The 57,671-nt window shown below is 48.7% G+C and carries 55 protein-coding genes and 1 other annotated feature (2 of these 56 cut by a window edge); of the genes, 34 read left to right on the top strand and 21 right to left on the bottom strand.

Translation table 11 applies throughout. From position 1 onward, the window contains the following. From artJ to KGP16_RS09570, 4 genes are all read left to right on the top strand, one after another. Positions 1-367, top strand: partial view of an arginine ABC transporter substrate-binding protein gene (gene artJ / locus KGP16_RS09585; RefSeq protein ID WP_021804969.1) — the 3' portion only. It extends 365 nt beyond the left edge of the window; only the last 367 of its 732 coding nucleotides appear in the window; the start codon falls outside the window, past its left edge; it ends in the stop codon at positions 365-367. A gap of 9 nt (positions 368-376) precedes the next feature. Continuing rightward, entirely contained in the window at positions 377-1,093 is a 717-nt protein-coding gene (artQ, locus tag KGP16_RS09580; RefSeq protein WP_021804970.1) for an arginine ABC transporter permease ArtQ, read from the top strand. Next, a complete protein-coding gene (gene artM / locus KGP16_RS09575; RefSeq protein ID WP_021804971.1) occupies positions 1,093-1,761 on the top strand; it encodes an arginine ABC transporter permease ArtM in 669 nt (222 codons plus the stop codon). The genes artQ and artM overlap by 1 nt, the downstream gene beginning before the upstream one ends. A gap of 194 nt (positions 1,762-1,955) precedes the next feature. After that, positions 1,956-2,690, top strand: coding sequence for an arginine ABC transporter substrate-binding protein (locus KGP16_RS09570; RefSeq protein WP_021804972.1), 735 nt, complete (start codon positions 1,956-1,958; stop codon positions 2,688-2,690). Positions 2,691-2,728: 38 nt separating this feature from the next. On the opposite strand, the gene rlmC is transcribed toward KGP16_RS09570, so the two are convergent. The 8 genes from rlmC to KGP16_RS09530 all read right to left on the bottom strand — a co-directional run bounded on the left by rlmC (position 2,729) and on the right by KGP16_RS09530 (position 10,489). Next, positions 2,729-3,856: a 23S rRNA (uracil(747)-C(5))-methyltransferase RlmC gene (rlmC, locus tag KGP16_RS09565; RefSeq protein ID WP_209555166.1), complete on the bottom strand. Its 1,128-nt coding sequence runs from the start codon at positions 3,854-3,856 to the stop codon at positions 2,729-2,731. A 143-nt stretch (positions 3,857-3,999) separates the two neighbouring features. Continuing rightward, positions 4,000-4,845, bottom strand: coding sequence for a putrescine ABC transporter permease PotI (potI, locus tag KGP16_RS09560; RefSeq protein WP_223501243.1), 846 nt, complete (start codon positions 4,843-4,845; stop codon positions 4,000-4,002). Beyond that, positions 4,842-5,804: a putrescine ABC transporter permease PotH gene (gene potH, locus KGP16_RS09555; protein WP_021804975.1), complete on the bottom strand. Its 963-nt coding sequence runs from the start codon at positions 5,802-5,804 to the stop codon at positions 4,842-4,844. Before potH ends, potI begins: the two co-directional genes overlap by 4 nt. 24 nt (positions 5,805-5,828) lie before the next feature. Next, positions 5,829-6,962 carry a putrescine ABC transporter ATP-binding subunit PotG gene (gene potG / locus KGP16_RS09550; protein ID WP_021804976.1) on the bottom strand — a complete coding sequence of 378 codons (1,134 nt, stop codon included), beginning with the start codon at positions 6,960-6,962 and terminating at the stop codon, positions 5,829-5,831. Between the two features lie 109 nt (positions 6,963-7,071). Then, positions 7,072-8,181 (bottom strand): spermidine/putrescine ABC transporter substrate-binding protein PotF, encoded by a 1,110-nt coding sequence (gene potF / locus KGP16_RS09545; RefSeq protein WP_021804977.1) that lies wholly within the window; start codon positions 8,179-8,181, stop codon positions 7,072-7,074. 395 nt (positions 8,182-8,576) lie between these two features. After that, on the bottom strand, positions 8,577-9,056 hold the full coding sequence (locus tag KGP16_RS09540) for a YbjN domain-containing protein (protein WP_021804978.1): 480 nt from the start codon (positions 9,054-9,056) through the stop codon (positions 8,577-8,579). Positions 9,057-9,230: 174 nt separating this feature from the next. Beyond that, positions 9,231-10,133 (bottom strand): 30S ribosomal protein S6--L-glutamate ligase, encoded by a 903-nt coding sequence (gene rimK / locus KGP16_RS09535; RefSeq protein WP_021804979.1) that lies wholly within the window; start codon positions 10,131-10,133, stop codon positions 9,231-9,233. 56 nt (positions 10,134-10,189) lie between these two features. Next, a complete protein-coding gene (locus tag KGP16_RS09530) occupies positions 10,190-10,489 on the bottom strand; it encodes a YbjC family protein (RefSeq protein ID WP_021804980.1) in 300 nt (99 codons plus the stop codon). Between the two features lie 238 nt (positions 10,490-10,727). Between KGP16_RS09530 and KGP16_RS09525 the strand changes: the two genes are divergently transcribed. Next, the gene (locus KGP16_RS09525; protein WP_021804981.1) at positions 10,728-10,991 is read left to right on the top strand and encodes a GrxA family glutaredoxin; all 264 of its coding nucleotides are present in this window, start codon (positions 10,728-10,730) and stop codon (positions 10,989-10,991) included. A gap of 52 nt (positions 10,992-11,043) precedes the next feature. Here the strand turns inward: KGP16_RS09525 and KGP16_RS09520 are convergent, their stop codons facing one another. Beyond that, positions 11,044-11,433, bottom strand: coding sequence for an inner membrane protein YbjM (locus tag KGP16_RS09520; protein WP_021804982.1), 390 nt, complete (start codon positions 11,431-11,433; stop codon positions 11,044-11,046). 343 nt (positions 11,434-11,776) lie between these two features. Here KGP16_RS09520 and KGP16_RS09515 point away from each other — a divergent pair, with 343 nt between their 5' ends. Then, a complete protein-coding gene (locus KGP16_RS09515) occupies positions 11,777-13,468 on the top strand; it encodes an aspartate:alanine antiporter (protein ID WP_037375189.1) in 1,692 nt (563 codons plus the stop codon). A 488-nt stretch (positions 13,469-13,956) separates the two neighbouring features. Here the strand turns inward: KGP16_RS09515 and KGP16_RS09510 are convergent, their stop codons facing one another. Then, the gene (locus tag KGP16_RS09510; protein WP_094982924.1) at positions 13,957-14,313 is read right to left on the bottom strand and encodes an SH3 domain-containing protein; all 357 of its coding nucleotides are present in this window, start codon (positions 14,311-14,313) and stop codon (positions 13,957-13,959) included. A gap of 814 nt (positions 14,314-15,127) precedes the next feature. Between KGP16_RS09510 and KGP16_RS09505 the strand changes: the two genes are divergently transcribed. Further along, the gene (locus KGP16_RS09505) at positions 15,128-15,712 is read left to right on the top strand and encodes a hypothetical protein (protein WP_223501242.1); all 585 of its coding nucleotides are present in this window, start codon (positions 15,128-15,130) and stop codon (positions 15,710-15,712) included. Positions 15,713-15,958: 246 nt separating this feature from the next. On the opposite strand, the gene KGP16_RS09500 is transcribed toward KGP16_RS09505, so the two are convergent. Then, positions 15,959-16,384, bottom strand: a complete 426-nt coding sequence (locus tag KGP16_RS09500) for a universal stress protein (RefSeq protein ID WP_021804986.1) — start codon at positions 16,382-16,384, stop codon at positions 15,959-15,961. Between the two features lie 448 nt (positions 16,385-16,832). On the opposite strand from KGP16_RS09500, the gene lpxA reads away from it, so the two are divergent. Beyond that, on the top strand, positions 16,833-17,624 hold the full coding sequence (gene lpxA / locus KGP16_RS09495; RefSeq protein WP_223501241.1) for an acyl-ACP--UDP-N-acetylglucosamine O-acyltransferase: 792 nt from the start codon (positions 16,833-16,835) through the stop codon (positions 17,622-17,624). Positions 17,625-17,691: 67 nt separating this feature from the next. On the opposite strand, the gene eco is transcribed toward lpxA, so the two are convergent. Then, positions 17,692-18,204: a serine protease inhibitor ecotin gene (gene eco / locus KGP16_RS09490; protein ID WP_209555163.1), complete on the bottom strand. Its 513-nt coding sequence runs from the start codon at positions 18,202-18,204 to the stop codon at positions 17,692-17,694. 160 nt (positions 18,205-18,364) lie between these two features. On the opposite strand from eco, the gene KGP16_RS09485 reads away from it, so the two are divergent. Both KGP16_RS09485 and ybjG read left to right on the top strand, forming a co-directional pair. After that, a complete protein-coding gene (locus tag KGP16_RS09485) occupies positions 18,365-19,123 on the top strand; it encodes a phosphatase PAP2 family protein (protein ID WP_223501240.1) in 759 nt (252 codons plus the stop codon). Positions 19,124-19,129: 6 nt separating this feature from the next. After that, positions 19,130-19,735 (top strand): undecaprenyl-diphosphate phosphatase, encoded by a 606-nt coding sequence (gene ybjG / locus KGP16_RS09480; RefSeq protein WP_021804990.1) that lies wholly within the window; start codon positions 19,130-19,132, stop codon positions 19,733-19,735. A 32-nt stretch (positions 19,736-19,767) separates the two neighbouring features. Here ybjG and KGP16_RS09475 read toward each other — a convergent pair whose 3' ends face one another. Beyond that, positions 19,768-20,586: a hypothetical protein gene (locus tag KGP16_RS09475; RefSeq protein ID WP_223501239.1), complete on the bottom strand. Its 819-nt coding sequence runs from the start codon at positions 20,584-20,586 to the stop codon at positions 19,768-19,770. Between the two features lie 227 nt (positions 20,587-20,813). Here KGP16_RS09475 and deoC point away from each other — a divergent pair, with 227 nt between their 5' ends. The 4 genes from deoC (at position 20,814) to KGP16_RS09455 (ending at position 26,192) form a co-directional block, all read left to right on the top strand. Then, the gene (gene deoC, locus KGP16_RS09470) at positions 20,814-21,494 is read left to right on the top strand and encodes a deoxyribose-phosphate aldolase (RefSeq protein WP_021804992.1); all 681 of its coding nucleotides are present in this window, start codon (positions 20,814-20,816) and stop codon (positions 21,492-21,494) included. A 177-nt stretch (positions 21,495-21,671) separates the two neighbouring features. After that, the gene (gene deoR, locus KGP16_RS09465) at positions 21,672-22,436 is read left to right on the top strand and encodes a DNA-binding transcriptional repressor DeoR (RefSeq protein WP_179248908.1); all 765 of its coding nucleotides are present in this window, start codon (positions 21,672-21,674) and stop codon (positions 22,434-22,436) included. A 956-nt stretch (positions 22,437-23,392) separates the two neighbouring features. Then, positions 23,393-24,691, top strand: a complete 1,299-nt coding sequence (locus KGP16_RS09460) for an HAAAP family serine/threonine permease (RefSeq protein ID WP_021179954.1) — start codon at positions 23,393-23,395, stop codon at positions 24,689-24,691. 133 nt (positions 24,692-24,824) lie between these two features. Beyond that, the gene (locus tag KGP16_RS09455; RefSeq protein WP_094982883.1) at positions 24,825-26,192 is read left to right on the top strand and encodes an L-serine ammonia-lyase; all 1,368 of its coding nucleotides are present in this window, start codon (positions 24,825-24,827) and stop codon (positions 26,190-26,192) included. 42 nt (positions 26,193-26,234) lie between these two features. Here KGP16_RS09455 and KGP16_RS09450 read toward each other — a convergent pair whose 3' ends face one another. Next, entirely contained in the window at positions 26,235-27,440 is a 1,206-nt protein-coding gene (locus KGP16_RS09450) for a serine hydrolase (protein ID WP_037375034.1), read from the bottom strand. Between the two features lie 415 nt (positions 27,441-27,855). On the opposite strand from KGP16_RS09450, the gene KGP16_RS09445 reads away from it, so the two are divergent. The 7 genes from KGP16_RS09445 to KGP16_RS09415 all read left to right on the top strand — a co-directional run bounded on the left by KGP16_RS09445 (position 27,856) and on the right by KGP16_RS09415 (position 35,374). Beyond that, positions 27,856-28,512, top strand: coding sequence for an HAD family phosphatase (locus KGP16_RS09445; RefSeq protein WP_223501238.1), 657 nt, complete (start codon positions 27,856-27,858; stop codon positions 28,510-28,512). A gap of 73 nt (positions 28,513-28,585) precedes the next feature. Continuing rightward, positions 28,586-29,206 (top strand): glutathione S-transferase family protein, encoded by a 621-nt coding sequence (locus tag KGP16_RS09440; RefSeq protein ID WP_223499202.1) that lies wholly within the window; start codon positions 28,586-28,588, stop codon positions 29,204-29,206. A gap of 52 nt (positions 29,207-29,258) precedes the next feature. After that, positions 29,259-29,675, top strand: a complete 417-nt coding sequence (locus KGP16_RS09435; RefSeq protein WP_094982887.1) for a YjaA family stress response protein — start codon at positions 29,259-29,261, stop codon at positions 29,673-29,675. Between the two features lie 63 nt (positions 29,676-29,738). Further along, the gene (locus KGP16_RS09430; RefSeq protein ID WP_121606432.1) at positions 29,739-30,158 is read left to right on the top strand and encodes a GNAT family N-acetyltransferase; all 420 of its coding nucleotides are present in this window, start codon (positions 29,739-29,741) and stop codon (positions 30,156-30,158) included. A gap of 11 nt (positions 30,159-30,169) precedes the next feature. Further along, positions 30,170-31,150, top strand: a complete 981-nt coding sequence (locus KGP16_RS09425) for a magnesium and cobalt transport protein CorA (RefSeq protein ID WP_021179961.1) — start codon at positions 30,170-30,172, stop codon at positions 31,148-31,150. Positions 31,151-31,895: 745 nt separating this feature from the next. Beyond that, the gene (locus KGP16_RS09420) at positions 31,896-32,795 is read left to right on the top strand and encodes a DUF1837 domain-containing protein (RefSeq protein WP_223501237.1); all 900 of its coding nucleotides are present in this window, start codon (positions 31,896-31,898) and stop codon (positions 32,793-32,795) included. A 5-nt stretch (positions 32,796-32,800) separates the two neighbouring features. After that, positions 32,801-35,374: a DEAD/DEAH box helicase gene (locus KGP16_RS09415; RefSeq protein ID WP_223501236.1), complete on the top strand. Its 2,574-nt coding sequence runs from the start codon at positions 32,801-32,803 to the stop codon at positions 35,372-35,374. 267 nt (positions 35,375-35,641) lie between these two features. On the opposite strand, the gene KGP16_RS09410 is transcribed toward KGP16_RS09415, so the two are convergent. Further along, positions 35,642-36,271 carry a S24 family peptidase gene (locus tag KGP16_RS09410; RefSeq protein ID WP_223501234.1) on the bottom strand — a complete coding sequence of 210 codons (630 nt, stop codon included), beginning with the start codon at positions 36,269-36,271 and terminating at the stop codon, positions 35,642-35,644. Between the two features lie 127 nt (positions 36,272-36,398). Here KGP16_RS09410 and KGP16_RS09405 point away from each other — a divergent pair, with 127 nt between their 5' ends. The 4 genes from KGP16_RS09405 to KGP16_RS09390 are packed head-to-tail and all read left to right on the top strand — an operon-like array spanning position 36,399 to position 37,936. Further along, entirely contained in the window at positions 36,399-36,674 is a 276-nt protein-coding gene (locus KGP16_RS09405) for a helix-turn-helix transcriptional regulator (RefSeq protein ID WP_223501233.1), read from the top strand. 3 nt (positions 36,675-36,677) lie between these two features. Further along, positions 36,678-37,322 carry a hypothetical protein gene (locus tag KGP16_RS09400; RefSeq protein ID WP_223501232.1) on the top strand — a complete coding sequence of 215 codons (645 nt, stop codon included), beginning with the start codon at positions 36,678-36,680 and terminating at the stop codon, positions 37,320-37,322. 2 nt (positions 37,323-37,324) lie between these two features. Continuing rightward, entirely contained in the window at positions 37,325-37,561 is a 237-nt protein-coding gene (locus KGP16_RS09395) for a hypothetical protein (RefSeq protein ID WP_223501231.1), read from the top strand. Between the two features lie 18 nt (positions 37,562-37,579). Continuing rightward, positions 37,580-37,936: a hypothetical protein gene (locus KGP16_RS09390; RefSeq protein WP_223501230.1), complete on the top strand. Its 357-nt coding sequence runs from the start codon at positions 37,580-37,582 to the stop codon at positions 37,934-37,936. Between the two features lie 162 nt (positions 37,937-38,098). Here KGP16_RS09390 and KGP16_RS09385 read toward each other — a convergent pair whose 3' ends face one another. Then, positions 38,099-39,487 (bottom strand): HEPN domain-containing protein, encoded by a 1,389-nt coding sequence (locus KGP16_RS09385; protein ID WP_223501228.1) that lies wholly within the window; start codon positions 39,485-39,487, stop codon positions 38,099-38,101. Between the two features lie 243 nt (positions 39,488-39,730). Then, the gene (locus tag KGP16_RS09380; protein ID WP_223501227.1) at positions 39,731-40,297 is read right to left on the bottom strand and encodes a recombinase family protein; all 567 of its coding nucleotides are present in this window, start codon (positions 40,295-40,297) and stop codon (positions 39,731-39,733) included. A gap of 252 nt (positions 40,298-40,549) precedes the next feature. Between KGP16_RS09380 and KGP16_RS09375 the strand changes: the two genes are divergently transcribed. The 3 genes from KGP16_RS09375 to KGP16_RS09365 are packed head-to-tail and all read left to right on the top strand — an operon-like array spanning position 40,550 to position 42,265. Beyond that, on the top strand, positions 40,550-41,227 hold the full coding sequence (locus KGP16_RS09375) for a hypothetical protein (protein ID WP_223501226.1): 678 nt from the start codon (positions 40,550-40,552) through the stop codon (positions 41,225-41,227). Between the two features lie 7 nt (positions 41,228-41,234). Then, on the top strand, positions 41,235-41,675 hold the full coding sequence (locus tag KGP16_RS09370) for a DUF488 family protein (protein ID WP_223501225.1): 441 nt from the start codon (positions 41,235-41,237) through the stop codon (positions 41,673-41,675). After that, positions 41,672-42,265, top strand: a complete 594-nt coding sequence (locus KGP16_RS09365; protein ID WP_223501223.1) for a DUF4326 domain-containing protein — start codon at positions 41,672-41,674, stop codon at positions 42,263-42,265. The genes KGP16_RS09370 and KGP16_RS09365 overlap by 4 nt, the downstream gene beginning before the upstream one ends. A 1,607-nt stretch (positions 42,266-43,872) precedes the next feature. Here the strand turns inward: KGP16_RS09365 and KGP16_RS09360 are convergent. Beyond that, entirely contained in the window at positions 43,873-45,630 is a 1,758-nt protein-coding gene (locus tag KGP16_RS09360) for a recombinase family protein (RefSeq protein WP_223501221.1), read from the bottom strand. 42 nt (positions 45,631-45,672) lie between these two features. Between KGP16_RS09360 and rimO the strand changes: the two genes are divergently transcribed. Continuing rightward, positions 45,673-46,980 (top strand): 30S ribosomal protein S12 methylthiotransferase RimO, encoded by a 1,308-nt coding sequence (rimO, locus tag KGP16_RS09355; protein WP_223501220.1) that lies wholly within the window; start codon positions 45,673-45,675, stop codon positions 46,978-46,980. 77 nt (positions 46,981-47,057) lie between these two features. Here the strand turns inward: rimO and KGP16_RS09350 are convergent, their stop codons facing one another. From KGP16_RS09350 to KGP16_RS09340, 3 genes are all read right to left on the bottom strand, one after another. Beyond that, on the bottom strand, positions 47,058-49,451 hold the full coding sequence (locus KGP16_RS09350; protein ID WP_223501219.1) for a glucose/quinate/shikimate family membrane-bound PQQ-dependent dehydrogenase: 2,394 nt from the start codon (positions 49,449-49,451) through the stop codon (positions 47,058-47,060). A 118-nt stretch (positions 49,452-49,569) separates the two neighbouring features. After that, positions 49,570-51,663: a TonB-dependent receptor PqqU gene (gene pqqU, locus KGP16_RS09345; protein WP_223501513.1), complete on the bottom strand. Its 2,094-nt coding sequence runs from the start codon at positions 51,661-51,663 to the stop codon at positions 49,570-49,572. 398 nt (positions 51,664-52,061) lie between these two features. Then, on the bottom strand, positions 52,062-52,886 hold the full coding sequence (locus KGP16_RS09340) for an SDR family oxidoreductase (RefSeq protein ID WP_024528609.1): 825 nt from the start codon (positions 52,884-52,886) through the stop codon (positions 52,062-52,064). Between the two features lie 283 nt (positions 52,887-53,169). Here KGP16_RS09340 and hisL point away from each other — a divergent pair, with 283 nt between their 5' ends. From hisL to hisB, 5 genes are all read left to right on the top strand, one after another. Beyond that, positions 53,170-53,217, top strand: a complete 48-nt coding sequence (gene hisL, locus KGP16_RS09335; protein ID WP_100396937.1) for a his operon leader peptide — start codon at positions 53,170-53,172, stop codon at positions 53,215-53,217. Beyond that, positions 53,193-53,328 (top strand) — a sequence feature (His leader region). It overlaps the preceding gene by 25 nt. 70 nt (positions 53,329-53,398) lie before the next feature. Further along, positions 53,399-54,298 carry an ATP phosphoribosyltransferase gene (gene hisG / locus KGP16_RS09330; RefSeq protein WP_021179966.1) on the top strand — a complete coding sequence of 300 codons (900 nt, stop codon included), beginning with the start codon at positions 53,399-53,401 and terminating at the stop codon, positions 54,296-54,298. Positions 54,299-54,302: 4 nt separating this feature from the next. After that, positions 54,303-55,610 (top strand): histidinol dehydrogenase, encoded by a 1,308-nt coding sequence (gene hisD, locus KGP16_RS09325; protein ID WP_021805006.1) that lies wholly within the window; start codon positions 54,303-54,305, stop codon positions 55,608-55,610. Continuing rightward, on the top strand, positions 55,607-56,671 hold the full coding sequence (hisC, locus tag KGP16_RS09320; RefSeq protein ID WP_223501218.1) for a histidinol-phosphate transaminase: 1,065 nt from the start codon (positions 55,607-55,609) through the stop codon (positions 56,669-56,671). The genes hisD and hisC overlap by 4 nt, the downstream gene beginning before the upstream one ends. 8 nt (positions 56,672-56,679) lie before the next feature. Then, positions 56,680-57,671: the 5' portion of a bifunctional histidinol-phosphatase/imidazoleglycerol-phosphate dehydratase HisB gene (hisB, locus tag KGP16_RS09315; RefSeq protein WP_179248903.1), read on the top strand. It continues 76 nt past the right edge of the window; only the first 992 of its 1,068 coding nucleotides appear in the window; its start codon is at positions 56,680-56,682; the stop codon falls past the right edge of the window.

Raw genomic sequence — 57,671 nt, 5'->3', positions numbered from 1 at the left:
CGCGCTGAAAGGCAAACGCGTTGGCGTGCAAAACGGCACCACGCACCAGAAATTCCTGACCGATAAACACCCGGAAATCACCACCGTGGGCTACGACAGCTACCAGAATGCCATTCTGGATCTGAAAAATGGCCGTGTTGATGCGGTGTTCGGCGATACCGCCGTGGTTAACGAGTGGCTGAAAGAAAACGCTGCGCTGACCGCCGTGGGCGATAAAGTGACCGATAAAGACTACTTCGGTAGCGGTCTGGGCATTGCCATGCGCCTGCAAAATACCGAACTGCAGGGCAAATTCAACGCCGCCCTGGATAAAATCAAGCAGGATGGGACTTACGAAACCATCTACAAAAAATGGTTCCAGCAGTAATCATCATCCATGAATGAAATCCAACCTTTAGCTAGCGCCGCCGGGATGACCGTCGGCCTTGCCGTTTGTGCCCTGGTCCTCGGCCTGATCCTGGCGATGCTGTTTGCCGTCTGGGAGTCATCCCGCTGGAAAGCGGTCAGTTGGCTCGGCACCGCCTGGGTGACCCTGCTGCGCGGCTTGCCAGAAATTCTGGTAGTGCTGTTTATCTACTTTGGCTCCTCACAGCTGCTGATGATGCTGTCCGACGGCTTCGTCCTGAACTTCGGCCTGTTCCAGTTACCGGTGCAACTGTCCATCGACAATTTCGAAGTCAGCCCGTTCCTGTGCGGCGTTATCGCCCTGGCCTTGCTCTATTCTGCCTACGCATCGCAAACACTGCGTGGGGCGCTTAAAGCGGTGCCACTGGGTCAGTGGGAATCCGGCCAGGCTCTCGGGCTAAGCAAGACGGCTATCTTCTTCCGCTTGATCATGCCGCAAATGTGGCGTCACGCGTTGCCGGGGCTGGGCAACCAGTGGCTGGTGTTGCTGAAAGATACCGCGCTGGTGTCGTTGATTAGCGTTAACGATTTGATGTTGCAGACCAAAAGTATTGCCACCCGCACCCAGGAGCCGTTTACCTGGTATGTGATTGCGGCAGCAATCTATTTGGTTATCACCCTGCTGAGCCAGTACATCCTTAAGCGGATCGAGCTGCGCACCACGCGTTTTGAGCGGGGGCCTGCCTGATGCTTGAATTCATCCCCGAAATCCTCAAAGGCTTGCATACCAGCCTGTCGCTGACGATCGTCGCACTGATTGTTGCCTTGCTGATGTCGCTGGTGCTGACGGTGATCCTGACGTTAAAAACCCCGGTGCTGACGCAGTTGGTGAAGGTCTACATTACGTTGTTCACCGGTACGCCGTTGCTGGTGCAGATCTTCCTGATTTACTACGGCCCTGGCCAGTTCCCGTCAATCCGTGAATATCCCTGGTTGTGGAACCTGCTGTCGCAACCTTGGCTCTGCGCGATGATTGCCTTGGCGCTGAACAGTGCGGCCTACACCACCCTGCTGTTCCATGGGGCGGTACGCGCTATCCCGGCGGGCCAATGGCAATCCTGTGAAGCGCTGGGCATGTCACGTAAGCAAACGCTGCGTATTCTGCTGCCGTATGCCTTCAAACGTGCCTTGTCATCCTACTCTAACGAAGTGGTTCTGGTGTTCAAGAGCACCTCGCTTGCCTATACCATTACGCTGATGGAAGTGATGGGCTATAGCCAACTGATGTACGGCCGGACTTATGACGTGATGGTGTTCGGTGCCGCTGGCATTGTGTATCTGTGCGTGAATGGCCTGCTGACGTTATTGATGCGTTTGGTTGAACGCCGCGCTTTGGCTTTTGAACGTCGTAATTGAATCAAGCCTCGCTGAACTAGCCCTGCCATGCGCAGGGCTTTTTTATGACCGAAAATAATTTTCTAGTCATTTATATTGCATAGTCATTCACTAAATGGCATTGTTATCGGCATAGCCACTCACAATGCCCTTGGGGCGTTGTCAGAAAAAAAGGTGGCGAGACAACAATCAAATTTACGACAGGAGCCGTACCGATGAAAAAGCTGTTACTTGCCGCCACCCTTCTCGCCGGGATCACCTTTAACGCTGCCGCCGCAGACACCATCCGTTTCGCCTCTTCAGCGACCTACCCGCCGTTTGAATCTCTGGATGCCAATAACCAGATCGTCGGTTTTGATATCGATTTGGCCAAGGCCTTGTGCAAGCAAATGCAGGCCGACTGCACCTTTACCAACCAGGCCTTTGACAGCCTGATCGCCGCGCTGAAATTTAAAAAATATGACGCGGTGATTTCCGGTATGGACATCACACCAGAGCGTAGCAAGCAGGTAACCTTTACCCAGCCCTATTATGCCAACTCGGCTATCGTCATTGCTCAGAAAGGCAAGTTCACTACGCTGGCGGATTTGAAAGGCAAAAAGCTGGGGATGGAAAACGGCACCACGCATCAAAAATACATGCAGGACAAGCACCCGGAAATCAATACCGTGTCTTATGACAGCTACCAAAACGCCGTGCTGGAGTTGAAGAATGGCCGTATCGATGGCGTGTTCGGTGACACTGCGGTGGTTAATGAGTGGCTGAAGAATAACCCCGAACTGGCTGCCGTAGGCGAGCACGTAACCGATGCGCAGTACTTTGGCACCGGCTTGGGCATTGCCGTACGCCCGGACAATCAGGCACTACTGGCCAAGCTGAATGCTGCGCTGGATGCGATCAAGGCGGATGGGACCTACAAGGCAATCAACGATAAGTGGTTCCCACAGTAATACCCTCCGCTCGACTACTGGCCCTCACTGGAGGGCCATTATTTCCGCACCAGTAGCGTCAACACTTCGTAATGGGCAGTATGCGGGAACATATCAAATAGCTGCACGCGCTCAACTCGGTAATCCGGCAGCATCGCCAAATCCTTCGCCATACTTAACGCATTACAGCTGGAATAAAGAATATAACCCGGCGCCATGCGGTTGAGATAATCACACAGCTCGTTGCCAATCCCCCGGCGCGGCGGGTTCACCAAGACCAACTCCGGAACTTCCCCCTCAGCGGTAGCAAATCGGGTCGAATCCAGCGCCTGGAAATCCACCTGCTGCAAGCCGAGGGTTTGCGCGGACTGTTTGGCACAGGCTATCGCCTCGGCGCTGATTTCAATGCCGGTCAGCCTGGTTTGCGGCTGTGCGCAATGCAACCCGAAGCCGCCAACGCCACAGAACAGATCCCACATGCTGGCGATACCTAGCGCCCGTACCCAATCCCGTGCGGTGGCATACAGCTGGTTGGCCACCTGCGGATTGGTTTGAAAAAAGCTCTGCGGGCGAATGTATAACGGCACCTGGTTGAATCGCTCTTCCAGCGCCTGCTGTTCGGTCAGCGGGATTTCATGCTCACCTTCCATGATCGCCATGTGTACTGGCTGAATATTGGCGGCGATCACCTTCAACTGCGGCAACTGTTCTTGTAACCAAGGCAAGGCCGCACGCAGTTGCGCCAGCTTGCTTTCGGAACGCAGCACAAAGCGCAACATCAGGCCGCCGCTGAAGGTGCTTTCCGTCAGTAGTAAATATTTCAGCTCGCCACGTTTGCGCGCCACGTTATAAGGCGTTAACCCGGCACGAGGGATAAACTCTTTTAATACCGCGAAAATCGGAGCAAAGCTGGCCGGGTACAACGGGCAATCACACAGGTCTACCGGCGTGCCATCACGGTGCAACATGCCAAGCAACGGCCGCTCAACGCTACCGCTGACCACCATTTTCGCCTTGTTGCGAAATGCACTTTCTTCACCCGTCACCGGTTCTAACCACTGCGCGACATCGCGATCCGCCAGCAAGGATTGCAGATGATGTTGTTTTTCTTCCAGTTGCTGGGGATAAGGTTTTTCCAGCCACTGACAGGAACGGCAGGTGCCCGCCGAGTACAAAGCGCAATGCATGAATAGTAACCGTTAACTCAGGATGACCAATGAGGGCGCAGATTGTACCACCCAACGCGGATAAAAACTTACTTACCAGGCAGTAGAAGATAAAACGCCGCCCGGTCAGGCGGCGCTTAAAGCTCAATTAATCGTTAACAGCATCAGCCACGAGCGGCCCTTTGCAGTTCACGCGCGCGCTGTTTTTCCGCCCGCGCCATAAACCACCAAGCAATAAACCCGATGATCCCCACCACCAGCAGGATCAGCGTTGCCAAGGCGTTGATCTCCGGGTTAACCCCCATACGCACGCTGGAGAATACCAGCATTGGCAAGGTGGTAGCCCCAGGCCCGGCCACGAAGCTGGCAATCACCAGATCGTCCAACGAGAGAGTAAACGCCAGCATCCAGCCCGAGATCAGCGCCGGGGCAATCATCGGTAAGGTGATCACGGAAAACACTTTCAGCGGTGTAGCACCCAGATCCATCGCTGCCTCTTCTATTGAACGATCCAGCTCACGCAAGCGCGAACTGATAACGACCGACACATAGGCAGTACAGAAGGTGACGTGCGCCAACCAGATGGTGAACATCCCGCGCTCAGAAGGCCAACCAAAGGTATGCCCCATCGCCACAAACAGCAGCAGCAGCGACAAACCGGTGATCACGTCTGGCATAACCAGCGGTGCGGTGAGCATAAAGGCAAACCCGGTCGCCCCCCGGAAACGCCCAAAGCGCACCATCACCATCGCGGCAATGGTGCCGAGGATCACCGCCGCCGTGGCGGAAGCCGCCGCAATGGTCAAGCTCAGACCAACCGCGCTGATCATCGCCGAATCATGGAACAGTTCGATATACCAACGGAACGACCAACCCGCCCATACGGTAACCAGCTTGGAGCTGTTGAACGAGTAGATCACCAGCATCAGCATCGGTGCATACAGGAAGGTGAAACCAACCACCAGAATCGCTATGCGCCACGGTGAGCGCACTACCGGCAAGTTATTCATCCCTGCCCTCCCATTTCCTTGTTCTGGTGCTTGTGGAACCAGAGAATAGGTACAATCAGCAACAGCAGCATCACGGTAGCAACCGCCGAGGCGACCGGCCAGTCACGGTTATTGAAGAACTCCTGCCAGAGCACGCGGCCAATCATGATGCTGTCTGGCCCGCCGAGCAGTTCCGGGATCACAAACTCCCCCACCGCCGGGATAAACACCAGCATCGAGCCGGCAATAATACCGCCACGGGTTAACGGCATGATCACGCTGAAGAAGGTTTTCAACGGCTTGGCCCCCAGATCCAGCGAGGCTTCAACCAGCGAGTAATCAAGGCGCGTCAGCGCGGTATAAATTGGCAACACCATAAACGGCAGATAGGAATAAACGATGCCGATATACACCGCCAGATTGGTATGCAGGATCACCAATGGCTGATCGATTACCCCCAGCCACATCAGGAAGTTGTTCAACACCCCGTTGTTCTTCAGTATCCCCATCCAGGCATACACGCGGATCAGGAATGACGTCCAGGAAGGCAGGATCACCAACAGCAGCAGGATGTTGCGGGTCGACGGTTTACTGTGCGCCACCGCCCACGCCAGCGGATAGCCGATCACCAGGCAGCACAGCGTTGAAACCGCCGCGATCTGCAAGGATTGCAGATAGGCATCGATGTATAACGGGTCATCGGTCAGTTGCAGGTAGTTGGCAAAGTTCAGCGCAATATCGAGTTTGCCGTCTGCCCAACTCATCAGATCGGTATAAGGCGGTACCGCCAAAGCCAGCTCAGACAGACTGATCTTGAACACGATCAGGAACGGCAGCATAAACAACAGCAGCAGCCACAGCAGCGGTAGCGCGATCACCAGTTTGCGGCCATGGGCCATCTGCAAACGTTGGATAAACGCCTTAATCGGGCCGGGTACTCTTGCCGGAGGCTCCGGCGAACGTTCAGAAAGCAATGTCATGATAGTTACTCCTCACTTTCTCAACTACACCGTCAGAACCACACAGCTGTCGGTGTCCCAACATAGGCGCACTTCATCACCCCAGGTCGGCATGCCTTTGCGGAAGCGATGGCCGTTCTGCAACTGCGCACTGATCATCTGCCCGCTAAGCAACTTCACGTGGTAGATCGACAGATCGCCTAGATAGGCGATGTTCACCACCTCACCCACCGCAAAGTTGCAGCCGTCTTCCGGCACTTCCTCACACAGCATGATCTTTTCCGGGCGCAGAGCGACCTGAATAGGTACACCGTCTACCACCGATGAATCAGGATCGACCTTAAGCGCATGCCGTAAACCCGGACTTTGCAGGATCAATGCATCGTCTCGCCGCTCCTGCAACACGCAATCGAACACGTTGACCGAACCGATAAACTCGGCGCTGAAACGGCTGTTCGGGTGCTCGTAGATCTCTTCCGGCTCACCGATTTGCACAAACTTGCCGCGGTTCATGATGGCGATACGGCCAGCCATGGTCATCGCTTCTTCCTGATCGTGGGTGACCATGACGCAGGTCGCGCCCACGCGCTCCAGGATATCGACCACCTCCAGCTGCATGCGATCGCGCAGTTTTTTATCCAGCGCGCCCATCGGTTCGTCCAGCAGCAACAGCTTTGGCCGTTTGGCCAGGCTACGTGCCAGTGCCACACGCTGGCGTTGCCCGCCGGAGAGCTGGTGCGGCTTACGCTTGGCGTATTCCTGCATATGCACTAGCGTAAGCATTTCGGTGACGCGCTCGTTGATTTCCGCGCGCGGCATTTTATCCTGCTTGAGGCCAAACGCGATGTTCTGCTCCACCGTCATATGGGGGAACAGCGCATAGGACTGGAACATCATATTGACCGGGCGTTGGTATGGCGGCACGTGGGACATGTCCTGACCGTCGAGGACAATTTGCCCTTCCGTCGGCTGTTCAAAACCGGCCAACATGCGCAGCAACGTCGATTTTCCACAGCCAGAAGGCCCCAACAGCGCAAAGATTTCGCCCTTGTAGATCGTCAGGCTGACGTCTTCTACCGCATTCTGGCCGTCAAAGGTTTTGGTGAGGTTACGGATTTCCAGCAGAGGGGTGAACACCTTCTGCGATTTGGCTAGCGGACGAGGGATAACGTCGTTCAATCGGGGTGCTCTCCGGCTAAAGCAGTACGAACAACCACAGCAATTGCCATGGCCCAAAATGGCAATGCAGGCGGGTTAACCCCGCCTGCCGATCATCAGAATCGGGTATTTACTTCCCGCTTTTAACTTTAGTCCATGCCCGCGTAACTACACGGTCAAGTTTTGGCGACTGTACGTTCAGCGTGTACAGTTTGGCGCGAATATCTGCCGGCGGGTAAACGTTCGGGTTATCACGCACCTCGGCATTCACCAGCGGCGTGGCGTCTTTCACCGCGTTGGCATAAAACACGTGATTGCTGATATCCGCGATCACCTCTGGCTTGAGCAGGAAGTTCAGGAACTGGTAGGCCGCATCTTTGTTTTTGGCATCTGCTGGCATCGCAAACATGTCAAAGTAGGTCAGCGCCCCTTCTTTTGGGATGGAGTAGGCCACATTGACGCCGTTTTTGGCTTCCTTGGCACGGTTGGCTGCCTGCATGATGTCGCCAGACCAGCCAATGGCCACGCAAATATCCCCGTTAGCCAGATCGTTAATGTACTGGGACGAGTGGAAATAGCGGATATTCGGCCGCAGCTTCATCAATAAATCGTTGGCCGCACCGGTGTAATCTTCCGCACTGGTGCTGTTAGGATCTTTGCCCAGATAGTGCAAAACGGTGGCATAGACTTCGCTTGGCGCATCCAGGAAGGAGACACCACAGCTTTTGAGCTTCTCCAGGTTTTCTGGCTTGAGGATCAGATCCCAGCTATCGACCGGGGCATCTTTACCCAGCACCGCTTTGACCTTATCGACGTTATAGCCAATGCCGGTGGTCACCATCATGTAAGGGATACCGTACTTATTCTCCTTGTCGTTATGCGCAACCAGTTGCAGCATCTCGGGATCAAGGTTTTTGTAATTAGGTATCTTGCTCTTGTCCAGCGCTTCAAAAATACCGGCTTTGGACTGGCGCTCAAGGAAGTTGGAGGAAGGAACCACCAAGTCATAACCGGTGCTGCCCGCCATCAGTTTGCCTTCCAGAACCTCGTTGGAATCAAAGACGTCATACACCACTTTGATGCCGGTTTCTTTCTGGAATTTGGCCAGGGTATCCGGCGCAATGTAGTCGGACCAATTGTAGATGTGCAGCGTATTGTCTGCGGCCGACGCGGTGAGGCAAGCCGTCATCAGCAAGCCGCCAACCACACCCGATAACCACTTTTTACGTTGGGTGACCATCCGTAACTTCCTCCAAAACAAGGGGTAAATTGGTATCCTGAGAGGATACAACGCCTTTGATTAGCCGAGCGCAATCGTTGCGATCGCGAGTGAATAGCTATGCAGTTGATTGCATGCGATTTTCTCACCTGCCAGCCCACGAGGTCACAAACAGGAGCGTGAGCCTTTAGCAAGATCAGCAGCATAACCGGAGTTGCCAGACGGTGCCAGCCTCCAGGGTAAAAAACGCCGTTTATCGATTAATTATGCACGGGGTCTGTATGTGATGCGGCAATAACGGCCTAAAAGACGAGAAATATCTGGCAATAAGGGGAGAAACGCAGAATATCTGGTTGTGGAGGAAAGTCCGGGCTGCGTGCCGCCAGATCTGCGGCACACATAATGTACAGCGAAGATTAATGCAGCATCGGTTGGCTGGCTACGGTAGCCGGGTTCTCTTCTTCCTCACCCATAAACAGCAGATCGTTCGCCCTGGCTTCCAGGATCACCATCGAGATCTGTTCTTCGCCCTGTTGCATAAAGTGGGCAAACTGCTCATGAGCCACGCCCACGGCAATGCTCAAAGACTGGCAAACGATCAGCTTTGGCAAGTTATCGTCTTGTATATCAACAAAGGCCTTGATGGTCAGCGAACTGGCATTGATTTGACTGAGATCGGCCACCAGCGGGATCAGTGCAGTTGGCTTCACTTCGGCCAACGCGGAAAACAGGATCACATTATCCACCAGATCGAGCTTGGCATCGAATACGCCGTCAAAGTTTTGCATGTGCGGCAGGTGTAACGCCTGGCAAGAGTCACATTCAAAAAACGAGATCCCCAACTGATCCAACCAACGTCGTAATAACGCTAAATCGGGGACGATGAGTGAATCCATAAATTACCAGCCTCACAGGGTTCAAAGACATGAAAAGGCGCATAGCTTACGGAATATTCAATCGAGATGCCACGATCAAAGCCGCTTAATTCACTAATGCGGCAACATTGCACGGCATATCCGCACCCGCGATCCCCCGTATACGCTTGGCGCAACAGAGGAAAGCGCCATTTCTCATCCGCCAGATTTCAGACGAAAGCCAGGTCGGGCTCGTTGTTCAATGTACTCAATCATCATGCCGGCAATATCCAACCCGGTGGTGGTTTCAACGCCTTCCAACCCCGGCGACGCATTCACTTCCATCACCAGCGGGCCACGATCGGCACGGAGGATATCAACCCCGGCAACATCCAGCCCCAGCGTCTCTACGGCCTTGATCGCCGTAGCGCGTTCCTTGCCGGTAATATGCACTTTACGAGCCGTGCCACCACGGTGCAGGTTCGAGCGAAACTCCCCAGGCTTTGCCTGACGTTCAATCGCGGCAACGACCCTGCCGCCGACGACCAGGCAGCGAATATCACAGCCATTGGCTTCACGGATATACTCCTGCACCAGGATATGGGCGTTCAGGCCACGAAAGGCGTCGATCACGCTCTCCGCCGCCTGGCGAGTTTCGGCCAATACCACGCCGATCCCCTGCGTCCCTTCAACCAGCTTCACCACCAGCGGTGCGCCGCCCACCAGTTCGATCAAATCACCGGTGTCATCCGGTGAATGCGCAAAGCCGGTAATGGGCAGATCAATCCCCTGGCGCGCCAGCAGTTGCAGCGAACGCAGTTTGTCACGCGCGCGGGTAATGGCCACTGACTCATTGAGTGGATAGCTGCCGAGCAGTTCAAACTGGCGCAGCACGGCAGTGCCATAAAAGGTAATAGCGGAACCAATACGCGGGATCACCGCATCGTAATGTTCCAACCGGCGGCCACGATAATGAATGCTCGGTGCCGCCGGGTTGATATTCATATAACAAGACTGCGGATCGATAACATCGATACGGTGCCCACGCTGCTCTGCAGCCTCACGCAGTCTTTTACATGAGTACAGCGAACCATCGCGCGAAAGAATGGCAATTTTCACTCGTCACCCCTAAAGGCGTTATCACCTGCATTGGCAGGCATTCCCCATAGCCGCGTTTAGTCTTGCGGTCCCTGGTCTTGTTTATCTTTCGGCGGAGTTCGCCGATCGTTCTGCGGCGGCTGGCCACCGCGCAGTAACGGGCCGAACCCTTGAACCACGCGCCAGACCAAAAACGCGGCTGCAGGAACCATCATGAAGACGCCTAGAAAGATCATGCCAACCGCCGCCTGCTGCGAAGCCAGCATACCCGGTAAGCGGACGTAGTCATGAATACTCAGATAAGAGAGTATCAACAGCACCATGCCCAATCCTTCAAGCACCAGCACAGAACGCGGTAAGTCACCGAATGAACGCATATTTTTTTCTCCAGACTCACTGTGTCCAGTGTAGTAAATTCGCCATCGCTGCAACAGCTCTAGTTGATTAATCGGTTCTATAAATCAGACCAAGAGGCAGATCCTGCTTTTTTTTAGCTCAGCCAACGGGCATAGTAAGCGCCATGACGTGAGTGATTGCGCAACTGAAGTCTTTTTATGACGGAAGGAATGTCGTTACAATAACGGTTAATGATTAATAACAGACTAGGAGTGTTACATGTTTGCTGTAATCTTCGGGCGTCCGGGCTGTCCTTACTGTGTCCGTGCTAAAGAGCTGGCAGAGAAATTGACTGAAGAGCGTGACGATTTCAACTTCCGTTATGTTGATATCCACGCCGAAGGCATCACCAAGGCCGATTTGGAAAAAACCGTGGGCAAACCGGTAGAAACCGTGCCGCAAATCTTTATCGATCAGACCCACATTGGCGGCTGCACCGATTTTGAAGCCTACGCCAAAGAAAACCTGAACCTGTTCCAGTAAGCTTCAAGCTCGAACAAAAAAGGCCACCGAACTCAGGTGGCCTTTTTTACGATTAGGGTTTTTGCTGCCGATAGAACTGTTGCCACGCATGGAACACCATGCGCATTAATAAATACAACATCCCACCCAACACACACCAGAATACAGCGCTGACCGCATAAGCTAACTCCTGCCAAAACGAATGGCCGGGGGTCAACCAAAAGTGGCGAATGAGTAAACACAGCGGTACCGCACACAGTGCGCCAAGCAAGGGACACAGAATACGCTGCTTGCTCGACAAATAGCTGGCGATAAAACCGGGAATAATAAACAACAGCAGGCCGGTTTCACCATGATGCTCGGATTCTGTTACGCCGACGGCACCGCTCTTCAGGCCCAGAAAAACCAGGCTAAACAGCAGAAAACAGCTAAAAATGCCCACCCAGTATCGATAACTTACCATCCACCTCTCCCCTCCATACCCGAAAATGACGGATATCGCGATGTGACCGCTGACTACATCGTAAAACACAGCCTATCGCACAGACCCTGCGACACACAGCCGAAATCGACAGCGCTGGCTGAACTTTTTCCTTGGTCAAAAAGGGTTAAATACGTATGCCGACACAGCTTTATGCTGGCTGTCATACGTGATAGCGACTAGAATAAGCGCCGCCATTCGATGGTTCGGATCGCCTTCCGATGGTTGGTTGTTATCTAAGCTTTATCCATATACTCTATGGCTGAATCTAACTCTTATAGTGTTCTTTATCAAGAACTTACTGGTAAACAATAAGTTATCCCCCGTGAACATAAACGTCGCAAGTTTGTTAAACGGTAACTACATCCTGTTACTGTTTGTGGTACTCGCCCTGGGGCTCTGCCTCGGAAAGGTTCGTCTTGGCTCCGTTCAACTCGGTAATTCCATTGGCGTTTTAGTGGTCTCGCTGTTGCTTGGCCAGCAGCACTTTGCCATTAACACCGAAGCGTTAAGCCTCGGTTTCATGCTGTTTATTTTTTGCGTCGGCGTTGAAGCTGGCCCCAATTTCTTCTCGATTTTTTTCCGCGACGGCAAAAACTACTTCATGCTGGCGCTGGTGATGGTCGGTTCAGCGATGGTGATCGCCATCGGACTCGGTAAGCTGTTCCACTGGGATATCGGCCTTACCGCCGGTATGCTCGCCGGTTCGATGACCTCCACACCGGTATTGGTGGGTGCAGGCGATACGCTACGTAATACCATCACCAGCGGCCCGGCACTGCTTGCAGCCCAAGACCATCTGAGCCTGGGCTACGCCCTGACCTACCTGATTGGCCTGGTCAGCCTGATTTTCGGCGCTCGTTATCTGCCAAAACTGCAGCATCAGGATCTCTCTACCTCTGCCCAACAAATCGCCCGTGAGCGCGGCCTGGATACCGATAGCCAGCGCAAGGTTTATTTACCGGTGATCCGCGCCTATCGCGTTGGCCAGGAACTGGTTGCCTGGGCAGACGGCAAGAACCTGCGCGAGCTCGGTATTTACCGCCAAACCGGTTGCTACATCGAACGAATTCGCCGCAACGGCATTCTGGCCAACCCGGACGGAGATGCGGTGTTACAGGTCGGGGATGAAATCTCACTGGTCGGCTACCCTGATGCTCACGCACGCCTGGACCCAAGCTTCCGTAACGGTAAGGAAGTGTTCGACCGGGATCTGCTGGATATGCGCATCGTAACCGAAGAGATCGTGGTCAAAAACAGCAATGCGGTAGGCAAGCGCCTGAGCCAGTTGAAGCTGACCGATCATGGCTGCTTCCTCAACCGCGTGATCCGCAGCCAGATTGAAATGCCGATCGATGACAGCATCGTGTTGAACAAAGGCGATGTGCTGCAGGTTAGCGGCGATGCCCGCCGGGTAAAAAGCGTGGCAGAGAAGATCGGCTTTATCTCCATTCATAGCCAGGTTACCGATCTGCTGGCGTTCTGTGCCTTCTTTATCATCGGCCTGCTGATCGGCCAGATCACCATTCAGTTCACCAGCAGCTTCTCCTTTGGTATCGGCAACGCCGCAGGGCTATTGATGTCCGGCATCATGCTGGGCTTCCTGCGTGCCAACCACCCGACCTTTGGTTATATCCCTCAGGGCGCGTTGAATATGGTGAAAGAGTTCGGCCTGATGGTGTTTATGGCTGGTGTGGGCCTGAGCGCAGGGGCAGGTATCGGCAATACCCTTGGCGCAGTAGGTGGCCAGATGCTGATCGCAGGCTTGATCGTCAGCCTGGTACCGGTAGTGATCTGCTTCCTGTTCGGTGCCTACATTCTGCGCATGAACCGTGCCCTGCTATTTGGTGCCATTATGGGGGCACGTACCTGCGCCCCGGCGATGGAAATCATTAGTGACACTGCACGTAGTAATATTCCTGCGTTGGGATATGCAGGCACCTACGCCATCGCTAACGTGTTGTTAACCTTGGCAGGCTCGCTCATCGTGGTGATCTGGCCAGGACTAATGGGGTAGCAAGGCGATCTGAGAAGTGCCGCTACGGCGAAATATTTTTTTATTTTTCTAGCAACGGGTAGAACTTTTCGATCGGGACATAGTCTGAATTAGTGCCACTGCTTTTCTTTGATGTCCCCATTTTGTGGAGCCCGTTAGTCCCGCCTTTTTAGGTTCAAGATTAGCGGGTTTTTTGTTGCCTGAAATTTACGCCTGACCTTCCCCCATTGATTTACACATCGGGATGTTAGTAATGAGACGCTGAAGGCCATTTGGACGCTAGCTAGCACGATCCATGAGATTTGGTGACCCAAATAAGCGGGGAGAAAGTTCAAATGGCTCCAGCCCGAAGAGAGCATGCGCCCAAGCCGGTGCTACGCGTTATCGGGCTTGAACGTAGAGCTATCCGCCTTGATCACGGGCTTTCGGGACTGCGACGGTGCCACAATCAACTGAGGGGCACAGCCTAAAATCCGTCGCCACTCAGACTCTGATGTAAAATAACGGCCTTATTTGATGTTCTGAAGAATGCTTTTCGGTACCCAGCCAATATCTTGATCCGAGAGTCGCTGGCACCATACCCAGCCATTTAAGAATTTTATCGCCAGCAACTCATCTCCTTCATTAACATCAAGTTCTTTGGCCGTATAGTCATCTTTCGCTATACCATGGCCAGGTTTGTCGCTTCGTTCTATCAGCTGTTCTGGCACCCATCCACCGGAATGATTAGCTATGGTACAGAAATACCAATCATCCCAACCTTCATCGCCCTCATATATGTCCCCTATCGTAAGCGGAGTTCCAGTTGTGAACGTTATAGGATCTGGATACTCACTTCGATGTCGCCCAGTTGCGATAAATTTCATGTTGTTCCTCATAAAACATCACCTACCTTCTTCCGATGCTTTCAATTATCTGTATGCATATACAGTTTGCAACTATTAATTTCATTGCAAGCTGATCACGCGAAGCTTGCTTAAACCTTAAATAAATCAACTGATTGATATATATCAATTTAATTCATTCGACGCACTGACACTTCCAACACCGAACGTTAGGGTAAGGCAATCGCGGACTATTAGGTTATATTCTTTCCCAGGCCGACAACCTCCACTACACCGGCCTGTAAATCTTTCCATTCATGCATCAGCAAGCATCAACATTTAACCCAGCTTATATTGATGCTGGTTGGGCAGATGACATAGATGATGTGATACGCTCAGGTACGCCTTATACTCAACCCTGTCGGTACGACACATAAATGCCGATCAGCACGTTTACACCAGCAGCATATTACTCATTGAGCAAAGTATTCAAAAAGAAATTAACGCATTTCTATATTAATGCAATATAAAATACCGAATGCAGGAGTGCGTGAAAGCTGGAGGAGACTTCTGTTACAAATAACGTTATCCGTAACATCATATTTTACACTAACAAAATTTAACCTATCGAGGTTATTGACAACACTATTCTTTTAATGACAACGTAGTGAAACACCGAGGTATTGTCGCTCCATAAAGGGCGTCTGACATCGGTTATAAATATCATTTACACCATGGAGGTGAGCATGTAAAACCAACACAATAACAGCACCAGGAATAAAACACCGAATTTTGGCAGTTTAATGATTATTTATGTGTCATTTCACAATCCCAAAAGGATTTATAGGATTGCATCATGAAAATGAGTTTCTTAGCTTACCTTTTTCTAGTTTTAACCAGCTTCTTTTTTTGTGAGCACTTAAGTGCAGCCAGCACAGGCACGCTTACGGTGAAGTTTGGTCAGACAACGGAGGATACGTTCAAGATAACTCACCCTGAAGCGGTAAATGTGGGGTTTAACAGCGAACTGAAAGGGAATATCTATAAAGAAACACCCGATAACAATAAGGACAAACGAAGTGATATCGTTTTTGAAAGTACTAAAGATGTTTTTGTCTTGTTTGATGAGAATAACAATTTAGCGGCATTACACTTACAGCTGAAAACCGATCAGTTTAGCGTTATCAGTGCAATTCTAGCTAAAAAATACACCACCGCCGTAAAGAAAACCTCGTTTATCGGCAGTGACTATATGGAACTCTACAACGCCGGTGTTTTGATTTATTTGATGGATCCTTTCTTCTTTTCCAATACCTCACTCTTCTTTATAAGAACCGATGTGAGAAATAAAATCCTAAAAAACATCCCCACTAACCTGCTTGATGATGAGCTCAAGGTACTGAACTACCTTGTGGAGAAAAGCTTTCAATCAACAAAGTAATCAGATAAGTGCCCCTGCTATAATGCTGAACAATACCATAACAGAATAGCGGGCGGAGTTAAAATCAGCATCCAATCACCAGAAAAGCTAAAAAACACAATAAGATATGCTTGAACTTGGGTGTGGCAATAGCGTGCTGGCGAGAAGCAATGATTCGGCCTCTATATCCATGGGCGAATCACTGCTCTGACCTAATTATTGTGATGCCTTTCACTCTCAACGCCATTCAGATCCAACGTTTCCCCATCAATGTTTTTCGAGCGGTACTACGAGCATATCAACCGCAATATGGTTGATCGTGCGGCGCGTACTGGATACCAAACGGCTCCACATATCGTGGTGGTGACCAAAAATCACCAAATCAATCCCCTTCTCACGGATGGCACTATTCAGCGCTTCACTGAGTTCACCACGGCCAATGATCACTTCACTGATGGGATACTCCGCCTGCTGCTGGATAGCGTTAAGCATATTCTTAACTCGTTCGGAGAAGGTCTTATCGGCATAGTTGAATTCGCCACTACCAAACTCGCTGTAGTGGTTAGCTTGCTCATCGATATAAATCAACGACAGCTTGGCCTGCAGTGTGTCAGCCAATTCAGACCCCTTTCGCACTAACAGCTCGGCATCGTCACTCAGATCGGTTGCAATAACGATATGTTGATAAGTCATTTGTCGGCTCTCCTAATTACCTAATACCCAGCCTGATAACCTACCTATTAATTCTAGTCTAGCCTGAGAGTGGTTGCTTATCCTCTTGTCATTTTACTGCTGGAACAATCCATCTCGGCACCAGGCACTACTGCAAAATCTGTAGGCAGCGCCCCAACGTTGTGAGCCCACTGCAGTCTCGGTTAACCGATTCACCTCTATCTCCTCTGCCCCATCTTCCATTACAAAAAAGTTCAGAAAATAAAGAAAACATAAGATGGTGTGATATACCCGGGAACTCCTTATACTCGGCCCTGTCGATAAGAAAAATCACCTGACCTCCAACGACCACCCCTTTCCCCTCCCATTCGACGCTTACTCTCAGATTAATCCAAATTTAGGCTTAATCATTTACCCATGATTGGCCCTGAGTGCCGGAAACGCCACGCACCATCATCAGGATAACGCAATGTCAATTTCTCCCTCTGCCCGGGTCGCAAGCAATAGCTTGATTGAACCGGGGGCGATTATCGGTGCGCGCGTCAGCATTGGCCCTTTCTGCATCATTGCAGCCGGCGTCGAGATTGGTGATGACACGGTAATAGCCTCTCATGTAAGCATTAACGGCCTCACCCGGATTGGCTGCAATAACGTTATCGGGCAGTTTTCCATCATCGGCGAAGTGAATCAGGATTTGAAATATGCTGGTGAAGCTACGGACGTGGTGATCGGCGACAGAAACAGGATCGGCAAGAATGCGACCATTCATCGCGGCACCACTCAAGGCTATCGGCGGACAACCATCGGTAATGACAACCTGTTCTTAAACAACGTCCATATTGGCCATGATTGTATTGTCGGCAATACTACGGTTATCGGTGATAACTCGGGGCTGGCCGGGCATGTTGAGCTGGATGATTTTGTGCAGATCGGCAATATGTGCGCGATACATCAGTTTTGTCTGCTGGGTGCCCATGCGCATATCGCCCATCAGTCCGGCGTGGTGCAGGATGTTCCACCTTTTGTCAGTGCCAGTGGCAACCACGCGGCCCCCGTCGGTGTAAACGATTCAGCGGCAGCTTTCCAATCACTTAGCGAGCAGCAACAGCAGGTGATCCAAACCCTGTATAACATGCTTTATCACAATGCGTTGGCGATCAATGAGGTGAAACAGGAAGTGCAGCGCTTGAGCGAAACCTATCCGCTACTGCAATGGTTTACTTCTTTCTTCTCACGCTCGGCGCGCGGTATTATCCGCTAGGCGCTGCCATTGAATATTCAGATGGGCGCCGCATGCGGCGCCCCTACGTAGCGGAGTCTACAGTCGTTTATTTCGTTACCGCACGGCCAGTATTTTCGCTGGCAGACCAGATGCGATAGCGCACCTCGACGTCCTTCGGCACGTAAACCACGATCGGCAAGCGGCTGTTATAGCGCTGCATCGCGGCATCCCCCAGATGAGCGGCAACGAACTCCTGACGCTTGCTATTATCCGGGCAAGCCATCATGGTAGAGGCCGGAGCCGAGAGCTTCGGCAGTACAAAATAGTCGTAACCCCAGCCGGCCAGCGTTTTACTCTCCAGATTGCCGCCCATCATGTGGCGGTTGCAATCCACTTCCAGCGTTTGGCCAATCAGCAGCTCAACCTTAAAGTTTTCTTCATTCTCCTGCTTGGGTAAATAAATGACCTGCCGGCTCATGCCCGGCTCCGCTTTCGGGAACGGTGCTACTTTTTCCAACGGCTGCATATTGAGATCGTCAGTACTTGCGGTGGTTGCAGCAACGGCGCTGACAGACGCGGCCATCAGCAGGCTGGTCACTACCATAGAAAGCTTGTTCATTTTTTATCCTTACAATTCATAACCTAAATACCTAATTACGCTAGCATACTTTACGCCGTTAAATTATAGGTCAATTCTGGATATCGTCCCCAAGCCGCTCGCCATCCATTAAGGTTTTCTTAAGACGGGATGATTACAGTAGCCTGATCCATTACCGCCTATGAGCCTTCGTGTGAACCCATCAAACGCCAAACAATCGTCATTAAATCAATCCTCAACGGCTAGCAAAATTCAGACTGACGCCCTTTACTCCTTGCCCGCATCCTTTTACCGTTGGCAAGCCTTTGGGCTGGTGGTGGCTGCGCTGTTGTTTATCTGGTTGTCACGCAATGAAAAGCTGGATTGGGTAGTCAGTAATTATTGGTATGACGCCGCCAGCCAGCGTTTTCCGTGGCAGAACAACTACTGGCTGGATCTGATCAACCATCGGTTGTTAAAGATTTCGGTGATCGCCGGAGCGGTACTGGCGCTGCTTTGGGGAATTTATCGCCGTAACGCGCGGCTGATCGTCGCCATGCTGTTGATCGGGATTGGGCCGTTAGTGGTGGGGATCCTGAAGGCCACCAGCGCACACTCATGCCCTTGGGATCTGCTGGAGTACGGTGGCAAAGCAATGTCATTTCCACTGTTTGGCACCACGCCAGCGTTTCCGGGGCCTGGCCGTTGCTTCCCCGGTGGCCACGCTTCCAGCGGCTTCGCCGTGATGGCGCTTTTCTTTCTGTTTTATCCGCAACGCCCGCGCCTGGCTTACTGGTGCTGGCTGGGCGGCATCACGCTTGGCATGCTGATGGGCTTTGGCCAGATCATGCGGGGCGCACATTTTCTTTCCCATAACCTGTGGGCCGGGTGGTGGGTTTGGTTCAGCCAGTTGGCTGTTTATTGGTGTATCAGCGGCTATTTTCGCCGTAAGACGAGGTAATACTTAATGGAGCAGTTGAACTATCTTCTTTTCGCCTGGATCGATGCCACCCCGGCCAGCCCGGAATGGTTAATCGATCTTGCCACCTTCATCGCACGGGATCTGATCGCCATTATCCCCCTGCTGATTGTCGGCCTGTGGTTCTGGGGGGCACATAGCCAACTGGCAGCACAGCGAGAAGTGGTAGCCAAAACGACCATTGCGCTATTATTTGCCATGAGCGCTTCGGCAGCTATCGGCGCGCTGTTACCCCATGAGCGCCCGTTTGTCACCGGTATCGGCTATACCTTCCTGGCGCATGCACCAGACAGTTCTTTCCCTAGCAATCATGGCACTGCCATCTTCACCTTCGCCCTGGCCTTCCTGTGCTGGCATCGTGTCTGGTCAGGTATTTTGCTGATGGTCGCGGCCGTCGCCATTGCCTGGTCCCGCGTATTCCTTGGTGTGCACTGGCCACTGGATATGGTGGGCGGTTTCCTGCTGGGCTGTGTGGGTTGTCTGTTTGCCCAATTGGTGTGGAATCTGTTTGGAGATGCCATCGCCCAACGTCTAACGCGCCTATACCATTTCCTGTTTGCCTTCCCAATCCGTAAAGGATGGGTGAAGGAGTAATATCTGCCCGCAGGGGGCAAGCCCCCTGCCAGCTAGAGTATGCCTGTCGTCACGCGGAACTCCCGCATCTCCCCTGCTTTTAACATCACCGCCATCGGTGTTGCTGTACTCTCTGGGCTGCAACTGGCTGGCTGAACAAATGCTGTCACTCGCGAGTTGGCTCGTGGCCGCCGTAAGACGGCATAGCTGAATTGGCCGGTGGCAAAACGGGTTACATACCTTCTGCCGCACGGCGCCAGCATAAAGAACTCGGCCTGATCAACATATAGCGAGAGATCGTCAGAACAAATGACCTGCTGCGGATTATTACGGATATTGAGCGCACAGCCCGGCAGATTTTGGCGGAAAACGGCACCTTCCTCACAGGCATAGTTCATATGGCACATATAACTTAATGGCTGAGCCTGCTCGGCCAGGTTGTCGATCACCATTTCAATACTGAACTGTGTGCTGTTGGCGGCTAGCTGAACGGCCGGTTGGATGCGGCAAGGGCCATCGGCAGTGCGGGCTCGTACAGCGATCGCTTCCTCTTCGACTTCCAGCCAGACATCAATCACCGGACCATGATTAGCAGGCAATCCTTGGTGAGAGGCAAAACAGCCACGGGCATCATTACGTCGAGGCTGCAGCTGGCTGGCTTTTGCTTTGAGAGACTGGCCATCAAACACCGCATCCCAAATCATCAAATCCTGGTAGGGCAACAACGTTAAGGTACCCCGCTGATTTTGCAGCACCAACGCGGCGATATCACCAGGAAACATAAACGCGGTCACCGTAAAACCAGCGCCGCGATACACTTCATTCGGCTCTATGCCGAACAATCCAGGGCTCAGATTAATGATCGTCTTCATCTTCTTTCCTCAGGGGCAGCCGTTGCACAGTGAACGGATTTGTCAATATACAGTCTATGTTATTTAAATAACATTTTCCAGCAAACACTGTGTTAGACGTTGCTGTAAAACTCCAGCTCTCCCTAAAAATTACTGTTAATACAGCTTGAAACATCAATGTTAGAAATGTTAGGATTATAACATCACTAACACCACAGAACGTTTTTACCCCCATAGAGGAAATGACCATGACTACTGAACAGATTGATTACGCTCGCTATATCGACCATACCCTGCTGGCTATGGACACCACGGACAGCCAGATCAACCAACTGTGCGAAGAAGCGCGTCAGCATAATTTCTATGCCGTTTGCGTTAACTCGGGTTATGTCCCGTTGGCCGCTCACCTGTTGCAGGATAGCAACGTTAAAGTATGCTCGGTTATCGGCTTCCCTCTGGGGGCTGGTTTGACCGTCTCCAAGGCTTTCGAAGCCAAAGCTGCCATTGCCGCTGGCGCCCAGGAAATCGACATGGTGATCAACGTCGGTTGGCTGAAAAGCGGCCTGAATGACGAAGTGAAGGCCGATATCGCCGCGGTGCGTGAAGTTTGCGCGGCTATCCCGTTGAAGGTAATATTGGAAACCTGTCTGCTCAGCGATGAACAAATCGTTGTAGTTTGTGAAATGTGTCGTGAACTGGATGTCGCTTTCGTTAAAACCTCTACCGGTTTCAGCACAGGCGGCGCTCGTGAAGACCACGTCAAACTGATGCGTGCTACCGTAGGCAGCGAGATGGGTGTCAAAGCCTCTGGCGCAGTGCGCGATCGCGCTACCGCAGGGAAAATGATTGCCGCCGGTGCAACACGTATCGGCACCAGCTCGGGCGTTGCGATCGTTTCTGGCGATGCGGCTGACACCGGTAGCTACTGATTTTCGCTAGCTCTATCTAGGTATAGCGACATCTAATGCGGGGTTGTGCCCTCAGTGCGAACTGGGTCTGCACGACTCCGCATTATTGTGTTGGAGCGAACGAAAGAAACTTTTGGCTCCTTTATCCCTTTCGGCCACACTTGAGAAACTTGGGGTATAAACCTGTAGGAAAAACTGATGGAAACCCGGCGCGACGAACGTATCAACCGGCTAGTTCAGGCTCTAAAGCGTTCTGACAAGATCCACTTAAAAGAAGCAGCCGCACTGCTCGGCGTCTCGGAAATGACCATCCGGCGCGATCTCAGTGCCGAACCTGCTGCAGTGGTCTTGCTTGGGGGTTATGTCGTAGCCGATCCGCGTATCAACGGGGTCACCCATTATTTTGTCTCCGACCAGAAAGCCAAACAGGTGGCGGAAAAGCGCCGTATTGGCATGCTGGCGGCACCGCTGGTCAACGAAAACGACACGGTTTTCTTTGACTGTGGCACCACCACCCCGGCCATTATCGACGCCATTGCCGATGAACTCCCCTTTACCGCCATTTGCCACTCACTCAACACCTTTCTGGCGCTGCAGGACAAGCCCAACTGCAAGGTGATCCTGTGCGGCGGTGAATTCAAACCGAGCAACTACATTTTCACCGCTGTTGGCCAACATAATGAGTTGGACCACATCTGCCCTAACGTGGCCTTTATTTCAGCGGCAGGCATCACTTTGCAGCACGGCGCAACCTGCTTCAACCTTGATGAACTGGCGATGAAACACAAAGCGTTGGACAAGGCGCAGCAAAAGATCCTGGTCGCCGACCACAGCAAATTTGCCCAAACCAAGCCTGCCTGCATCGGGCCGCTGGCATTGTTCGATAAGGTGATCACCGATCGCCAGCCTGACCCCGAGTTCATCGAGTTTTTCGACCAACACGCGGTCACTTTGCGTTTCTGATCTTGGCCTCACTGCCGATTTTATGCCGTGTCCCTGGTGCTACTTGAGGGACGCGGTTGCAAATTCTTCGTTAAACTCAGGCTTTTTTTTAAGCAATTAAACTTAAAATATTCCTATTGGCCGATAATTACAGGTTAATGGATTGCAACAACTTGCTCGCGTTATTATTCTGCGCAGAACATTATTGCAGTAATTTGCATCAAATCTCCCCCGGATAAAATGGCTCCTTACCTCCACTAGCCTCATTATGCTGACTTTTGTTTAAAAATTATCAGCTATTTTTAATCAAATTATCAGGATTTATCCTTATTCATATGATGATTAAGATCGTCTTATTACGGTCATCCGTTTCTAGCCACAGAAACAATCAAAATCATTAAATAAGTTTAAAAACAATAAGATAAGTTTTCCCCTCACAATAACCAAACGTGATCTAAATCACTAAAATAGCTTAATCCGGCATTTTCGCTAGATCCAAACCAGCACATAAAATATATTGCTCGCCCTGCCACACAAGACAGGTTTTTATCCGGTTAAACATCATACAAACCGGATAAAGGTTGTGGGATTAGTGAGAGCGGTTGCAGCATGATGTTTTGCACAAACGCGTAACATTTGCATGAAAATTTACAATAACAGCCTTTAACCGCACACATCACGCATTTGGGAGCAAGATCACGGTTGTTTCTGCTGTAAATCGTTATCTTGCCGCCAACAAAATCGGTGGGCAGTTGCTCCTCCGACAGAAACATCGGCGTTGACCCCGTTAACAGCAGAAACCATTTGGACAGGTTAGCAACATCATTAGCCTGGTAAACAATTCAGAGGCGTAATTCAACCTCTAGTTGTAACAACTGATTTTACCACTGGCGGGATAGCAACTTATTTCACCAGCGGATTTTAAACTTAAGTTTTTCTTTTTATTTTAAATTATCGTGTTCACCTCGGAGATATTTATGGACACTACACAGACCGGCACTATCGCCTCTGCAGCCTCAGGTTCCAGCACGGCCTGGCGTAAATCAGATACCATGTGGATGTTGGGCCTCTACGGCACTGCCATCGGCGCTGGCGTCTTGTTCTTGCCAATCAACGCCGGTATCGGTGGTTTGATCCCGCTGATCATCATGGCCATCATCGCCTTCCCGATGACCTTCTTCGCCCACCGTGGCCTGTGCCGTTTCGTTTTGTCCGGCAAAAACCCAGGTGAAGACATCACCGAAGTGGTAGAAGAACACTTTGGTATCAGCGCAGGTAAACTGATCACCCTGCTCTACTTCTTCGCCATTTACCCAATCCTGCTGGTTTATAGCGTTGCGATCACCAACACCGTGGACAGCTTCATCACCCACCAGTTGGGTATGGCCTCGCCACCACGCGCCATCCTGTCGCTGATCCTGATCGTTGGCCTGATGGGCATCGTGCGTTTCGGTGAGCAGGCGATCGTGAAGACCATGAGTATCCTGGTATTCCCGTTTGTTGGGGTGCTGATGCTGCTGGCGCTTTATCTGATCCCTAACTGGAGCAGTGCCATCTTCGAAAACGTCTCACTGGCCGGTTCTGGCGGCAGCCTGGGCCACGGCCTGGTGATCACCCTGTGGCTGGCAATCCCGGTTATGGTGTTCTCGTTCAACCACTCACCGATCATCTCCGCCTTTGCTGTAGCAAAACGCGAAGAGTACGGCGTGGACGCTGAGAAGAAATGTTCCCGCATCCTGGGCTACGCACACATCATGATGGTGCTGACCGTGATGTTCTTTGTTTTCAGCTGCGTGCTGAGCCTGTCCCCGGCGGATCTGGCCGAAGCCAAAGCGCAAAACATCTCCATCCTGTCTTACCTGGCTAACCACTTTAACAACCCGGTTATCGAGTACATCGCACCAGTCATCGCCTTTATCGCCATCACCAAATCCTTCCTGGGCCACTACCTCGGCGCTCGTGAAGGCTTTAACGGCATGATTGCCAAATCGATGAGAAGCCGTGGCAAGACCATTACCACCCACAAGCTGAACCGCATCACTGCCATCTTCATGCTGGTGACCACCTGGATCGTTGCCACGCTGAACCCAAGCATTCTGGGCATGATCGAGAACCTGGGTGGCCCAATCATCGCGATGCTGCTGTTCCTGATGCCGATGTATGCGATCCGTAAAGTGCCTGCCATGCGCAAGTACAGCGGCCACATCAGCAACGTATTTGTGGTCGTGATGGGCCTGATTGCCATCTCTGCCATCCTGTACACACTGTTCGGTTAATAGCGCTCAGCCGGTGCCTTATGGCACCGGCTATCTCGAATCTCCCCTCCTACCCCGCCGCGAACTCAAGCATGACCCATATGCCCCCTAAACGGCAGGCTGAGGGAATTAACTTCAAGAAGGAAGCGAGACTATGGTCAGCGTTTTCGATATTTTCAAAATTGGCATCGGCCCTTCCAGTTCCCACACCGTCGGCCCGATGAAAGCCGGTAAACAGTTTATTGATGATTTGCAGGCTGCCGGGCAACTCCACGATACAACGCGGGTGGCGGTTGACGTCTACGGCTCACTGTCACTGACGGGTAAAGGGCACCATACCGACATCGCGATTATTATGGGCCTGGCGGGTAATCTGCCCCATGATGTGGACATCGACAGCATCGCCGGCTTTATTCGTGATGTAGAACAGCGTGGCCGCCTGTTGTTGGCAAAGGGTGAGCACGAGGTCGATTTTCCACAGCTTGGTGGCATGAACTTCCATAGCACTAACCTGCCGCTGCACGAAAACGGCATGTCGATCAGCGCCTATGCTGGCGATCGGTTACTGCACAGCAAAACCTATTACTCCATCGGCGGCGGATTTATCGTTGATGAAGAAAACTTCGGTCAATCGGCCAACAATAGCGTCGCAGTCCCCTACCCTTATCGCTCCGCAGTGGATTTGCAGCAGCACTGCAAAGATACCGGGCTTTCGCTTTCCGGGTTGGTGATGCAGAACGAACTGGCATTGCGCAGCAAAGAAGAGATCGAAGCGCATTTTGCCGACGTCTGGCAGGTGATGCGTGCAGGTATCGAACGCGGTATGAATACCGAAGGGTTGCTCCCTGGCCCAATGAAGGTACAACGCCGTGCTGCCGCCCTGCGCCGCATTCTGGTCACCGGTGACAAGAACAATATCGACCCGATGAACGTAGTGGATTGGATCAATATGTTCGCGTTTGCGGTTAACGAAGAGAACGCTGCGGGTGGCCGGGTGGTGACGGCGCCCACCAACGGTGCCTGCGGTATCATTCCAGCGGTGCTGGCATATTACGACCAGTTTATCCGCCCGGTGAACACCAACTCCTACAGCCGTTACTTCCTGACTGCCGGTGTGATAGGCACATTGTACAAGATGAATGCTTCAATCTCCGGTGCCGAAGTGGGCTGCCAAGGGGAAGTCGGCGTGGCCTGCTCAATGGCGGCAGCGGGTCTGGCGGAGCTGATGGGCGGCAGCCCGGCGCAGGTTTGTATCGCCGCAGAGATTGCCATGGAGCACCATCTGGGGCTGACCTGTGATCCACTGGCAGGACAGGTTCAGGTGCCTTGTATCGAACGTAACGCGATTTCTGCCGTAAAGGCAGTCAATGCCGCACGTATGGCACTGCGTCGCACCAGCGAGCCGCGTGTGTGCCTGGATAAGGTGATCGAGACCATGTACGAAACCGGCAAGGACATGAACTCCAAATACCGCGAGACATCTCAGGGCGGGTTGGCCATCAAGGTTGTAGCGTGTAATTGATCTGGCAGAAGGGGCCACTGTTGGCCCCTTATCAAACAAAGATTAGCCGAAAATACCGCCAAACCACTGGGTCAGCTTCATCATCACAAAGTCCCACATGCGGCTAAAGAAGTTCCCTTCCTTCACTTCCTGCATCACCACCAGCGGGTGCTGATCGATAGTTTTGCCATCCAGTTGGAAATCGATGGTGCCTACCACCTGATTTTTCGCCAGCGGCGCTTCCAGCGTCGGTTGGTTAAGCTTGTAGCTGGCCTTCAGGTTTTTCATCTGCCCTTTGGGAATAGTGACGGCGGCATCCTTCGCCACGCCCAACGGCACCTCGCCCACGTCGCCAAACCACACTTTCTGCGTTACAAAGGCTTTATCGGCCTTGATCGGCGTTGCGGTTTCATAGAAACGGAAGCCCCAGGTCAGCAACTTCTCGCTTTCGCTAAAGCGCACACGGTCACTCGGAGCCCCTAGCACCACCGAAATCAGGCGCATTGGGCCATCGGTGGCCGAGGCGACCAGGTTATGCCCGGCCCCGCCGGTGTAACCGGTTTTGATACCATCCACGTTCAGGTTGGTGCTCCACAGCAGGCGGTTACGGTTTATCTGGCGGATCTTGTTGAAGGTGAACTCTTTTTCTTTATGCAACGCGTACTCATCGGGCACGTCGCGGATCAGCGCCTGGCTCAGCAACGCCATATCACGTGCGGTGCTGTACTGCCCTTCGGCATCCAGACCATGCACGGTCAGGAAGTGGGTATTTTGCAGGCCGAGGGACTTGCCGTAATTGTTCATCAAGCCAACGAACGAATCCTGGCTACCCGCTACGAAATCCGCCAAGGCGATGCTGGCGTCGTTACCTGACTGGATGACGATGCCTTTATTGAGTTCCGATACCGGCACCTGATCGCCGGGTTTGATAAACATCAAAGAAGAACCCCGCAGCACCGGGTTGCCGGTTGCCCAGGCATCTTTGCCCACGGTGACCAGATCGTCCGGTTTGATTTTACCGGCCTTCATCGCCTGGCCAATCACATAGCTGGACATGATTTTAGTCAGGCTCGCGGGATCCAGGCGTGTATCCGCATTGCCTTCTGCCAGGATCTTGCCGCTGTTGTAATCCATCAATACATAGGCTTTCGCATCGACCTGCGGTGCGGCCGGAGCCTCTGCTGCCTGTACGGTAGGCACAACCAACAACATGACACCTACGCTGAGGGCCAATTTACCAAGAGGAGTAGAACGGTTATTTTTCATCATGACGTCGCCAGAGTGTCCATTCAAACCATTGAAATAGCGTTAACTTTCAAACATGTTCACGTTTTCAGCCAACCAGCGAGAGTGGCACCAGGCCGCGCTGCCAACCGCGAAATACCCAGCGGCTCCCATTTGGGCCAACGCGGCACCGAAAGTGCCCTCGTTGTGAGTTTATTAGATTGCTCTTATTTTTGCAGGGTTTAGGCTGATTTTTCTGCATTTTTACATAACTGTACGTTACCGCAGAGAAATTGGTTGGAAATCAGGCTATGTGCCAGGTTATGCAAACTTTCAACAAACCGTCGCCGCACTGTCATCAAAGTTACTTATGCTCTGCGCATTTCACCGTGGCAACTGGCTCGACGCCGCGAGTATCCGTTATCCTGTAGCCGCAGCATTCATTGCCGGAGAAATATTGATGGATTTAGCCCTGTTCGACCTGGATGAAACCCTGATTGATGATGACAGCGCCAGCCTGTGGGTTCGCTGGCTGGTGGCCGAAGGGTTCGCTCCGGCAGAATTGGAACGCCAAGAACAGCTGTTGATGCAATCCTATTATCAGGGACAACTGTCGATGGAAGATTATATGCAGGCAACGTTGGTTCCGCTGGCGGGCCTGAGTACCCAGACCGTCGACGGTTGGGTGCAGCGCTATATTCGTCGAGATATCCTGCCTCGCGTCTACCCCGCGGCACGCGAACGCATGCAATGGCATCGCGAGCGGGGCGACTGCATTCTGGTGATTTCAGCAACCGGTGAACACCTGGTTGCCCCCATCGCCGAACAACTGGGAGCCGATGGCGCGCTGGCTATCGGTGTCGAAGTGGCAGAAGGCCGTTTTACCGGCAATACCTACGGCACCATGACCTATCAGCAGGGTAAGGTCATCCGCCTGCAACAGTGGTTACAGCAACACCCTGAACTGCAATTTGCCCATAGCCACGGCTATAGCGACTCCATTAACGATAAAGCCATGCTGGAATACGTCGACAGCGCCACCGTTATCAACCCGAATAGCGATCTTGGCGCGCTGGCAGAAAAGCACGGTTGGGAAGTCTGCCACTGGGAACGCTGATTTCAAGGTGACAAAAACGGCTTTGTAGCGTAGGTATGAGGGTTACTTTTATCCGTCGATGAGGAGGTGCTTTGTGCTGACCATTTGGGGCCGTGAGAATTCTACAAACGTCAAAAAGGTGCGCTGGTGTGCCGCAGAGTTAGGGCTAAATTACACCCATATCAACGCCGGAGGTGCCTACGGTAAGGTTAACGAAGAGCCCTATCGTTCGCTTAATCCCAACGGCCTGGTGCCGCTGTTGCAAGATGGGGATTTCGTGCTGTGGGAATCCAATACCATTGTGCGTTATCTGGCGGCCAAGTTCGGCCAGACGCCATTCTACCCGCAGGATCTCCAGGCTCGTGCTGCGGCAGAGAAATGGATGGACTGGAACACCTCAACCATCACCGCCCCCTTCCGCAACGTGTTCTGGGGCATGGTTCGCACTCCGCCCGAAAAGCGTGATATGGCGCTGATTGAGGCTGGCATTGCTGAACTGGAGCAACACTTTGCGATCATCGAACGCACATTGGCTGAGCAGCCCTACCTCTCAGGCCAAGAGTTCGGCATCGGCGATATACCGCTCGGCAGCTTTGTTTACGCCTGGTTTTCCATGCCGATCGAACGCCAGCCTAGCCCGCATATGGAACGCTGGTATCAACGGCTGTGCGCACGCCCTGCTTACCAGCACGCGGTGATGATCCCACTCACTTGATTGCCAAGGTGTCCCAGATGGGGCACTTCTTACAACGCAGGGACGCAAAAGCATGTCATTGTTTTATTTACAGGTACGCAGAAACCATCTGACCCTGAAAAGCCTCGATACTCAGAAGACCGCCTCTAGAGTTGGCCCTTTCAGCACTCAACGGCTGCTGGTCGGCCAGTTTTTTATTGCCGAATACTGCCTGTATAATCTGGTACCAGAGTTTTTCCCTGGCTTTCTCAATCAGCTTAAGCGCCGCCATTTGCGTCATGACATAGTGATCCATGCAATGGAAATGCTGGAAGGCGGCGTAAGCCAGGTAGAGCAGCGGATCCTGCAGGAAATTACCGTTGCAAGCTTTCCCAAAGGATATCACTCAGTATATGCGGACCCGCATCCCCTGAGTGATGATACGGTAAAACGCATTTTATTAATGAATTCTGACCAAGTGCTTACCGCCGCCGATCTTAAACTCACCTAAATTTCAATATGTTGCATTTTTCCTTTGCTGTGCTTAAGTTAGTTGAACCATCCAGGAGGCACAATGAAAATCACCGTAACAGACGCACTACAGCCAGAAGATACCGAAGAGATTCGCAATCATTTGAAGACTTTCAACCACCAATTTGTCGGCGATATCCTGAACAAAAACATCGGGGTTTTTGTCCTGGATGATCAGGGTAATAAACTCGCTGGGTTAACCGGCAGTACCGTAGGCAGTTGGTTAAGCATCGATCTGTTGTGGGTTTCTGAGACATTACGCGGCGAAGGTGTAGGCAGTAAGCTCATCAAGAAAGCAGAACAGCAGGCAATAGCGGATGGCTGCAAATTTGCGCGTGTAGATACTTTCAGTTTCCAGGCTCGGCCATTCTACGAAAAACAGGGTTACCAGTTGCAAATGACATTGCACAATGCGCCGGTAGAGCATGAACGCTATTTCTTCACCAAAACCCTCACAGACTGACAGGTAACGCGATGGAAACCCAAGCAATGGTAATCAACTGCGTGGCGTACAAGGCCGGAAAACGGCTGACCGACGTGACGATTGAGGATATCAGTGAAGTGGTCAAGGAGCCGGACACCTTTATCTGGCTGGGCTTGTGGCAACCGGAAGACGCGTTTATGCGCAAGATCCAGGAGGAATTCGGCCTGCACGATCTGGCGATCGAAGACGCCTTATGTGCCCATCAACGGCCGAAAATAGAAACCTACGGTGACTCGCTGTTCATCGTGGTGAAAACCGCACAGTGGATGAAAGAAGAAGTCGAATACGGTGAGACCCACTTTTTCGTTGGTAAAAACTTCCTGATCAGCGTGCGCCACGGTGCTTCCTCCAGCTATGCCCCTATCCGCGCCAAGGCAGAGGAAAATCCCAAGCAGTTGTGCCATGGGCCTGGCTTTGCGCTGTATTCGGTATTGGATTTTATCGTCGACAACTATCGCCATATCGTCGGCAAGTTCGAAACGATGATCGAAGACATCGAGTCCAACATGTTCAGGTCGGAGTTTGACGAAACCGCCATCGAAAACGTCTACAGCCTGCGCCGCCACCTGCTCGGCCTGCGGAATGCCGCCCTGCCGATGGATGAGATCTGCAACCAACTGATCCATCTGCATGAAGATGTGATCCCCAAAGAACTGCGGGCCTACGTTCGCGACGTGCAGGACCATACCCGGCAGGTCGCCAGCACGCTAGACGATATGCGCGAAATGCTGACCAACGCCATGCACGTCAATCTGGCTTTGGTGACCGTCAAGCAAAACGAAGTGGTTAAGCGATTGGCAGGCTGGGGGGCGATCCTGGCCATTCCAACGGTGATCTTCAGCCTCTACGGCATGAACTTCGCCGATATGCCCGAATTGAAGTTCCCCTGGGCTTACCACACCACGTTGGGCGTCACGGTCGCCGGTTGCTTCTTCCTGTACCAAAAACTCAAGCGTTCCGGCTGGTTATAGATCGCCATCAAAACGGCCTATACTGCCAGGGTCGAGACTGCTGCTGGCAACGTTACGTTGGGGCGCTGCATGCGCCCGTCTGGCTTTGTCATCAATCTGGGCCGTTTTTGTTTACGCCGCCAACATATAACGGTGTAATTTCCCGTTGCCCAAGTGTAAAATCCGCCCGTTTCTATTTTGGATTGAGCTATGTCACAAACTATGACCCCAAAAGCCCCCCGTGTCGGCTTTGTCTCACTAGGTTGCCCCAACAATCAAAAAAAAGATTCAGTACAAAAATCAATCTATCATTAACTTATGTGATTTACGATAAAATTCTACGATCACTGCACCGCAGTATCAGCTCCTTAGGCACCTGATAACTGACATTCTAAAGTAGTTGAGTTATAGCCTACTTACTTGGCGGATACCGAGCCAATGCATACAATCGCCCTGAGGAATGGTTAGTTTGTAAAACGGGTTGTGTTGATTTTGTATCATTGCAAAGCCCTAAAAATCGGACAAACCGGATTAACATCAAAATTTAGAGGAAGATTGAGGAAGTTTCTTTAGGCAGGGCCAGTGCTACAACACATAGAGAAATCTAAGGTGAAAATTCATATCGATGTCACGAACACACCCTTCTCGATACAAAGATTTTAAAATGCACTTGACTGTGTTTTTATACAGTATATATACTATGGGTACAAAATCGACAAAGTGTCTTAAGCATGATAAATTTTATCCATGATAACAAAAAGGTATTATGGATATGCTACTGCCGATACGAGTAAAAAAAAGTTTTTTAGAACTATTTAAAACATTACCTTTTAACCATACGTCACAGCAATCAAGCATAAATTTACATGTACTGAATATTGAGAGCAATCAATTCATTTATGATAGATTAGTAGATGAACTAAGAGAGATAATTATTACATATGTTCATTCAAATAGGCGGTTGAAAGAATTTAATGACAGTCACTCATCATTTAGCCCTAAACCATATATTGAGGCTGTAAAAAAGTTTCGCAAGTTTGCATCTAATGATGGCGAGCTCGGTGAGTTACTGTTATATGCGTTTCTTGAATCTGGATTAAATGCCCCAAAATTATTGTCCAAAATGGAGTTGAAAACTGATGCAAATGATTACATCAAAGGTTCTGATGGTATTCATCTATTAGAAACAAATGATAGTTATCAACTTATTTTTGGAGAGTCTAAAATGTATGCTGACCTTTTAGATGGTGCTCGAGATGCTTTTGACTCCATTGCTGAATTTAAAGCTAATGGATTGAAATTCGAACGTGGATTAATTGACACCCATGTAATGAATGAAATGGTATCTGAAGAAGGCTATGAGAAAATAAAATCTATTCTTTTACCGTCAGGGAACGATGGGCCAGATCTTGATTTGTCTTTTGGTATATTTCTTGGATTTGAATTGCCTGTTGATAATGCTAGGCTTTCAATGAGCAATAAAGATTTTAGACAATGGGTTAATGACTACGTAAGTCAAAATGCCTCACGTGTTATCAACACTATTCAACGTAAAATTAATAAACTTAATTTATTTGGCCACGAATTTCATATATACATAGTTCCTTTTACTAATATTGATATAACTCGTAAAAAATTAATTCAAGAAATGCTAACAATCGAGTAAATACTATGAATGAAACCACCCAATCAAAAAATATTCATTTAGCGACTCGTCTAGCAGATGATGCTTTCGAGAGCCCTTATTTTAAAGAGTTATACAAACATATAAGCAAATTATACGACAGTAAGTTATTCGACTCACATGATGGAACCAGTTTAGAAAATAGTGAGAAAATTGAACATGCGTTACGTTTCGCGGATATACTATCTCACTCACCTAAGGAAGAGTATAGAACATGTGCTTTCGAGATTATAAGCAAAGTATCTTCATTCAAAAATAATGACTCGTATCTTAAATTTATTGGTTCAGCAGTAATTAACAGGTTAGGTGTTTATGCTGCTGAGAATTTAATATCAAGAGGAGTTATATTGCCTTTGGATCGAGAAATTGACTCCATAATAAAGAAATCAATACAAAAAACCGACGTTGATGGTGTATATTTCACTGATAGGCAATATGAGCTATACCAATTGTTAAAAAAAAGCTCGTCAATTAGCTTTGCTGGCCCGACCTCAATGGGTAAATCTTTTGTTATAAATGCTTTCATTAAAGAAATAGTAGCCGAATATAATAATAAAAACATAGCGTTAATCGTCCCAACAAGAGCACTGATAAGTCAAAATGCTTTAAAATTAAAAAGCGAAATAAAAAGCTCATTCTATGGTGATCAGTATGAAGTAATAACAACCTCATACATGATTAGCAATGATAATAATAAAGGCTATATCTTTATTCTTACTCCTGAGAGATTAGTCAGCATCATAAGTTCGTCACCAGAAATAAAGATTGACTATCTATTTGTTGATGAGGCACAAAAACTCACAACAAAAAATGATTCAAGAAGCCTTGTAACCTATTCAGCAATTGAACAAACACTTAATTCAAACCCTGACACAAAGTTATTTTTCTCCTCACCAAATTTATCAAACCCTGATATTTTCAATACTCTTTTCAATAGAAAAAAATCCATATCTTATAGAAGCACTGAAGGTGCTACCGCTCAAAATCTATACTTTATTGATTTATTAATTAAAGAGTTTTTTTATGTAAACACTCAAAAGTTTAAACTTGAGTGTATCAAAAACATTCCTGATAATTATAACAATGCAAATGATTTAATTTATAAATTAAACTATGGAAAAAGCAAGATCATATACTGCGGTGGTATTGATAATACTCTTGAACGCACTAGAGAATTCATAAAATATCTTAAACGTCATAAAGGTAGCTTTAAACCTAAAAATGCAGAAATAGTCGCACAAATCAGAGAATTTGTTCATGACAACTATGAGCTCGCCGAAGCCATTAATTATGGTGTGGCATTTCATTTTGGTAACTTGCCACAATCAATTAGAGATTTAATTGAGCATCATTTTAAAATTGGTAATATTGACTATCTATTTTGCACCTCAACCCTTCTCGAAGGTGTTAATTTACCTGCAAGATCTGTATTCATTTTAACTCATAAAAAAGGCCTCAGTCCTTTAGAGTCAGTCGACTTTTGGAATTTAGCAGGAAGAGCTGGTCGGTTAGCAATGGAATTAGCAGGCGATATTTTCTGCATTAGAGATGATAGCAAGCTATGGAATAAAAAGGCAGTTGATAATATTCTACTTTCCAATAAAAATGATATTTCATTAATACCAAGCTTCTACATTGAAGATAGTAAAAGGCTAAATGAATTAAATGGAATAATCAATACAGGTGAAACAGCCAATATCAAAAATGCAGAATTCCTTAGAACGTTAGGAGACATGCTTAGGATAGATACAATAAGAGAGAAGAGTGATAAAAATCTCCCTCTCATGAGTTACTTTCAAAATAGCGGTAATACCGACATAATATTAAGTGCAAGAAATAGCACAAAAAACATACGCATACCTCTAAGTATTCTATTGGCAAATAGCCATATAGCCATTGACTCTCAACACAATGCGTTCAATGAAATCAAAAGAATGACCCCAACACAGTTGAAACTGTCTTGGCAGCCAACTTATGAAGAAATAGTATCAAAATTAAATAAAATATTTTCTATATATCAGATTGATAAATTTTCCACAGGTCAAAACCGCCTCTATTCTAATTCAATCCCTTACTATGCAGTTATTCTCTTACAATGGATGCATGGTAATAGCCTTCAAGAAATAATCGCCGGGGCAATTGCTTATAAAAAGAACAAAGAAATAAGAATAAAAAATGCCCTTGTCCCTTTCGACAGTAGTGACCCTTCACACATAACAATAGTAGTTAATGATACAATTAAGGATATCGAATTACGGGTAGGATACCAGTTGCAAAATTACATATCTCACTATTGTCAGCTTTTGACTCATGTATTGCATGGTAATCCAGGGGCAAACTGGTCACAGTTTATAGAATTTGGATCAAATGACCAAACTGTATGGCATTTGCAGATGATGGGGTTTTCAAGAGATAGTGCAGTATATCTTAAGAGAAACTTTTCAAAATATATTAAGCTCAACACAGAAAAAAATAAATTAGTAATATCAAACAGAGAGTTAATTAAGAGTTCAGTCAAAAAAAATAGATTACACGCTTTAGAGATCCAATCATTACTATAAATTATCATGGGAGGATGTTGATGAAAAACATCCTCCTTACAGTTTTTCATACGAACAAATGGAAGAGTAAGCGTTGAACTACTATCAATTTTTCAATAGATAATTAATACTTGGATGACATGTATTTTTTACTTGATAAAATAAACTCTCAGCAGTTAATTATCTTAATGAAATACGCCTAATAATTGGGTGACTTATATTTATGTGCCATTTTTTCGTTTCCCCTTGATTATAAAATACTCAACATTTTCAAAAATATATCTTCAGCTAAGCACCACTAATAATGAGATGAATACAACCTAATACTTCAAATAAATAAAGCTCAGAATCAGCCAAGAACAAAACTGGATATTTTTTATTATCACTCAGCAGATTGTATCCTTGAGCAACCACTTGAACTCGCTTGAACAAATAGTTGTCCCCCCTCTTCAGCACTACAAGTTGGTTTTCTTTCAATTGCTTTACGCTCATATCAATGATGAGCACAGCACCAGCTCTAAAAGTAGGCTCCATTACATCAGTAGTTACTTGCAGAGCCGCAAGATCGTTTGTGTCGTATCTATCTTGCAAAAGATTCTGATCCAACAAAAGGTAACCTTCGTGTTCCACAAATGGAATTTGTACTGCCCTAGTGAGTTCTTTGTCATCATTAGCAACTACATGTGAGACCGAGGCTTCCTTACCTGTTGCCAACCACTCTATAGTGACATCTAACGCACGGGCCAATAGTACTAAGTTATCTAACGTTGGACTACTAAGGCCTGAAAGGTAGTTGTGCAGTGTTGTGTACCCTATATCGGCCTTTTTCGCAAACGCCCGCATGGAACCAGCAGGCAATTTGCTCTTAAGCCGCTTGGTGAATGGGGATAGTTCCTTTGAAGGCACCGCTGGTTTCATTTCAAGTATCCATAGTTAGGTAACGAGAACTAAAAAATCCAAATAAACAATCAAAATACATATTTCAGATTGACTAATCCATTTTTATGATCAAAAATACACCCGAAATAAGTAATGAGAGTTCATAATGAGTGATAATGATCTGATAGATTCGCAGAAAACCGCTCCACTTTCCACTACTGAACAAAATTGGCATCGAGCAGATATCCTTGCCGCTATTAGGAAGCAAGGAACAACGCTTTCAGAGTTATCAAGACAGGCAGGACTACACGAAAGAACTTTATACAACGTCTTGGAGCGACATTGGTCTAAAGGAGAAAAAATAGTCAGTGAATGTATAGGTGTCCCAGTAGAAGAAATTTGGCCAGAAAGATGCAAAAGCCAACTTATGAAGGAGAAGTAGTCAATGGTTGGATTAATAGTAATTATTGTTTGTATTGCCTTATCTGTTCTTTGCTATAAAAAAATGGCAAATAGATCTCGTGCAAGAGGACGGGGAAAATTAAGCACTGTGATTATTGCTTTATCATCAAGTAGTTTAGTCTTTATAGTTTCTATGATGATTGGGATAAGCAATTTCTTCCCTGAAGCTGAAGGTAGTAAAAACAATGAGGTTGAAAATATAGCAAATGCTACTACTGATAATGAATCTCCATTAGAGCTACGCATACAGGAAGAGATTAACTCCTTACCTGAAGACAGTGCTAAACGCGGTTTAGCTATTTCCGTATATAAGAACTATGGCGTAAGCAATAAAGATCTTACTGAAGCACTAAAAAAATCTGATTGTTACAATGCAATTGTTTCAAAAATGAAAGTGCAACAATCAGCATACTCATATGAAACAAAGAGCTGGCAGTCATTTAAAGATTTTGAACGTGATATTGGCGGCGGTGCTTACTTAAAAGCAGAAATGGACTATAGAAAGAGATACAACGAGGAATTTGGTAGGAATCAGAAAAAATTGAGCAATGAATTAGCATTATGTACTTATAGCGTTGCACAATCTTTACCTGAGCACTTGCCAAGACCTAAACCAGAAGAGTATTAATTATGAAGAAAATAATATTATCCATACTTTTAACCACTACATTATTCATAGGTCACTCTATGGCTTCAGGATTGAAGGAATACAAAGTTGAATATGTTGTAGCAGGTAGTGGTGTAGTATATGCTGAAAATATATACGCTCACTCGCCAAGCGAAGCTTGGAATAAATTAAAGAAAAAGGAGAAGAGCAACGGTAAAGAAGCAATACAAAGATCTGTAAGGGAACTCAAACAGCGATAACGTATTGGAGATAGTAAAATGAAGAAGATTTTAATCCTATCAATTATGTTAATAATCTCAACAGCTAATGCTAAAGTTATTAATGGTAAGGAAGATAAGCCATTTATCGTTGACAATAAAGTAGTATGTCTCAAAGAGATCGAAAAGCAAATGACACCGTTTCTAATAAAGTCAGAAATGGAGAGTGGTGTTAAATACAAGTTCATCGTCAAATCAGGTCTATCATATGAAGTTTTAGCCGGATTAAGAATACAAGTTAATCGCGTAGATAACGGATTAAATGATAGAATTGCTGATTTAGATTATTACTGGACTCAAGAAAGAGGTAGCATGTGTGAACCCGCGTATCTTATACTTGATCGTATAGATAATTGAACTTAACTGAGACTGAAATTAATAGGAAATTTTATACCAATAAGATGCTCACATTGTAACTATGTGAGCATCATTTTTCAGGGTTAGTATATTGATTAGTAATATTACTTCTCAAGCTATAAAACCTCTAAACTACATCCATATAAATTACTGAATCTACTTCTATTCAGTTTCATCAAGAATTGCCCGTTCAGGTATTTTGTCCAAAAATTCTGGCATTTTTATATTAAAATCAGTTTTGCTAAAACCAAAAATAGAAAGATAAAATATAGCTCCCACTAAAGTTTTTGAGCAAAACTCTATTGGACAGAAATGTAATTTTTCATCATGAGAAGAACCATGGACGATTTTTGAGCGAACATTATAGAGTTGCCTTGCTTTATCCCTAACCACTTCATCAAGACCAGTCCGATTAATATTTAAATTAGTAACTCTTCGCTTGAAAGTTTCAGTAGTATCGTCTTCGCCAAAATTTACTAATGCTTCTAGTGAACTCACAAGCTTCTGTATTTGCTGATGCCAATTAGACTCAGTAACAGCATCACCATACCACAGTAGTGAACGTTCGATGCGTTCAACTACTCTTTGCTTAGTAGCACTTGGCAATAATAATAACTCCGGAATTTGCATCGATAGGTCAATTAAGTTATTCTCTATCATTCGCCCTTCAATAAAGCCTTTCCAAAAATGCTCTGAATGAGAGTGTAGTATATCGAATTGAAAGGTTGTGACCTTTTCCATATTATTTTCGTTTTTTCCATATTTATAAAAATCTAACCTGTGCCTATCTATCTCATGAGAAGCTAATAGTGGGATTGCTTGGGGAGATAACCTTGTCGCCAAAAGTTTCAGTATATTATAAGTAGCTTCCTTTGCTTTCTCTGCTAAATGTAATGCAAGTAGTTTACTACATTTGTTCTGAATTCTAACCTCAAGGTAATAATTGCTTTCGTTAGGACGCGTTTTTTTAAATAAAGAAAGTTCATCACCATCCAAACCCATTGATTTAATTGGAATTAAACCAATGTTTTCACTAAGTTGTAGCTCTTTATCAAAATTAAAGATAGTAACTGGAAAATGAAACACATAACGAGAGAATTCTTTCTTAAATGTATCTATTCGCCGCTCAGCAATTTTCTGTAACTCACTGATTTTTAATCCTTTGTACTTCTCATTATCACTACAACTCTCTTCAACATCATCTAAATCAAAATTTGCATACTCATAAACGATTGCCTCAATGATTTTATTAAGCTCTTCTGCCAAACAGTGAAGATGATTGTTTTTATGAATTAGCACAGCCAATTCTCGAGTAAGATTCAAAGAGCGTGTGGTATGATATAATTGATAAATGCAAGGAGTCTTATCCTCCCATTTTGTCAGCATTTCAGCTTGGAGATCAATCGGAGCATCTATACATATAGTGAATATATTGCTTTCCTGCATATCTTTGTAAAATGCATTCTTATCCTCAAGCCAAAGTTTATAGGAACGAGCTAATTCTTCTAACAACTCAAAAAACTTTTTTTTGCTTTCACCGGATAACTTCATAAATTTATAACCGCTTGAGTGATTGACTGTTCGTTTATAGACTACATGCAGAAAGAAACTTAAGGCAAGACTTGGAGTGAGATATAGTTTACTGTTTGAATAGCTAGAGAAGATTCGTCAGAAAATGGTTTCCTTTTGGCAGAGAATAAAGGATGGATATCGATAGGATGAATTACAATAAAAACCTTTATAATCAAGTCGTTACTATGTTAACGATGAGCACTATTAATATTTTTATTTATATTATAAAGATTTAGTACTTAATATATCCTTTTTTACTCGAAACACTGTAGCCCTGCCACAGTCGCAAAGCTTTGCGATCTCATCTGGCGAGTACTTTTCTGTTTTGAGCATATCAATGATCTTAGTGTGTAGAGATTGATTCTTCTGCTTGCCTTTGTACTTACCGGCTTTTTGTGCAATAGCTATACCCTCATCACGACGAGAAGCAATAATTCCACGTTCGAATTCAGCTACAGCTCCCATCATCGTTAGAATCAACCTCGATGCAGGAGAGTTATCAAAACTCATCGCGTTATCCAAGAACTTAACAGTAACGCCCTGCTCTACAAGTTTATCCACTAAGCCAAGTAGTTCTTTGGTGTTACGGGCTAACCTGTCGATCGATTTCACGATCAGCGTATCACCTTCTCTTAGATGAGAAAGTAAAGCTTGAAGTTCAGGACGCTCGCTGGTGGACTTTCCAGATGCTTTTTCAGTTATGACTTTCTCACAAACAGGATTCAGTACTGAAAGTTGACGTTCAAGATTTTGATCCTTTGTCGAAACCCTAGCATAACCGAAAATCATTATCCTGTTCCTTTTGTCTCATTTAGATTACCTGTATGATACAGTATCATATGGATTGGTTCAATGAGTAAATGATACTAACTGAGACATAGTATCCAGGTATCAGTAGGGAGTACCTTTATGATATAGCAATTTACTTCCTATCTACTTTACCGAGTAGTGTCTATCATCACGATTTTGATTATACTATCTATACATCTGCTTAACGGAATGGTATACGTAAAACACACACATTTTGTATGGTTTAAGCGTATGCCATTTACCCGAGTGATAATCTTAGCAAACTCCAAGAAAAAAGGACGATATTGTGTTGCTGGTAAACAATTTAATAACAATACTATTCAACCTTGGGTGAGGCCGATCAACGCCTCAGACCCACTAAATGATGCACTTACCACCTCGAATATACAATATCATGATTTTAGATTGCCATCGCTTTTAGATATCGTTGATATTCATTACCTACAAAGTGCCCCTCACCGCTTCCAACGCGAGAATGCATCAATTGACCAAGCAAGGAAATGGGAAAAAAAAGGAAGTTTCTCTAAATCTAATATAGACGCTTTATTAGATAACCCTCCAACTCTTTGGTTTAACGGTAACAATAGTTTTCATGGTTTAAATGATCGCTTTGATAAATCACTTATTAACAATCCTATACAGTCATTATACTTTATAAATATTGATAATTTGATGATTAGAACATCAAGAGAAGGAGCTGCATTTGGTGATCAACGAAAACGATATAGAGGATTCTTTACACATAATAGAATACGTTACGCTCTTTCAATTACAGACCCTAACATTTACTCAATTTATGGGCAAAAAGCTGAAGGTGAATACCAATTGGGAAATTGTTATGCTACCATTAGTATGGGACCGAATGAAGATAACTTTTGTTACAAATTCATTGCGGCTTTAATTTTTTAAGGTGATAATGATGAATATTTACTCTATCGGTTTTACTGAAAAGACTGCGGAGAGATTTTTTAACCTTATCAAATCTCAATCAATTAGTATGTTAGTTGATGTTAGGCTCAACAATGTGTCGCAACTGGCGGGTTTTGCTAAAAAGAATGATCTCAAATACTTCCTTAAAACAATTTGTAACATTGATTATGCACATGTACCAGATCTAGCTCCGACAAAAGAAATGTTAGATCCCTATAAAAAGGGGAACGTTCCTTGGGAAATCTATGAAAATAACTTTTTAAACCTTATGGCTCAAAGAAACATTGAAAGGATTGATAAAAAAATAATTGAAAACAGTTGCTTACTTTGTAGTGAGCATAAACCCCATCACTGTCATCGTCGTCTTGTGATAGAATATTTGAATGATCACTGGGATACTGACTTTGAGGTTAAGCATCTGATATGATGAAAGTACTGATAATGTATCATCCAAGCTTTGTTTCTGCTGGCAAGTTTGAAAGGAAACTTGCCAAAATACTGTCAACATTGGATGACTACCAAATTCTTTACTTTGATGATCCAGCTAATCTGATTAGTAACTACTTTGATTCCAAGTTTATAAAACATCTTGAAGACAATATGCTTGATTCTATTATTCAAGATGAGAAACTGACTCATGCAGTCCTTTTTGATTCTGCATACTCCCCTGAATTTACAACAGTAAAGTCATATCTTTCAGAAGTGATACCTGTACGATATATTCAAGATAAAATAACTTTTGTCTCAAATAAGGACAAAGGTGAACATTTTGATACTTATATCGGTCGTGGTACTTTATGGGGAAATCCATATGCAATAGGTCAAGATGGAGATCGTGATGAAGTAATACGAAAATTTGCGTATGATTTCGAGCGTGGATTTTTGCGTGGTGGAGAGGACTTCAATGTAAAATTAAGATTGTTAAGAGGTCATACATTAGGATGTCATTGTAAGCCATACGCATGCCATGGTGATGTTCTTGCTGAATACCTGAATAAACTGGATGATGGTGAATAAAAATCATGTTTACTAAATATACCCTCTTGCATTCGAACGAGCATTACCTTACCTTTAAATTAAAAACACACTTAAAAATAGACGGCACGTTTTAATTCTTCTTAATATTAAAAATACTACTTTTTATTTGCGTAGGTAATCCCTTGTCATTTCCATTATAACAATATCAGGACAGGCGGATTAAATTTTAACAACCTAAAGGCCAGTTACCTTAGCAACAAATTTAATATCAATAATGATAGTATTGATATTAAAATTATGGTGCAATGTTGATAACCAGCCCCCAACCCAAAACAGCACTATTTTGCTAGTATCAGATTGATATTGGTTGCCCTAGCACTTATACAACCCTCCCACCCAAAGTAATACTCGCAGAGGGCGATAATAGGATAGCAAAGCGTCATATTAATTATATAGGGATTTAAATACCCCCTGTGACGCCTTGAGTTATTTGAAGAAAAATCCAGTACTTAACTGCATGCTATCTTAGCTATTTTATTGATATGAAATCAATTAATAATATTTTTAGCTGTCAAGTACTCACTACGTGAGCACTCTCATTAAGTAGCTAAAAGTAGTTCGCTTGCGAGGAAGCTCCTACTTTTAGTTACTTAACTCGAAATAATTAACACGTTTAACACGATTCATACTGACGAGATTTGTTGAGGAGTTATCATCCCCCCCGCAGGGGGAATGATGAAAATAAAAAAGTACCAATTAAGGTACTTGATTCTATTCTGACGCTGATAGTCGTCGGATTTAATTGTATTGCGAATTACTCAAATTTTAGACGGATCTATATTGTCTAATTTTTGGAGTGCGAAAGCGGGTTGCTCTGTTTCTCTCATATCGCAGTCATATGCAACGGTCGGGGGCTTACCCCACATAGTACTAAATCTATACAATCAAATTTAGCACTTGTTTCTCTGAAATTTGGACGGATCTATATTGTATAAATCTATCGCAATTTTTCCATTCAGAAAAACTCCCTTAGCAAGTTGGTAAGGATGCGATCCATATATGTCTATCATGGAGTACTTTAAATGCTTAGTGTACTCTTTATAGTGCCGCATTGCCGTGATTCGTGTGACTGCATATAGCTTTTATAACCTTTTTGGATTGGTTTCACTTACGATTTTTTCTACGGGTCTCATTTGCACTTCGAACTGTTTGAACTTCTCATCTGCCATCTACATTTTCGATAGGATCAGGCTTTATTTTATTTGAGCTAATAGCTCAATCAAACAGATTTTACTTATTATATATTATAACACATTTTTTCATTTCGTTTCATCTATTTTAAAAAATAGTGAATGAACATAACAAGTGTCATGGTATATTTATTATTTTATTTTAACAACCACTTCAATTAAAAGTACTGAGACAACTCAATGACTATATTTATTACTTCCTGTACCAGCAAAACGTTTTTTGTAGTCTTACATGTTTCATCAAACAAAAGTAAGAAAGCATAATCGCCCAAAAAGCTCTGTAAGCCATTGCCCGGTGTTTTTTCTATAAACTGATAGTAAAGTTACTTATAAAGCCAAAAACCTCATAGTGGGCGTTCTACGAGGTTAGTCATTGTTCATTTTAAAACATCTACTCTATCTATTAGGCCAAAATAGCGAACCGTCAATTTCAGGATAGCCAATTACTGACAACATCTCTTTTACTGTTTCATAATAACCAGTATATGCATCTCTAATCTCATCAAGGATATGGAGTGCTTTTTTAACCGAATCATTGTTCTTTAACAAGTCGGCCAACTCATCATCATATTCCTTAATAACGTCATTACCGATAGGTTCAACAGCAAACTTCCAATATGGTTTCCTGTTTTCTCCACGGAAAACAAACCCATTATCAATACCACGACATTTTATTTTTATAGTTATGCAGCCGTCTGTTTTATCGATAACCACTAATTCTATAATTGAATTTATAACTTTACGTATGTCATTTCTTAACTCATCAGAAGGGTTAGTAAATATCCCCCACTGAATCATGTTCAAAAAATCGGTCATTTCAACCTCAAAACTCCCTTTACTCTCAACTAAAATTTTACGTTTTTTAAGACGATCAAGATCCATCAGTAATAAATCTCTGTTAGCAGATAACTCCTTCAGCCTCTCTGAGTAAATTTCAATATTCACCCCAAGTTCTACAGAACGAGCTATGTTTTCAATCGTCTTATCAATCCTTGTCATTTCATCCTGTTTTGCTGTTATCACTTCTACAAATCTAGATGTATCTTGACTTTCTTGCCTGCTAGCATCCATATACCCAATCAATAATGCAACGATCACGCAATGGTCAACAAGTGGAGCAGTAATAGACCAACCAACACAGCCTTTTTGTAGATGCCTACCATTCAAACAAATGTATCTTGGTTTGCCTCTATTCATAAAACCAGCCATAGTTCCGCCACACTTGTTACATCTAAGAATTGACAACCCTGAAAGTAGTTTAATATTATCTTTAGTAGCGTCTTTTTTTGATTTATTACCATTCTGTATTTTAAGCTCTTGAAGCTTTATAAATTCAGCCTCATCTTTACATAATGATGGATAATAACCCTGAAGTTTATAACTTTGACCATCTATATTAATAGTTCGCTCACCAATTAATGCTCTGTTTTCACGCAACCTTTTCAATACTTGATAATCCCACTCTTTGCCATTCAATCCGTCAGGGTAGTTCTCATCCAAATAGCGTTTTACCTTATATATTCCATGTCCTTGTAAAAAAAGATCAATAGCTTCGCGAGCAATATCCCAGTACGTTGTATGTTCTCGAACAGCTTCGTTTTGTGGACCACTATCATCTATCCAAAATGGATGCTTACCACAACTTTTGATGTTAACAGGCTCTCCTCCCCTGTAACGCTCAACTAAAGCTTTAACATTGCTAATCGTACGACTTTGCTTAGTTTTACTTTCTTCATTCGAACGACTGAACAAGAGAATAGATATCATCAATTCAGTAGGGTTTTCGTTCACGGACTCCAGAGTAAAACTACGCTTATCCATCCCCGTCACCAACGTTAACCCAAGCTCAAGAATCTCAATGAACAATTTTTGAGCGTTAGTGACATTCTGACGTGTAATGCGATCTAGATGCTCAACATACAACCAACTATCCGCAGGTATAACTCCCTGTCTTACCGCATCAATAAAATCACCAAGTTTGCCTTTTTGAGTGTTTTTACCCCGGAATGCACTCACCCCAGGATCTATGATTTCAACAAGTTCCAAGCCGTTCGCCAAGGCGAACGCCTTAGCACTCTCCATCTGCCTCTCAAGGCTCGTTCCCTTCGCCTGACGCTCTGATGACCAGCGGATATAGCTGTACAACTTAGGCATGTGTATACTCTCCAAATTCTCAATAACATATTGTACAAAAAAATGGCTAAGATTGGATTTTTATCATTAGGGTGCCCGAAAAACCTGGTTGATTCTGAACGGATCCTGACTGAACTGCGTAACGAAGGTTACCAGGTAGTGCCCCGCTATGATGATGCTGAGCTGGTGATCGTGAACACCTGCGGCTTTATCGACAGCGCCGTTCAAGAGTCACTGGAAGCAATCGGTGAAGCCTTGAACGAGAATGGCAAGGTGATTGTGACCGGCTGCCTCGGTGCCAAGGAAAACCAAATTCGTGAGGTGCACCCGAAGGTCCTGGAAATTACCGGGCCGCACAGCTACGAACAGGTTTTGTCCCACGTTCACCAATATGTGCCGAAACCGGAGCATAACCCCTTTACCAGCCTGACTCCGGCGCAGGGCGTGAAGCTGACGCCAAAGCACTACGCCTACCTGAAGATTTCCGAAGGCTGCAACCATCGCTGCACCTTCTGCATCATCCCATCGATGCGCGGCGACTTGGATAGCCGTCCGATCGGCTCCGTGCTGGATGAAGCCAAACGCCTCGTGGAATCTGGGGTGAAAGAGCTGCTGGTGATCTCACAAGATACCTCGGCCTACGGCGTCGATGTCAAACACCGTACCGGTTTCTGGAACGGCCAGCCGGTAAAAACCAGCATGGTCAGCCTGTGTGAACAGCTTTCCAGCCTGGGTGCCTGGGTGCGTCTGCACTACGTTTACCCTTACCCGCACGTGGACGACGTGATCCCGCTGATGGCTGAAGGCAAGATCCTGCCTTATCTGGATATTCCACTGCAGCACGCCAGCCCGAAAATCCTCAAGCTGATGAAACGCCCTGGCGCGGTTGAACGCACGCTGGAGCGCATCAAGCGCTGGCGCGAAATCTGCCCGGATCTGACGCTGCGCTCCACCTTTATCGTTGGCTTCCCAGGGGAAACCGAAGAAGACTTCCAGATGCTGCTCGACTTCCTGACCGAAGCCAAGCTGGATCGCGTTGGCTGCTTCAAGTTCAGCCCGGTAGAAGGCGCAGCCGCTAATGAACTGGCCGACCCGGTGCCAGAAGAAGTGAAGGAAGAACGCTTCCATCGCTTTATGCAACTGCAGCAGCAAATCTCCGCCCAACGCTTGCAAGACAAGATTGGCCGCGAAGTGCTGGTGCTGATCGACGAAGTGGATGAGGAAGGTGCCATTGGCCGCAGCATGGCGGACGCACCGGAAATCGACGGCGCGGTTTACCTCAACGGTGAAGCCAATGTCAAAGTCGGTGACATCGTCAAAGTGAAGATTGAGAACGCCGACGAGTACGATCTCTGGGGTTCCAAGGTCTGATTTCGACCACCGCGGAAAACCATAAAGGGGTTAGCATTACTGCTAACCCCTTTATTTATTGGTGAACTACCAGCTAGTTACTTTTCGTCTGGCAGAGCATAAGCAATGACATAGTCACCCCGCTCTGCGGCCTGACGAGCACCACCAGCACTGATGATAATGTATTGCTTACCGTTCTTCGGCGAGACAAAGGTCATTGGACCGGACTGGCTGCCCACTGGCAGACGTTCTTTCCAGATCTCCTTCCCGGTTGCCGTATCGAAGGCACGCAGGTAGAAATCCTGAGTACCAGCAAAGAACAGCAGGCCGGATTGAGTAGACAGACTCGCACCCAGCGTTGGCATGCCAACTTCCATCGGCATACGCATTTTGATGCCCAGCGGCCCCGTATCCTGCACCGTACCAACCGGAACCTGCCACACCAGCTTGCCAGACTTCAGGTCTACCGCTGACATGGTGCCAAACGGCGGCTTCTGGCATGGAATGCCCAGTGGGGAAAGGAAGCGTTCACGGATCGCACCGAATGGCGTACCGTCCATCGGAACCAGACCCATTTCGATGCCGCTGGCGCCGGTCGGCACCTTGCTGCGTGGCACCATCGAGTTGGCCAGCCCCAAACGCATGTCGTTAACAAACATGATGGCATTGTTCGGATCCACCGAAACGCTGCCCCAGTTCATCCCGCCCAACGAGCCAGGATATTGTAGAGCACGGTCGATACCCGGCGGTGTATAGACGCCCTGGTGACGCATCCCTTTGAACTCGATACGGCACAGCAGTTGATCGAGCGGCGTTGCGCCCCACATGTCTGACTCGGTCAGCGTCTGGTTGCCAATATTCGGCATTCCCACCGAGAACGGCTGGGTCTTGGAGTAACGTTCGCCAGGCACATTGCCCTGCGGCACCTCACGCTCTTCCACTTTCGCCACCGGCTGACCGTTCTCACGGTTGAGCATAAAGATCATGCCCTGCTTACTGGTTTGCACCAGCACGGGTGTCGTACCACCCTTGCCATCTGGCAGATCGTACAGTAACGGCTGGGAAGGCAGGTCAAAGTCCCACAGGTCATGGTGCGTGGTTTGGAAATGCCAACGCACTTTGCCGCTGGTGGCATCAACAGCCACAATGGAAGAACTGTATTTATCATCCAGCTCGGTACGCTCGCCGCCAAAGAAGTCAGGCGTGGCGTTACCGGTCGGTAGATAGATCAGATTCAGTTTGGCGTCGTAGGACATTGCGGACCACACGTTCGGCGTACCGCGCGTATAGGTTTCACCCGCTGGTGGCAGCTTGGTAATGGCCGGGTTACCCGGATCCCATGCCCAGGCAAGTTCACCAGTATGCACATCATAAGCACGCACCACACCAGGAGGTTCGCCGGTAGAGAAGTTGTCCGCCACGCGGCCACCGACCACCACCAGGTTACCCGCCACCAATGGGGTTGAGGTTTGCTGGTAATAACCCGGTTTAACTTCGCCCATGCCCGCTTTCAGATCGACGGTGCCGTTATCACCAAAGTCGGCGCAAGGTTTGCCGGTATCGGCATCAATGGCAATCAAACGCGCATCGATGGTTGGCAGGAACAGACGGCGTTCGCACATGGCCGGGGCCGTAGCGTTAGCGGCAACCACTGGCGATGAGGCAGGCTGAGCCGCATTGTCGTAATAACCCAGGCCACGGCAACGCTGCCAGTTAGGGGCTGAGGCTTTAGGATCGAAGGACCACAGTTGTTTGCCGGTATCGGCCTCCAACGACAGCACTTTGCCGTAGGCAGTACAGACATACAGGGTATTACCGATCTGCAGCGGAGTATTCTGGTCTTCTGCACCGGAACCGTTGCTTTGTGGAATATCGCCGGTATGGGCAATCCACGCCACCTTCAGCTTGCTGACGTTAGACTTGTTGATCTGATCCAGCGCGGCAAAACGGTCACCGTGGGTGGTATTCCCCCAATGTTCCCAGTTTTTCTGCTCACTACCGGCAGCCACCGGTTTAACCGGAATATCTCCCTTGGCCGCCACCAATGGCGTAGGCACAAAGGTGTAACCAAATCCGGCCACCAGCGCAACCGCCAGCAACCCAGCCAAAGAATAGCTGACGAAGCCGCGAACCGGATGACCGGCACGTTTCTTCAGCCATGGATAGGCCAACGCGGCCAGGAAGGCCAGCACGCCGAACATAAACAAGCGTGAGAACAACGGCCAGAAATCCAGACCAACGTCCCACAACGCCCAAATCAGGGTGAATACAAAGGCCAGCGCATACACCCATATGCCCGCAGGTTTGAGCTTGATCACCAGTACCGCAGCGATCAGCATCACCACTCCCATCAGCCCAAAATAGAGGCTCCCTCCCAATGAAGCCAGGTAAACGCCGCCGATTGCCAGCGCGAGGCCGATGACGCCCATCAGCCCCCCCAGCAGCCACATCAAGTAATTCCCTATACTTCGTTTATTGCCTGTCTTTGCCATATTCACTTTCTCCCACCGCTAGCAACGCGCAAATGTTGGCGTACTCACTGGTGTCATAAATAACCATCCCAAGATAACAACTCAACGGGGGTTAGGTTCCCCGCTGTACTACTGCTTACTACTCAAATGAATAAGCAACACTCATGCCCCCACCCCAGTTTCTGCCTGGAGCGGGTTCGAAATAGCGGCCATTGCCTTCGTTGACAATCACCGAGCCGACGTACTGGCGATCAAACAGATTGTCCACCCGGCCAAAAACGGTAAATTGCCAGTTCCCTACCGGGTAGCGATATCCGGTATTCAGCGCTGCCACGGTGTAGGACGGTGCCTGCTGTGAATTCTGATCGTTGGTCTGGATATCGCTCATGTAGCGCACTTCAGCACCAGCGAACCAACCTTGCGGCGGCGACCAGGCCAGCGAGGCGTACCCCATATTGCGGGCAATCCCCGGCAGGCGGTTGCCCTTCGGCACCTGCTTTGCGGCAGAACAGATGTTGTCACCGCAGACATCATCGCGGTAAGTGGCATCCAGCAGCGTCCAAGCCATTTGCAGACGCCAGTCGTAGCTGAACTGTTGATCCAGCGCTAACTCCACCCCACGACGACGGGTTTGCCCCGCATTCTTGTAGCTGGTGCGCCCGTTGCTGCTCTCATCGATGACAATTTCGTTTTTGGTATCCGTTTGGAACAACGCCGCGCTGAACAGGCCGTTGCCGATACGGGTCTTGCTTCCTAGTTCAACGGTATCGCTGGTAGCAGGTTTTAGACCAAGATTGAGCCCCGCCACGCCACCTGGGCGATAAGAGAGCTCATTGATGGTAGGGGTTTCAAAGCCACGCCCGGCGGAAGCGTACACATTCCAGGCCTTGGTCAACGCATAGTTGAGCGAGCCTACTGGCAGCCACTGGTGATAGCGGGCATCGCCACTGTCATCACCATTACTGCCGGTAATATAGCGATCGTTGGAGTCGAAATTGACGGTGCTGAAGCGCACTCCGGCATCCAGCGTCAAACGTTGGGTCAGGTTCCAGGACGTTTGCAGATAGGGATCCACATTCCACATCAGGTTGCGTTCATCCCGCCGTAGATTACCCTTGGTCCCTAATTCGTTAACGCCGTTGACTACCGTGAAATTCTCATAGCCTTTGCGCTGCTCGGTCATGGTTTCGTAGTCGAGCCCGCCCGTCACGCTGAAGGGCAATGTGGCCACTTCACCACGATGAGTCCAGCGAGTATCGATGCCCTGGTAATGACGTGCCAGAGAGATCACTCCGCCGGGATGCTGTTCACTACGCTGCTGTACGGCCACTGGAATTGACTGATACTGCGTGGTTTCCCGCTCACCGGCGTAAGTCATGATGCTCAGATCGTCATTGGCGCTCATCTGACGTTCATAGCGCAACCCGGCCTGGGTCTGCGAAATGGTTTTACGCGTGTTGTATTGATCTGCTCTTGGTGCCTGGCGCGGATTGTCATGCCATTCGGCTTCGGTTAAACCACCGGGATCGTCGGCATTAATATCCACCGAGTTAAACAACAGCGTCAGCGTGCTGACATCATCAATGCGCACACCCAAACGCGCGTTACCCAGGTTCTTGCGTGCCCCACTGTGGTCACGGAACCCTTCGGTGGTAAAACGCGTCGCGGAGACGGCGTAGTTCACGTCACCTGCGTGCGTGCCATTGCCGGTTGCACCGCTGGCTTTCATGCCGTAGCGCCAGGTGCCGTCACTACCGCTATACATGCCCGCTTCAATCTTGTCCGGCTGTTGGCCGGTTTCGGTCTCTACGTTGATGACGCCGCCGGAAGCGTTGCCATACAGAGCGGAAAACGGCCCACGCAGGACCTCCACCTTATCCACTGAATTGAGATCGATATTCGACGTTTGCCCCTGACCATCCGGCATGGTGGCAGGAATACCATCCACATAAATACGTACGCCGCGTACGCCGTACATTGAGCGCGAGCCAAATCCACGGATTGACAGTTGCAAATCTTGCGCATAATTCTGGCGATTTTGAATTTGCAGCCCCGGCACGCTGCCCAGCCCTTCGGAGAGATTAATCTGCGGCCTGGCCTGACGAAGTTCATCGCCATTAAGCACGCTAACCGCAGCCGGAGTACTCAATTCTGAAAGACCGCTGCGCTTGGCCGTAACCACCATGGAAGATGGGTCCACTACCCGATCGCTGGCCTGTACGTTTACCGTCATACACAGAGCGCAAGGTAACAGCGCAGAAATGGCGATAGGTGAGATCGCTGTATTTTTTTTATTAATAAAATTCATGTAAAAACTGCCATTAGACGCTTGAGAGGATAGGTACCTTTTAGAAAAAACCGAGCGTATGTTAATACTTATCGCAACAGTTTGAAAATAGCGGAGAGAAACTCAAATTTCCGTTAACTCGAATTTTACACAAATGATAAATATAGATGATGTATACAAGGAGGTGGAATAGGAAGGATTTAGATTATTACTTTCAATATCAATGCGTAAAATTAATTTCCTTGTAATTTAGTCGAGTTTAATAATCAAACTGACAGATTAAAAATAAGCAAAGTTATTTTAGAGGGATACTGCCCCGCAAGCTGCGGGACAGTTTGATTGTGTTAACCGATCGGCATGCGATTCGGGTCTGGGTATTGATATTCAAACCCCAGCTCGTTACAGATACGGCTACCGTCCACCAGCCGCCCTTCTTGTTCATCTTCTTGCGCAAACTGCGGAGGTTGCAGATGCAATTGCTCGGCTAGCGCCGGGTAGAAATCACGTTTGAGCGGATGGCCTGGCGCACAAAGATTATAGGTGTGCCCGCCCTTCGGCAGCTTCAGTAGCAGTTGAATGGCCGCGATTACGTCATCCTGATGCACCAGATTGACCCCGTGCGAACCGCCCTTGACGTCAACCTTACCCGCCAGGAAACGCCCTGGATGCCGATCCCCACCCACCAGCCCTGCCAAGCGCAAAACGTCCACCGACGTGTTGGGCAATTGATGCAGCCAAAGCTCCAACTCTTCCAGCACCCGGCCAGCCGACGTCACCGGCTTGAGCGGCGAATCTTCCCGAACGGTGCCGGTGGTTTCACCGTAAACCGAGGTGGAGCTGGTAAAGATAATATGCGGCACACCAAACGCTATCGCGCTGTCTACCAGCATACGTACGGCATCAAAGTAGCTTGCGCTCCCCTCGACGGTGCGGCTGGCTGGCAGAGTGATCACCAACGCATCCGTGTACAACAGCTGTTCCAGATCGTGAGCTTCGCAAATCAGCTCCGGCGTCAGTTCTAGGCGATAACATTCGATACCACTCATCCGCGCGGCTTCTACCCCATCCGGCGTAGTTTTACTGCCAACCACTTCATACCCGTGGCCCATTAACGATAAAGCCAGCGGCATCCCTAACCAACCCAGACCCACAATGGCGACTTTTTTCATCAGTATGCCCCTAAGAATCGACTAACAAGCCCAACTTCACCGTTGCCGAGGCCCCCTGGCCACACCGCAGGCGATAGTCGGATATTCCCCTAGGCTACGCCACCGCGCTGGTGGTTACAATCGGTTAACCTTAAGGTTGAGTAAAGCTGCGTCCGGCTAATAACTCAGCCGCTTTCAATAAATTAAATTCATAACCACAAAAAAGGGTTGCAAGTTATACAACGGATAGTTTAGCTTAATTAGCACCTCAGCACTGGCTGACCCAATTTTAAAGAGAAATGACATGACTCGCGTTCAGTTCAACCACCATCATCACCATCATCCTGACTAGTCTTTCAGGCGATGTGTGCTGGAAGACGATTCTCGAATCTTCCAGTGGCGCGTAGAACGAACTAAACGCAAGAAAGAGCCCTCGGAAGATATCTTCCGAGGGTTTTTTTTTGGCTCCGGACAGACAGAAAATATAAATTTAATAACAAATTCATAAAATTACAGATTAAACAGAGGTTACCATGTTGGACAAAACACGTTTACGTATCGCCATGCAGAAATCAGGCCGCCTGAGCGAAGAGTCTCAGGAATTGCTGGCCCGCTGCGGCATCAAGATCAACCTGCAGCAACAACGCCTGATTGCCTTCGCCGAGAATATGCCGATCGATATCCTGCGCGTACGTGATGACGATATCCCTGGCCTGGTGATGGATGGCGTGGTGGATCTGGGCATCATCGGTGAGAACGTGCTGGAAGAGGAACTGCTCAACCGCCGTGCTCAGGGCGAAGACCCGCGTTACTTCACGCTGCGCCGCCTGGATTTTGGGGGTTGCCGCCTGTCGCTGGCCACCTCGCTGGATAGCGAATACTCCGGCCCGCAAAGCCTGCAAGACTCCCGAATCGCAACCTCTTACCCGCACCTGCTAAAGCAATACCTCGATAAACAGGGCGTTCGTTTTAAATCCTGCCTGCTGAACGGCTCGGTGGAAGTGGCTCCGCGCGCAGGCTTGGCAGACGCGATCTGTGACCTGGTGTCTACCGGTGCCACCCTGGAAGCCAACGGCCTGCGTGAAGTGGAAGTGATTTACCGCTCGAAAGCCTGCCTGATCCAGCGTGACGGTGAAATGCCGGAAGCCAAACAACAGCTGATTGACCGCCTGATGACCCGCATCCAAGGCGTGATCCAGGCGCGCGAATCCAAATACATCATGCTGCACGCGCCAAGCGAACGCCTGGATGAAATCGTCGCGTTGCTGCCGGGTGCCGAGCGCCCTACCATTCTGCCGCTGGCAGGCTCTCAGAACCGCGTAGCGATGCACATGGTCAGCAGTGAGACCCTGTTCTGGGAAACCATGGAAAAACTCAAAGCCCTGGGTGCCAGCTCCATTCTGGTGCTGCCAATTGAGAAGATGATGGAGTAACGCCATGCCAAACTTCAATACCGTCGTCAATTGGGGCAGCTGCAGCGCGGAACAGCGCGCGGAGTTGCTGATGCGCCCGGCCATTTCGGCTTCGGACAGCATCACCCGCACGGTGCGCGAGATCCTCGATAACGTGAAAGCCAATGGTGACAGCGCGCTACGTGAGTACAGCGCCAAGTTTGATAAAACCGAAGTCGCGGCATTACGCGTAACGGCAGAGCAGATTGACCAGGCCTGCGCCCGTCTGGGTGACGAGATCAAACAGGCGATGGCCGTAGCCGTCGCCAACGTGGAAACCTTCCACAATGCACAACAACTGCCAGCGGTAGACGTCGAAACCCTGCCTGGCGTGCGTTGCCAGCAGGTGACCCGCCCAATCGATTCGGTGGGTCTGTATATCCCTGGCGGTTCCGCACCGCTGTTCTCCACGGTATTGATGTTGGCGACCCCGGCACGCATTGCCGGTTGCCGCCGTGTGGTGCTGTGTTCACCACCGCCGATCGCCGATGAGATCCTGTATGCCGCCAAACTCTGTGGCGTGCAGGAAGTGTTCCAGGTCGGAGGCGCGCAGGCGATTGCCGCCATGGCGTTTGGCACGGATTCGGTGCCACGGGTAGCGAAAATCTTCGGGCCGGGTAACGCCTTCGTGACCGAAGCCAAACGTCAGATCAGCCAACGGTTGGACGGGGCGGCCATCGATATGCCTGCAGGCCCTTCCGAGGTGCTGGTGATTGCAGACAGCGGCGCGACCCCGGCGTTTGTCGCTTCCGATCTGCTGTCTCAGGCCGAGCATGGCCCGGATTCACAGGTCATTCTGTTAACCCCAGACGCCGCGATGGCCGAAGCGGTCGCCATGGCGGTTGAGCAACAGCTGGCACAGCTGCCACGGGCAGAAACCGCTCGCCAGGCTCTGGCCAGCAGCCGCCTGATTGTGGCGAAGGATTTGGCCGAGTGTGTCGCCATCAGCAACCAATATGGCCCTGAGCACCTGATTATTCAGACCCGCAGCGCGCGCGATCTGGTAGACAGCATCACCAGCGCTGGTTCGGTGTTCCTAGGTGACTGGTCGCCGGAGTCCGCCGGGGATTATGCTTCAGGCACCAACCACGTGCTGCCAACCTATGGCTATACCGCAACCTGCTCTAGCCTGGGGCTGGCGGATTTCCAAAAGCGCATGACGGTACAGGAACTGACGCCACAGGGCTTTATGACCCTGGCCCCAACCATTGAAATTCTGGCTGCCGCCGAGCAACTGGTCGCCCACAAAAACGCCGTGACCCTACGCGTCGCCGCACTGAAGGAGCAAGCATGAGCATCGAAGAATTAGCACGTAAAAACGTGCGCGAGCTGACCCCGTATCAGTCGGCCCGCAGCCTTGGTGGCAAGGGTGACGTCTGGCTGAATGCCAACGAATACCCGGTTGCGCCAGAGTTCCAACTGACCGCCCAGACCTTCAACCGTTACCCAGAATGCCAACCCGCGCTGGTGATTGAGCGTTACGCTGCCTACGCCGGGGTGAATAAAGAACAGGTATTGGTCAGCCGTGGCGCAGATGAAGGTATCGAACTGCTGATCCGTGCCTTCTGCGAGCCAGGCCAGGACGCTATCCTGTTCTGCCCACCGACTTACGGCATGTACGCCGTCAGCGCCGAGACGTTTGGCGTAGAGCGCCGTACGGTCGAAGCCAAACAAGATTGGCAGCTCGATCTGCCTGCCATTGCCGCCAGCCTGGATAACGTCAAGCTGATCTACGCCTGCAGCCCGAATAACCCGACCGGTAACCTGCTGGATCCCAACGATCTGCGTAACCTGCTGGAACTGGCCAAAGGCAAAGCTATCGTCGCCATCGATGAAGCTTATATCGAATTCTGCCCGCAGGCCTCGGTTGCTAGCTGGCTGAGCGATTACCCGCACCTGGTAGTATTACGCACGCTGTCCAAAGCCTTCGCCCTGGCTGGCCTGCGCTGTGGCTTTACCCTGGCCAATGAGGACGTGATCGCCCTGCTGCTGAAAGTGATTGCCCCGTATCCGCTATCGACCCCAGTGGCGGATATCGCCGCCCAGGCGCTGAGCACCGAGGGGATCCGCGTTATGCGCCAGCGCGTCACCGAGATTGCCGCCAACCGCAGCTGGCTACAGCAGGCGTTACAAGACTGCGCCTGTGTAGAACAAGTCTTCACCAGTGACAGCAATTACCTGCTGGTTCGCTTTACCGCCTCAAGTCATGTCTTTAAAACCTTATGGGATCAGGGCATTATCTTGCGAGACCAAAATAAACAGCCTGGCCTGTCCGGTTGCCTGCGGATCACCATCGGCACCCGTAACGAATGCCAGCGCGTCGTTGACGCACTCAATACTCTGCCCGGCGCATAGGAGCCAACGTGAGCCAAAAATATCTCTTTATTGACCGTGACGGCACGCTGATTGCTGAACCCCCGGAAGATTTCCAGGTCGACCGCCTGGATAAACTGGCGCTGGAGCCGGAAGTGATCCCTGCCCTGCTGGCCTTGCAGCAAGCCGGTTTCACCCTGGTGATGATCACCAATCAGGACGGCCTCGGCACCGCCAGCTTCCCGCAGGAAACCTTCGATCCACCACACAACCTGATGATGCAGATCCTCAGCTCACAGGGCGTCAAATTTGACGATATCCTGATCTGCCCGCACAAGCCGGAAGACCATTGCGAATGTCGTAAACCGAAGGTCGCCATGGTCAAAGGCTATCTGGAGCCGGGCGCGATCGACGTGGCCAACAGCTATGTGATTGGCGATCGTCAAACCGATATCCAACTGGCGGCCAATATGGGTATTCAAGGGCTGCTGTATCAGCGCCAGGCGCTGGGCTGGCAGGCCATCACCCAACAGCTGACCAAACGCGATCGCTATGCGCACGTTAACCGCGTGACCAAAGAAACGCAGATTGACGTCAAGGTCTGGCTGGATCGCGAAGGCGGCAGCAAGATCAAAACCGGCGTCGGCTTCTTCGACCACATGCTGGATCAGATTGCCACCCACGGCGGCTTCCGGATGGATATTCAGGTGAACGGCGATCTGTACATCGACGATCACCACACGGTAGAAGACACCGGATTGGCGCTGGGCGAAGCTCTGAGTAAAGCCTTGGGCGACAAACGCGGCATCGCACGCTTCGGTTTCGTGTTGCCGATGGATGAATGCCTGGCCCGTTGCGCACTGGATATCTCCGGCCGTCCGCACCTGGAATATAAAGCCGAGTTCAACTACCAACGCGTAGGCGATCTCAGCACCGAGATGATCGAGCACTTCTTCCGCTCGCTGTCTTACACCATGGGCTGCACCCTGCACCTGCGCACCAAAGGCAAAAACGACCATCACCGCGTCGAAAGCCTGTTCAA

The organism is Serratia sp. JSRIV006, assembly GCF_019968685.1.
Classification (GTDB): domain Bacteria; phylum Pseudomonadota; class Gammaproteobacteria; order Enterobacterales; family Enterobacteriaceae; genus Chania; species Chania fonticola_B.
The sequence above is the reverse complement of the archived record's forward strand: the minus strand, read 5'-3'. Positions and strand labels throughout refer to the sequence as shown.

What these genes read in the sequence shown, in the direction of transcription:
- artQ (WP_021804970.1), top strand. Translation starts at nt 377, where the DNA reads ATGAATGAAATCCAACCTTTAGCTAGCGCCGCCGGGATGACCGTCGGC.
- artM (WP_021804971.1), top strand. Translation starts at nt 1,093, where the DNA reads ATGCTTGAATTCATCCCCGAAATCCTCAAAGGCTTGCATACCAGCCTG.
- KGP16_RS09570 (WP_021804972.1), top strand. Translation starts at nt 1,956, where the DNA reads ATGAAAAAGCTGTTACTTGCCGCCACCCTTCTCGCCGGGATCACCTTT.
- rlmC (WP_209555166.1), bottom strand. Translation starts at nt 3,856, where the DNA reads ATGCATTGCGCTTTGTACTCGGCGGGCACCTGCCGTTCCTGTCAGTGG.
- potI (WP_223501243.1), bottom strand. Translation starts at nt 4,845, where the DNA reads ATGAATAACTTGCCGGTAGTGCGCTCACCGTGGCGCATAGCGATTCTG.
- potH (WP_021804975.1), bottom strand. Translation starts at nt 5,804, where the DNA reads ATGACATTGCTTTCTGAACGTTCGCCGGAGCCTCCGGCAAGAGTACCC.
- potF (WP_021804977.1), bottom strand. Translation starts at nt 8,181, where the DNA reads ATGGTCACCCAACGTAAAAAGTGGTTATCGGGTGTGGTTGGCGGCTTG.
- KGP16_RS09540 (WP_021804978.1), bottom strand. Translation starts at nt 9,056, where the DNA reads ATGGATTCACTCATCGTCCCCGATTTAGCGTTATTACGACGTTGGTTG.
- KGP16_RS09530 (WP_021804980.1), bottom strand. Translation starts at nt 10,489, where the DNA reads ATGCGTTCATTCGGTGACTTACCGCGTTCTGTGCTGGTGCTTGAAGGA.
- KGP16_RS09525 (WP_021804981.1), top strand. Translation starts at nt 10,728, where the DNA reads ATGTTTGCTGTAATCTTCGGGCGTCCGGGCTGTCCTTACTGTGTCCGT.
- KGP16_RS09520 (WP_021804982.1), bottom strand. Translation starts at nt 11,433, where the DNA reads ATGGTAAGTTATCGATACTGGGTGGGCATTTTTAGCTGTTTTCTGCTG.
- KGP16_RS09510 (WP_094982924.1), bottom strand. Translation starts at nt 14,313, where the DNA reads ATGAAATTTATCGCAACTGGGCGACATCGAAGTGAGTATCCAGATCCT.
- KGP16_RS09505 (WP_223501242.1), top strand. Translation starts at nt 15,128, where the DNA reads ATGAAAATGAGTTTCTTAGCTTACCTTTTTCTAGTTTTAACCAGCTTC.
- KGP16_RS09500 (WP_021804986.1), bottom strand. Translation starts at nt 16,384, where the DNA reads ATGACTTATCAACATATCGTTATTGCAACCGATCTGAGTGACGATGCC.
- lpxA (WP_223501241.1), top strand. Translation starts at nt 16,833, where the DNA reads ATGTCAATTTCTCCCTCTGCCCGGGTCGCAAGCAATAGCTTGATTGAA.
- eco (WP_209555163.1), bottom strand. Translation starts at nt 18,204, where the DNA reads ATGAACAAGCTTTCTATGGTAGTGACCAGCCTGCTGATGGCCGCGTCT.
- KGP16_RS09485 (WP_223501240.1), top strand. Translation starts at nt 18,365, where the DNA reads ATGAGCCTTCGTGTGAACCCATCAAACGCCAAACAATCGTCATTAAAT.
- ybjG (WP_021804990.1), top strand. Translation starts at nt 19,130, where the DNA reads ATGGAGCAGTTGAACTATCTTCTTTTCGCCTGGATCGATGCCACCCCG.
- KGP16_RS09475 (WP_223501239.1), bottom strand. Translation starts at nt 20,586, where the DNA reads ATGAAGACGATCATTAATCTGAGCCCTGGATTGTTCGGCATAGAGCCG.
- deoC (WP_021804992.1), top strand. Translation starts at nt 20,814, where the DNA reads ATGACTACTGAACAGATTGATTACGCTCGCTATATCGACCATACCCTG.
- deoR (WP_179248908.1), top strand. Translation starts at nt 21,672, where the DNA reads ATGGAAACCCGGCGCGACGAACGTATCAACCGGCTAGTTCAGGCTCTA.
- KGP16_RS09460 (WP_021179954.1), top strand. Translation starts at nt 23,393, where the DNA reads ATGGACACTACACAGACCGGCACTATCGCCTCTGCAGCCTCAGGTTCC.
- KGP16_RS09455 (WP_094982883.1), top strand. Translation starts at nt 24,825, where the DNA reads ATGGTCAGCGTTTTCGATATTTTCAAAATTGGCATCGGCCCTTCCAGT.
- KGP16_RS09450 (WP_037375034.1), bottom strand. Translation starts at nt 27,440, where the DNA reads ATGATGAAAAATAACCGTTCTACTCCTCTTGGTAAATTGGCCCTCAGC.
- KGP16_RS09445 (WP_223501238.1), top strand. Translation starts at nt 27,856, where the DNA reads ATGGATTTAGCCCTGTTCGACCTGGATGAAACCCTGATTGATGATGAC.
- KGP16_RS09435 (WP_094982887.1), top strand. Translation starts at nt 29,259, where the DNA reads ATGTCATTGTTTTATTTACAGGTACGCAGAAACCATCTGACCCTGAAA.
- KGP16_RS09430 (WP_121606432.1), top strand. Translation starts at nt 29,739, where the DNA reads ATGAAAATCACCGTAACAGACGCACTACAGCCAGAAGATACCGAAGAG.
- KGP16_RS09425 (WP_021179961.1), top strand. Translation starts at nt 30,170, where the DNA reads ATGGAAACCCAAGCAATGGTAATCAACTGCGTGGCGTACAAGGCCGGA.
- KGP16_RS09420 (WP_223501237.1), top strand. Translation starts at nt 31,896, where the DNA reads ATGGATATGCTACTGCCGATACGAGTAAAAAAAAGTTTTTTAGAACTA.
- KGP16_RS09415 (WP_223501236.1), top strand. Translation starts at nt 32,801, where the DNA reads ATGAATGAAACCACCCAATCAAAAAATATTCATTTAGCGACTCGTCTA.
- KGP16_RS09410 (WP_223501234.1), bottom strand. Translation starts at nt 36,271, where the DNA reads ATGAAACCAGCGGTGCCTTCAAAGGAACTATCCCCATTCACCAAGCGG.
- KGP16_RS09405 (WP_223501233.1), top strand. Translation starts at nt 36,399, where the DNA reads ATGAGTGATAATGATCTGATAGATTCGCAGAAAACCGCTCCACTTTCC.
- KGP16_RS09400 (WP_223501232.1), top strand. Translation starts at nt 36,678, where the DNA reads ATGGTTGGATTAATAGTAATTATTGTTTGTATTGCCTTATCTGTTCTT.
- KGP16_RS09395 (WP_223501231.1), top strand. Translation starts at nt 37,325, where the DNA reads ATGAAGAAAATAATATTATCCATACTTTTAACCACTACATTATTCATA.
- KGP16_RS09390 (WP_223501230.1), top strand. Translation starts at nt 37,580, where the DNA reads ATGAAGAAGATTTTAATCCTATCAATTATGTTAATAATCTCAACAGCT.
- KGP16_RS09385 (WP_223501228.1), bottom strand. Translation starts at nt 39,487, where the DNA reads ATGAAGTTATCCGGTGAAAGCAAAAAAAAGTTTTTTGAGTTGTTAGAA.
- KGP16_RS09380 (WP_223501227.1), bottom strand. Translation starts at nt 40,297, where the DNA reads ATGATTTTCGGTTATGCTAGGGTTTCGACAAAGGATCAAAATCTTGAA.
- KGP16_RS09375 (WP_223501226.1), top strand. Translation starts at nt 40,550, where the DNA reads ATGCCATTTACCCGAGTGATAATCTTAGCAAACTCCAAGAAAAAAGGA.
- KGP16_RS09370 (WP_223501225.1), top strand. Translation starts at nt 41,235, where the DNA reads ATGATGAATATTTACTCTATCGGTTTTACTGAAAAGACTGCGGAGAGA.
- KGP16_RS09365 (WP_223501223.1), top strand. Translation starts at nt 41,672, where the DNA reads ATGATGAAAGTACTGATAATGTATCATCCAAGCTTTGTTTCTGCTGGC.
- KGP16_RS09360 (WP_223501221.1), bottom strand. Translation starts at nt 45,630, where the DNA reads ATGCCTAAGTTGTACAGCTATATCCGCTGGTCATCAGAGCGTCAGGCG.
- rimO (WP_223501220.1), top strand. Translation starts at nt 45,673, where the DNA reads ATGGCTAAGATTGGATTTTTATCATTAGGGTGCCCGAAAAACCTGGTT.
- KGP16_RS09350 (WP_223501219.1), bottom strand. Translation starts at nt 49,451, where the DNA reads ATGGCAAAGACAGGCAATAAACGAAGTATAGGGAATTACTTGATGTGG.
- pqqU (WP_223501513.1), bottom strand. Translation starts at nt 51,663, where the DNA reads ATGACGGTAAACGTACAGGCCAGCGATCGGGTAGTGGACCCATCTTCC.
- KGP16_RS09340 (WP_024528609.1), bottom strand. Translation starts at nt 52,886, where the DNA reads ATGAAAAAAGTCGCCATTGTGGGTCTGGGTTGGTTAGGGATGCCGCTG.
- hisG (WP_021179966.1), top strand. Translation starts at nt 53,399, where the DNA reads ATGTTGGACAAAACACGTTTACGTATCGCCATGCAGAAATCAGGCCGC.
- hisD (WP_021805006.1), top strand. Translation starts at nt 54,303, where the DNA reads ATGCCAAACTTCAATACCGTCGTCAATTGGGGCAGCTGCAGCGCGGAA.
- hisC (WP_223501218.1), top strand. Translation starts at nt 55,607, where the DNA reads ATGAGCATCGAAGAATTAGCACGTAAAAACGTGCGCGAGCTGACCCCG.